This window comes from Pseudomonas sp. P20 (assembly GCF_016463925.1).
Taxonomy (GTDB): domain Bacteria; phylum Pseudomonadota; class Gammaproteobacteria; order Pseudomonadales; family Pseudomonadaceae; genus Pseudomonas; species Pseudomonas aeruginosa.
Window position 1 is genome coordinate 56,622 of sequence record NZ_JAEMVM010000008.1, and the last position, 55,278, is coordinate 111,899.

The 55,278-nt window shown below is 66.0% G+C and carries 53 protein-coding genes (1 of these 53 cut by a window edge); 29 read left to right on the plus strand and 24 right to left on the minus strand.

Going from position 1 to position 55,278, the window contains the following annotated elements; all coding sequences use genetic code 11:
* Positions 1-359: 359 nt before the first annotated feature.
* From ccoP to ccoN, 4 genes are read right to left on the minus strand one after another with little or no spacing between them, the layout of a single operon-like run.
* Positions 360-1,286 (minus strand): cytochrome-c oxidase, cbb3-type subunit III, encoded by a 927-nt coding sequence (gene ccoP, locus JHD77_RS10825; RefSeq protein WP_003087308.1) that lies wholly within the window; start codon positions 1,284-1,286, stop codon positions 360-362.
* Positions 1,283-1,468: a CcoQ/FixQ family Cbb3-type cytochrome c oxidase assembly chaperone gene (locus tag JHD77_RS10830; RefSeq protein ID WP_003087314.1), complete on the minus strand. Its 186-nt coding sequence runs from the start codon at positions 1,466-1,468 to the stop codon at positions 1,283-1,285. The genes ccoP and JHD77_RS10830 overlap by 4 nt, the downstream gene beginning before the upstream one ends.
* A gap of 5 nt (positions 1,469-1,473) precedes the next feature.
* A complete protein-coding gene (gene ccoO / locus JHD77_RS10835) occupies positions 1,474-2,082 on the minus strand; it encodes a cytochrome-c oxidase, cbb3-type subunit II (protein WP_003087318.1) in 609 nt (202 codons plus the stop codon).
* A 10-nt stretch (positions 2,083-2,092) separates the two neighbouring features.
* Positions 2,093-3,520 carry a cytochrome-c oxidase, cbb3-type subunit I gene (gene ccoN / locus JHD77_RS10840; RefSeq protein ID WP_003087322.1) on the minus strand — a complete coding sequence of 476 codons (1,428 nt, stop codon included), beginning with the start codon at positions 3,518-3,520 and terminating at the stop codon, positions 2,093-2,095.
* Between the two features lie 187 nt (positions 3,521-3,707).
* Here ccoN and JHD77_RS10845 point away from each other — a divergent pair, with 187 nt between their 5' ends.
* Positions 3,708-4,340 carry an alpha/beta hydrolase family protein gene (locus tag JHD77_RS10845; protein WP_031755757.1) on the plus strand — a complete coding sequence of 211 codons (633 nt, stop codon included), beginning with the start codon at positions 3,708-3,710 and terminating at the stop codon, positions 4,338-4,340.
* Between the two features lie 88 nt (positions 4,341-4,428).
* Positions 4,429-5,586: a cationic peptide resistance protein CprA gene (gene cprA, locus JHD77_RS10850; RefSeq protein WP_003087328.1), complete on the plus strand. Its 1,158-nt coding sequence runs from the start codon at positions 4,429-4,431 to the stop codon at positions 5,584-5,586.
* 37 nt (positions 5,587-5,623) lie between these two features.
* Here cprA and JHD77_RS10855 read toward each other — a convergent pair whose 3' ends face one another.
* Together JHD77_RS10855 and acnA are read right to left on the minus strand one after the other, a co-directional pair.
* The gene (locus tag JHD77_RS10855) at positions 5,624-7,189 is read right to left on the minus strand and encodes a methyl-accepting chemotaxis protein (protein ID WP_003087330.1); all 1,566 of its coding nucleotides are present in this window, start codon (positions 7,187-7,189) and stop codon (positions 5,624-5,626) included.
* A gap of 372 nt (positions 7,190-7,561) precedes the next feature.
* Positions 7,562-10,294 (minus strand): aconitate hydratase AcnA, encoded by a 2,733-nt coding sequence (gene acnA, locus JHD77_RS10860; protein WP_003105996.1) that lies wholly within the window; start codon positions 10,292-10,294, stop codon positions 7,562-7,564.
* A gap of 326 nt (positions 10,295-10,620) precedes the next feature.
* Between acnA and rlmM the strand changes: the two genes are divergently transcribed.
* Both rlmM and tusA read left to right on the plus strand, forming a co-directional pair.
* Positions 10,621-11,679, plus strand: a complete 1,059-nt coding sequence (rlmM, locus tag JHD77_RS10865) for a 23S rRNA (cytidine(2498)-2'-O)-methyltransferase RlmM (RefSeq protein WP_031755756.1) — start codon at positions 10,621-10,623, stop codon at positions 11,677-11,679.
* An 84-nt stretch (positions 11,680-11,763) separates the two neighbouring features.
* The gene (tusA, locus tag JHD77_RS10870) at positions 11,764-12,003 is read left to right on the plus strand and encodes a sulfurtransferase TusA (RefSeq protein WP_003105999.1); all 240 of its coding nucleotides are present in this window, start codon (positions 11,764-11,766) and stop codon (positions 12,001-12,003) included.
* Positions 12,004-12,034: 31 nt separating this feature from the next.
* On the opposite strand, the gene JHD77_RS10875 is transcribed toward tusA, so the two are convergent.
* From JHD77_RS10875 to JHD77_RS10900, 6 genes are all read right to left on the minus strand, one after another.
* A complete protein-coding gene (locus tag JHD77_RS10875; RefSeq protein ID WP_003106000.1) occupies positions 12,035-13,345 on the minus strand; it encodes an NAD(P)/FAD-dependent oxidoreductase in 1,311 nt (436 codons plus the stop codon).
* 68 nt (positions 13,346-13,413) lie between these two features.
* Positions 13,414-14,778: a glutamine synthetase family protein gene (locus JHD77_RS10880; RefSeq protein WP_003106001.1), complete on the minus strand. Its 1,365-nt coding sequence runs from the start codon at positions 14,776-14,778 to the stop codon at positions 13,414-13,416.
* A gap of 127 nt (positions 14,779-14,905) precedes the next feature.
* On the minus strand, positions 14,906-15,094 hold the full coding sequence (locus JHD77_RS10885) for a hypothetical protein (protein WP_003449842.1): 189 nt from the start codon (positions 15,092-15,094) through the stop codon (positions 14,906-14,908).
* Between the two features lie 151 nt (positions 15,095-15,245).
* Positions 15,246-16,643: an FAD-dependent oxidoreductase gene (locus JHD77_RS10890; protein WP_003104413.1), complete on the minus strand. Its 1,398-nt coding sequence runs from the start codon at positions 16,641-16,643 to the stop codon at positions 15,246-15,248.
* A gap of 10 nt (positions 16,644-16,653) precedes the next feature.
* Positions 16,654-17,007 (minus strand): RidA family protein, encoded by a 354-nt coding sequence (locus JHD77_RS10895; protein WP_003104412.1) that lies wholly within the window; start codon positions 17,005-17,007, stop codon positions 16,654-16,656.
* Positions 17,008-17,062: 55 nt separating this feature from the next.
* Positions 17,063-18,424 (minus strand): MFS transporter, encoded by a 1,362-nt coding sequence (locus JHD77_RS10900; RefSeq protein ID WP_003144858.1) that lies wholly within the window; start codon positions 18,422-18,424, stop codon positions 17,063-17,065.
* 377 nt (positions 18,425-18,801) lie between these two features.
* Here JHD77_RS10900 and JHD77_RS10905 point away from each other — a divergent pair, with 377 nt between their 5' ends.
* The gene (locus tag JHD77_RS10905; protein WP_003104408.1) at positions 18,802-19,683 is read left to right on the plus strand and encodes a LysR substrate-binding domain-containing protein; all 882 of its coding nucleotides are present in this window, start codon (positions 18,802-18,804) and stop codon (positions 19,681-19,683) included.
* A gap of 68 nt (positions 19,684-19,751) precedes the next feature.
* Here the strand turns inward: JHD77_RS10905 and JHD77_RS10910 are convergent, their stop codons facing one another.
* Positions 19,752-19,931: a PA1571 family protein gene (locus tag JHD77_RS10910; RefSeq protein ID WP_003104406.1), complete on the minus strand. Its 180-nt coding sequence runs from the start codon at positions 19,929-19,931 to the stop codon at positions 19,752-19,754.
* Between the two features lie 209 nt (positions 19,932-20,140).
* On the opposite strand from JHD77_RS10910, the gene JHD77_RS10915 reads away from it, so the two are divergent.
* Positions 20,141-21,286 (plus strand): ATP-NAD kinase family protein, encoded by a 1,146-nt coding sequence (locus JHD77_RS10915; RefSeq protein ID WP_003122902.1) that lies wholly within the window; start codon positions 20,141-20,143, stop codon positions 21,284-21,286.
* 10 nt (positions 21,287-21,296) lie between these two features.
* The gene (locus JHD77_RS10920; protein ID WP_025324849.1) at positions 21,297-21,893 is read left to right on the plus strand and encodes a DUF1287 domain-containing protein; all 597 of its coding nucleotides are present in this window, start codon (positions 21,297-21,299) and stop codon (positions 21,891-21,893) included.
* A gap of 117 nt (positions 21,894-22,010) precedes the next feature.
* Here the strand turns inward: JHD77_RS10920 and ppnP are convergent, their stop codons facing one another.
* Both ppnP and JHD77_RS10930 read right to left on the minus strand, forming a co-directional pair.
* A complete protein-coding gene (gene ppnP, locus JHD77_RS10925; RefSeq protein WP_003087375.1) occupies positions 22,011-22,292 on the minus strand; it encodes a pyrimidine/purine nucleoside phosphorylase in 282 nt (93 codons plus the stop codon).
* Between the two features lie 94 nt (positions 22,293-22,386).
* A complete protein-coding gene (locus tag JHD77_RS10930; protein WP_003104398.1) occupies positions 22,387-22,938 on the minus strand; it encodes an exonuclease domain-containing protein in 552 nt (183 codons plus the stop codon).
* Positions 22,939-23,041: 103 nt separating this feature from the next.
* On the opposite strand from JHD77_RS10930, the gene JHD77_RS10935 reads away from it, so the two are divergent.
* Positions 23,042-23,908, plus strand: coding sequence for an NAD(P)-dependent oxidoreductase (locus tag JHD77_RS10935; protein WP_003104396.1), 867 nt, complete (start codon positions 23,042-23,044; stop codon positions 23,906-23,908).
* A 6-nt stretch (positions 23,909-23,914) separates the two neighbouring features.
* Here JHD77_RS10935 and JHD77_RS10940 read toward each other — a convergent pair whose 3' ends face one another.
* Positions 23,915-24,256 (minus strand): DMT family protein, encoded by a 342-nt coding sequence (locus JHD77_RS10940; RefSeq protein ID WP_003104394.1) that lies wholly within the window; start codon positions 24,254-24,256, stop codon positions 23,915-23,917.
* A 115-nt stretch (positions 24,257-24,371) separates the two neighbouring features.
* Here JHD77_RS10940 and JHD77_RS10945 point away from each other — a divergent pair, with 115 nt between their 5' ends.
* The 3 genes from JHD77_RS10945 (at position 24,372) to JHD77_RS10955 (ending at position 26,227) form a co-directional block, all read left to right on the plus strand.
* A complete protein-coding gene (locus JHD77_RS10945; RefSeq protein ID WP_003449855.1) occupies positions 24,372-25,127 on the plus strand; it encodes a hypothetical protein in 756 nt (251 codons plus the stop codon).
* 103 nt (positions 25,128-25,230) lie between these two features.
* Positions 25,231-25,485: a YkgJ family cysteine cluster protein gene (locus tag JHD77_RS10950; protein ID WP_003087397.1), complete on the plus strand. Its 255-nt coding sequence runs from the start codon at positions 25,231-25,233 to the stop codon at positions 25,483-25,485.
* Between the two features lie 133 nt (positions 25,486-25,618).
* Complete coding sequence (locus tag JHD77_RS10955) at positions 25,619-26,227, plus strand: START domain-containing protein (protein ID WP_003104390.1); 609 nt, start codon at positions 25,619-25,621, stop codon at positions 26,225-26,227.
* Between the two features lie 114 nt (positions 26,228-26,341).
* Here the strand turns inward: JHD77_RS10955 and gltA are convergent, their stop codons facing one another.
* Complete coding sequence (gene gltA, locus JHD77_RS10960) at positions 26,342-27,628, minus strand: citrate synthase (RefSeq protein WP_003087400.1); 1,287 nt, start codon at positions 27,626-27,628, stop codon at positions 26,342-26,344.
* 348 nt (positions 27,629-27,976) lie between these two features.
* Between gltA and sdhC the strand changes: the two genes are divergently transcribed.
* From sdhC to JHD77_RS11015, 11 genes are all read left to right on the plus strand, one after another.
* Entirely contained in the window at positions 27,977-28,363 is a 387-nt protein-coding gene (gene sdhC, locus JHD77_RS10965) for a succinate dehydrogenase, cytochrome b556 subunit (protein ID WP_003104388.1), read from the plus strand.
* Positions 28,357-28,725, plus strand: a complete 369-nt coding sequence (gene sdhD, locus JHD77_RS10970) for a succinate dehydrogenase, hydrophobic membrane anchor protein (protein ID WP_003104386.1) — start codon at positions 28,357-28,359, stop codon at positions 28,723-28,725. The genes sdhC and sdhD overlap by 7 nt, the downstream gene beginning before the upstream one ends.
* Positions 28,726-28,728: 3 nt before the next feature.
* Positions 28,729-30,501: a succinate dehydrogenase flavoprotein subunit gene (sdhA, locus tag JHD77_RS10975; RefSeq protein WP_003087407.1), complete on the plus strand. Its 1,773-nt coding sequence runs from the start codon at positions 28,729-28,731 to the stop codon at positions 30,499-30,501.
* Between the two features lie 11 nt (positions 30,502-30,512).
* Complete coding sequence (locus tag JHD77_RS10980) at positions 30,513-31,220, plus strand: succinate dehydrogenase iron-sulfur subunit (protein WP_003087410.1); 708 nt, start codon at positions 30,513-30,515, stop codon at positions 31,218-31,220.
* Between the two features lie 256 nt (positions 31,221-31,476).
* Complete coding sequence (locus tag JHD77_RS10985; protein WP_031755752.1) at positions 31,477-34,308, plus strand: 2-oxoglutarate dehydrogenase E1 component; 2,832 nt, start codon at positions 31,477-31,479, stop codon at positions 34,306-34,308.
* Positions 34,309-34,350: 42 nt separating this feature from the next.
* Entirely contained in the window at positions 34,351-35,580 is a 1,230-nt protein-coding gene (gene odhB / locus JHD77_RS10990) for a 2-oxoglutarate dehydrogenase complex dihydrolipoyllysine-residue succinyltransferase (RefSeq protein WP_031755750.1), read from the plus strand.
* A 68-nt stretch (positions 35,581-35,648) separates the two neighbouring features.
* A complete protein-coding gene (gene lpdA / locus JHD77_RS10995; RefSeq protein WP_003087422.1) occupies positions 35,649-37,085 on the plus strand; it encodes a dihydrolipoyl dehydrogenase in 1,437 nt (478 codons plus the stop codon).
* Positions 37,086-37,413: 328 nt separating this feature from the next.
* Positions 37,414-38,580, plus strand: a complete 1,167-nt coding sequence (gene sucC, locus JHD77_RS11000; RefSeq protein ID WP_003087425.1) for an ADP-forming succinate--CoA ligase subunit beta — start codon at positions 37,414-37,416, stop codon at positions 38,578-38,580.
* Entirely contained in the window at positions 38,580-39,467 is an 888-nt protein-coding gene (gene sucD, locus JHD77_RS11005; protein WP_003087428.1) for a succinate--CoA ligase subunit alpha, read from the plus strand. Before sucC ends, sucD begins: the two co-directional genes overlap by 1 nt.
* Before the next feature lie 310 nt (positions 39,468-39,777).
* Positions 39,778-41,091 carry a branched-chain amino acid transport system II carrier protein gene (brnQ, locus tag JHD77_RS11010; protein WP_023104251.1) on the plus strand — a complete coding sequence of 438 codons (1,314 nt, stop codon included), beginning with the start codon at positions 39,778-39,780 and terminating at the stop codon, positions 41,089-41,091.
* Between the two features lie 145 nt (positions 41,092-41,236).
* Positions 41,237-42,001 (plus strand): DUF599 domain-containing protein, encoded by a 765-nt coding sequence (locus tag JHD77_RS11015; protein ID WP_003106486.1) that lies wholly within the window; start codon positions 41,237-41,239, stop codon positions 41,999-42,001.
* A 58-nt stretch (positions 42,002-42,059) separates the two neighbouring features.
* Here JHD77_RS11015 and JHD77_RS11020 read toward each other — a convergent pair whose 3' ends face one another.
* Positions 42,060-42,296 (minus strand): hypothetical protein, encoded by a 237-nt coding sequence (locus JHD77_RS11020; protein WP_003087435.1) that lies wholly within the window; start codon positions 42,294-42,296, stop codon positions 42,060-42,062.
* A 172-nt stretch (positions 42,297-42,468) separates the two neighbouring features.
* Here JHD77_RS11020 and JHD77_RS11025 point away from each other — a divergent pair, with 172 nt between their 5' ends.
* The 5 genes from JHD77_RS11025 to JHD77_RS11045 all read left to right on the plus strand — a co-directional run bounded on the left by JHD77_RS11025 (position 42,469) and on the right by JHD77_RS11045 (position 47,469).
* Positions 42,469-42,942, plus strand: coding sequence for a PaaI family thioesterase (locus JHD77_RS11025; RefSeq protein ID WP_003106488.1), 474 nt, complete (start codon positions 42,469-42,471; stop codon positions 42,940-42,942).
* A complete protein-coding gene (locus JHD77_RS11030; RefSeq protein WP_031755747.1) occupies positions 42,939-43,385 on the plus strand; it encodes a PaaI family thioesterase in 447 nt (148 codons plus the stop codon). The genes JHD77_RS11025 and JHD77_RS11030 overlap by 4 nt, the downstream gene beginning before the upstream one ends.
* A 36-nt stretch (positions 43,386-43,421) precedes the next feature.
* On the plus strand, positions 43,422-44,654 hold the full coding sequence (locus tag JHD77_RS11035) for an MFS transporter (RefSeq protein ID WP_003120441.1): 1,233 nt from the start codon (positions 43,422-43,424) through the stop codon (positions 44,652-44,654).
* 117 nt (positions 44,655-44,771) lie between these two features.
* Positions 44,772-46,676 carry a molecular chaperone HtpG gene (gene htpG / locus JHD77_RS11040; protein WP_003087446.1) on the plus strand — a complete coding sequence of 635 codons (1,905 nt, stop codon included), beginning with the start codon at positions 44,772-44,774 and terminating at the stop codon, positions 46,674-46,676.
* A gap of 67 nt (positions 46,677-46,743) precedes the next feature.
* On the plus strand, positions 46,744-47,469 hold the full coding sequence (locus JHD77_RS11045) for a dienelactone hydrolase family protein (protein ID WP_003122896.1): 726 nt from the start codon (positions 46,744-46,746) through the stop codon (positions 47,467-47,469).
* A gap of 10 nt (positions 47,470-47,479) precedes the next feature.
* Here the strand turns inward: JHD77_RS11045 and panB are convergent, their stop codons facing one another.
* The gene (panB, locus tag JHD77_RS11050) at positions 47,480-48,301 is read right to left on the minus strand and encodes a 3-methyl-2-oxobutanoate hydroxymethyltransferase (protein WP_003087450.1); all 822 of its coding nucleotides are present in this window, start codon (positions 48,299-48,301) and stop codon (positions 47,480-47,482) included.
* A gap of 80 nt (positions 48,302-48,381) precedes the next feature.
* Between panB and JHD77_RS11055 the strand changes: the two genes are divergently transcribed.
* Positions 48,382-49,164 carry an AraC family transcriptional regulator gene (locus JHD77_RS11055; RefSeq protein WP_003117756.1) on the plus strand — a complete coding sequence of 261 codons (783 nt, stop codon included), beginning with the start codon at positions 48,382-48,384 and terminating at the stop codon, positions 49,162-49,164.
* A 10-nt stretch (positions 49,165-49,174) separates the two neighbouring features.
* Here JHD77_RS11055 and JHD77_RS11060 read toward each other — a convergent pair whose 3' ends face one another.
* The 5 genes from JHD77_RS11060 to JHD77_RS11080 all read right to left on the minus strand — a co-directional run bounded on the left by JHD77_RS11060 (position 49,175) and on the right by JHD77_RS11080 (position 54,833).
* Entirely contained in the window at positions 49,175-50,476 is a 1,302-nt protein-coding gene (locus JHD77_RS11060; RefSeq protein ID WP_003117755.1) for a cytochrome c, read from the minus strand.
* A gap of 49 nt (positions 50,477-50,525) precedes the next feature.
* A complete protein-coding gene (locus JHD77_RS11065; RefSeq protein WP_016253590.1) occupies positions 50,526-52,772 on the minus strand; it encodes a xanthine dehydrogenase family protein molybdopterin-binding subunit in 2,247 nt (748 codons plus the stop codon).
* A complete protein-coding gene (locus tag JHD77_RS11070) occupies positions 52,769-53,260 on the minus strand; it encodes a (2Fe-2S)-binding protein (RefSeq protein WP_003097907.1) in 492 nt (163 codons plus the stop codon). Before JHD77_RS11070 ends, JHD77_RS11065 begins: the two co-directional genes overlap by 4 nt.
* A 206-nt stretch (positions 53,261-53,466) precedes the next feature.
* Positions 53,467-53,889 (minus strand): MarR family winged helix-turn-helix transcriptional regulator, encoded by a 423-nt coding sequence (locus JHD77_RS11075; RefSeq protein WP_003120438.1) that lies wholly within the window; start codon positions 53,887-53,889, stop codon positions 53,467-53,469.
* Positions 53,890-53,927: 38 nt separating this feature from the next.
* Positions 53,928-54,833 (minus strand): substrate-binding periplasmic protein, encoded by a 906-nt coding sequence (locus JHD77_RS11080; protein ID WP_003120437.1) that lies wholly within the window; start codon positions 54,831-54,833, stop codon positions 53,928-53,930.
* Here JHD77_RS11080 and JHD77_RS11085 point away from each other — a divergent pair.
* A protein-coding gene (locus JHD77_RS11085) for an amidohydrolase family protein (RefSeq protein WP_003097898.1) crosses the window boundary here: on the plus strand, positions 54,832-55,278 show its start. The gene runs 588 nt beyond the window's last position; the window shows 447 of its 1,035 coding nt (coding positions 1-447); its start codon is at positions 54,832-54,834; its stop codon lies beyond the right edge, outside the window. The two genes, JHD77_RS11080 and JHD77_RS11085, sit on opposite strands and share 2 nt — an antisense overlap.

Genomic DNA, 55,278 nt, shown 5'->3' on the forward strand with positions numbered 1-55,278 from the left:
GGGTTCCACGGTTAATGGACTTTTTTAGGGACAAAAAATCGGCGGCAAGTATGGAGAAAGCGGGTGGGCATTGCAACGCGCCAGGCCAGGGGCGACGCCAGTTTGATGCCTGCTTCAGAGCGCTTTCCAAGGCGGCCGTATGGCTTTTTGGCGCTATCCGGGCGAGTGGGTTCGGCCGGTGAAGTTAGGTGTCCCGTCGCTCTGCCGGAGAGGGACGAATGCAGAGCAGCTTAGACGCGATTGAAAAGGAAGGGTAGGAAAGGCGTCCGCTGGTGCGACACTTCGTCGCGCCGCCTGGGACTAAGGTCTGAGACCGGGGGAAGGACCCGCGCCCGGGAGGGCGCGGGTGGGGGGAGGGGTCAGTTGCTGCCCTGGTTGTGCGACAGGTTGTAGATGTAGGCGGCCAGGATGTGCACCTTTTCCTTGCCCAGGTAGGGCTCCTGGGCCGGCATCTGGCCCTGGCGGCCATGGCGGATGGTTTGTTGGAGCTGGGCGTAGCTGGAGCCGTAGATGAACGCGCCGGGGTTGGTCAGGTTCGGCGCGCCGACCAGGGCGGTACCCTTGCCTTCCGGGCCGTGGCAGGCGACGCAGTTGACCGAGAAGATCTGCTTGCCGGCCTCGACGTCGGCCTTGGTGCCTTCCGGCAGCTTCAGCCCGGCGAGTTCGGTGCGGACGTAGGCGGCGACGTTCTTCACCCCGTCTTCGCCGAGGATGTCGCCCCAGGCCGCCATGATCGCGTGGCGACCGCCGAGGATGGTGGTCTCGATGCTCTGCGGGTCACCGCCCCAGCGCCACTCGTTGTCGGCCAGGTTGGGGAAGCCGAGGGCGCCCTTGGCGTCGGAACCGTGGCAGATCGAGCAGTAGGTGGCGAACATGCGGCTGCCCATCTTCATGGCGTGCTCGTCCTTGGCCACTTCCTCGATGGGCATGGCGGCGTACTTGGCGAAGATCGGCCCGTACTTCTCCTGGGCGATGTTCATCTCGCGTTCCCACTGCTTGTCCTGGGTCCAGCCGCCCTCGTAGCCCGGCAGCACGCCTTTCCAGTTACCCAGGCCCGGGTACAGGACCAGGTAGCCGACGGAGAAGACGATGGTGCCGATGTACAGCATGAACCACCACTTCGGCAGCGGATTGTCGTACTCCTCGATGCCGTCGTAGGAGTGGCCCATGGTCTTTTCGGTAGTACCCTTGGCCTCGCCCTTGCGGGTGGCGAAGACCAGCCAGAGCAGGGCGATCAAGGTACCGACGGTAAGAGCTGTGATGTACAGACTCCAGAAGGTGGTCATTCTTTGTTACTCCTAGAAGCTTGCTCGACGTGCTTTTTGGCTTCGGGATCGTCTGCGAAGGGCAGCATCGTCGCTTCGTCGAAGCTCTTCTTGCGTTTGCCGCTGTAGGCCCAGATCACCAGACCGATGAAGGCGACCATGATCAGCAGCGTGCCGAGTCCTCGCAGCGTCCCGATATCCATTGCCGTCACCGTTTGTTCTTGATCGAGGTGCCGAGCACCTGCAGGTAGGCGACCACGGCGTCCATCTCGGTCTTGCCTTTCAGCGAGTCCTTGGCGCCCTTGATGTCTTCGTCGGTATAGGGCACGCCGAGGGTGCGCATCACTTCGAGCTTCTTCTCGATGTCCTTGCCGTCGAGCTTGTTCTCCACCAGCCACGGGTAGGCCGGCATCTTCGACTCGGGCACCACGTTGCGCGGGTTGAACAGGTGTGCGCGGTGCCAGTCGTCGGAGTAGCGGCTACCGACGCGGGCCAGGTCCGGACCGGTACGCTTGGAACCCCACAGGAAGGGGTGGTCCCAGACGCTCTCGCCGGCCACCGAGTAGTGGCCGTAGCGTTCGGTTTCGGCGCGGAACGGACGGATCATCTGCGAGTGGCAGCCGACGCAGCCTTCGCGGATATAGATGTCGCGGCCTTCCAGTTGCAGCGCGGTATAGGGCTTCATGCCTTCGACCGGGGTGTTGGTCACGTCCTGGAAGAACAGCGGCACGATCTGGGTCAGGCCGCCGATGCTCACGGCCACGGCCATGCATAGCGCCAGCAGGCCGACGTTCTTCTCGAGTATTTCGTGTTTCATGCTCGGCTCCTCAGGCGATCTGTGCGGCGGCTTCGTATTCGGCCGGCTTGGCGGCACTGACGGTGCGCCAGGTGTTGTAGGCCATCAGGAACATGCCGAGCAGGAAGATGAAACCGCCGAGCATGCGCACGATGAAGCCGGGGTGGCCGGCGGCCAGCGCTTCGACGAAGGAGTAGGTCAGGGTGCCGTCCTCGTTGACCGCGCGCCACATCAGGCCCTGGGTGATGCCGTTGACCCACATCGAGGCGATGTAAAGCACGGTACCGATGGTGGCCAGCCAGAAGTGCGCGTTGATCAGGCCCAGGCTGTACATCTTCTCGCGGCCGAAGACCTTCGGGATCAGGTGGTAGAGCGAGCCGATGGAAACCATCGCGACCCAGCCGAGGGCGCCGGCGTGTACGTGGCCGATGGTCCAGTCGGTGTAGTGGGAGAGGGCGTTGACGGTCTTGATCGCCATCATCGGGCCTTCGAAGGTGGACATGCCGTAGAACGCCAGGGACACCACCAGGAAGCGCAGGATCGGGTCGCTGCGCAGCTTATGCCAGGCGCCCGAGAGGGTCATCATGCCGTTGATCATGCCGCCCCAGCTCGGCGCCAGGAGGATCAGCGACATCACCATGCCCAGCGACTGCGCCCAGTCCGGCAGCGCGGTGTAGTGCAGGTGGTGCGGGCCGGCCCAGATGTACACCGCGATCAGCGCCCAGAAGTGGACGATGGACAGGCGGTAGGAGTAGACCGGACGCTCGGCCTGCTTGGGCACGAAGTAGTACATCATGCCGAGGAAGCCGGCGGTGAGGAAGAAGCCCACGGCGTTGTGCCCGTACCACCACTGGACCATGGCGTCGGTGGCGCCGGCGTACAGCGAGTAGGACTTGGTGAAGGTCACCGGCAGCTCGAGGTTGTTCACCACGTGGAGCATGGCGACGGTGAGGATGAACCCGCCGAAGAACCAGTTGCCCACATAGATGTGCTTGACCTTGCGCTTGACCAGGGTGCCGAAGAACACCACCGCGTAGGCGACCCAGACCACCGTGATCAGGATGTCGATCGGCCATTCCAGCTCGGCGTACTCCTTGGACGAGGTGTAGCCCAGCGGCAGGCTGATGGCGGCCAGCAGGATCACCAGTTGCCAGCCCCAGAAGGTGAAGGAGGCGAGGGTGTCGGAGAACAGTCGCACCTGGCAGGTGCGCTGCACCGCGTAGTAGCTGGTGGCGAACAGTGCGCAACCGCCGAAGGCGAAGATCACCGCGTTGGTGTGCAGCGGGCGCAGGCGGCCGAAGCTCGTCCACGGCAAGCCGAAGTTCAGGTCGGGCCATACCAGCTGGGCGGCGATCAGGACACCGACGGTCATGCCGACGATGCCCCAGACCACGGTCATGATGGCGAATTGGCGGACCACCTTGTAGTTATAGGCGGACTCTGGGTTAGTGGTGCTCATGCTATGGGCTTCCATCCACGGTTATACGCTATGGCTTTTTCCGGCAGTTGGGATGCCGGGCGTCCCCCCATTGGGGCTGGTCTAATTGGCGTAATTAGCGAGAGGAAGCATGGATAATGGGGCGTTATGAAATATTGATCGGGATCAATTGGCTTCCCGACCCCCACTGCATACGAGGTGTGGCAAGTTGTCGCTGAAATGGAACCGCCCGGCCGGCTCGCTGTCGGCCACCCTGATTCTCGCCCATGGCGCCGGGGCGCCGATGGACAGCCCGTTCATGGAGCGCATCGCCGAACTGCTCGCCGCCCAGGGCATCGCCGTCGCGCGCTTCGAGTTTCCCTACATGGCCCAGCGCCGCGAGGACGGTCGCAAGCGTCCGCCGAATCCGCAGGCGCAGTTGCTCGACTGCTGGCGGCGAGTCCATGCGCAGGTCCGCGAGACCCTGGACGGGCCCTTGGCCCTGGGCGGCAAGTCGATGGGCGGGCGCATGGCCAGCCTGCTGGCCGACGAGCTGGGCGCGGATGCCCTGGTCTGCCTCGGCTACCCGTTCTACGCCGCCGGCAAGCCGGAGAAGCCGCGGGTCGCGCACCTCGCCGGGCTGCGCACGCCGACCCTGATCGTCCAGGGCGAGCGCGACGCCCTGGGCAACCGCGAGGCGGTGGCGGGCTATGCGCTGGCGCCGACGATCCGCCTGCACTGGCTGGCCGCGGCGGACCACGACCTCAAGCCGCTGAAGGCCTCCGGCCTGACCCACGAGCAGCACCTGGTGGCAACGGCGCGGGAGGTGGCCGGCTTCCTTCGCGGGCTCCAGGGCCATTAACGGTTCCTTAAGGCATCCCCTCATAAGCTGCGGCGCAACCACCCTCGCATCGAGGCGTGGGCGACTGACTTCTCTGAGGGGGGAAGACATGAACATGCATGCCGACGGTGAGCAGATCACCGCTATCGATACCCGCGAACGCATCCTGCTGACGGGGGCCACCGGCTTTCTCGGCGGTTCGGTCGCCGCCCAGCTGATCGCCGCCGGGCACGGCGCCAACCTGTCCTTCCTGGTCCGCGCCGAATCCCGCCAGCAGGGGCTCGAACGCCTGCGCGGCAACCTGCTGATGCATGGCGTCGACGAAGCCGACTGCCTGGCACTGCGGGCGGAGCAGATCCTCTGCGGCGATTTCCTCGACACCTCCTGGCTGGCCCGCGAGACGCCGCGCCTGATGCAGGTGGAGCGGGTGATCAATTGCGCCGCCGTGGCGTCGTTCTCGAAGAACCCGACCATCTGGCCGGTCAACGTCGACGGCACTTTCGCCTTCGCCGACGTGCTGAGCCGTTCGAAGCGACTGAAGCGTTTCCTCCACGTCGGTACCGCGATGTGCTGCGGACCGCAGCGAGAGTCGCCGATCAGCGAGTCCTGGGAATTCCCGGCGGCGGAGCAGCAACTGGTGGACTACACCGCGTCCAAGGCGGAAATCGAGCGGCGCATGCGCGAGGAACTGCCGGGCCTGCCCCTGGTGGTGGCGCGGCCATCCATCGTGGTGGGCCACCGTACCCTTGGCTGCCAGGCCTCCGGCAGCATCTTCTGGGTCTTCCGCATGGGCTTCGCCCTGGAAAGCTTCACCTGCGGCCTGGACGAGCAGATCGACGTGATTCCGGTCGACTACTGCGCCGAGGCGCTGATCGGCCTGGCGCTGAAGCCGTGCCTGGGGCACAGCCTCTATCATATCTCCGCCGGCCATCGCGCGGCCTGCACCTTCGGCGAGATCGACGAGGCCTTCGCCCGCGCCAACGGGGCGGCGCCGGTAGGCGAGCGCTACCGCAAGGTGGAGGTGGACGACCTCAAGGAACTGGCGAAGAGCTTCGAGTCGCGCATCGGCCCGGCCAATCCGCGTCTGGTCCTGCGCGCGTTGCGCTTGTACAGCGGCTTTGCCGACCTCAACTACCTGTTCGACAACAGCCGTCTGCTGGAGGAGGGGATCTCCGCGCCGCCGCGCTTCACCGACTACCTCGACGTCTGCGTGCAGTCGTCAAGCGCGGTAAGCATCCCGGCGCAGATGCAATGGGACTTCAAGTGACGGCAGGTGCGGGGAGCTTCCTCCCCGCGGCCTGATCTCAGCGGTTGAAGCGCTCGACCAGGGAATACTGGCTCTGCGCGGTGGTGGTCAGTTCCTCGCTCAGTTTCGCCGTGCGCAGCGCCTCGTCGGAGGTCTGCTCGGCCAGGGCGGCGATGGTGCTGATGTTGCGGTTGATTTCCTCGGCCACCGCGCTCTGTTCCTCCGCGGCGGCGGCGATCTGGGTGGTCATCTCGGTGATGTTGCTGACCGCCTCGCTGATGCCGACCAGCGCGCTGTCGGCTTCCAGCACCCGCTGGACCCCGGCTTCGGCCTGCTGCAGGCCGCTCTCCATGGTATGTACCGCATCGTTGGCGGTGTTCTGCAACTTGGCGATCAGGTGGTGGATCTGCTCGGTGGAGGCCGCGGTGCGTTGCGCCAGCGAGCGCACTTCGTCGGCCACCACGGCGAAGCCGCGTCCCTGGTCGCCGGCCCGCGCCGCCTCGATGGCGGCGTTGAGGGCGAGCAGGTTGGTCTGGTCGGCGATGCCCTTGATCACATCGACCACGCCGCCGATCTCGTTGCTGTCCTGGGCCAGGCGACTCACCGCGGCCCCGGTCTCGCCCACCGACTCCGACAGGCGCTGGATGGCGTTGCGCGTCTCCGCGGCGATGTCGCGGCCGCGCGAGGTCAGTTCGTTGGCCTTCTGTGTCGCGTCGGCGGTCAACTGGACATTGTTCGCCACTTCCTGGGTGGTGGCGGCCATCTCGTTGACCGCGGTGGCCACCTGTTCGGTCTCTGCGCGCTGCTGTTCCAGACCGGCGGAGCTGTGGTGGGCCAGGGTGTCGGCCTGGCGCGCCTGTTCGGTGAGGTATTCGGCGGTGTCCTGCAGGCGCGTCAGGCAGGTCTTCAGGCGCGCGTCCTGGCTGAGGATGGCCATTTCCAGGCGCGCCTGGTCGCCGCGGCTGTCGGTGTACATCTGCGCGATCAGCGGGTCGGAGGTGGTCTGTTCGGCGAGCCGCATCAGGCGCTTCAGCCCGCGCTTCTGCCAGCGCAGTCCGGCCAGGCCGAGCGGAACGGCGAGCAGGCCGGCGAGGATGAAGCCCCACCAGGAGTTCAGCCAGATACCGATGAGGAAGCCGATCTGGCTGATCAGGATGAACGGCAGCCAGTCGAGCAGTACCGGCAGCCAGCGGTCGCGCCGGGGGATCGCCGGCTTGCCGGCGCCGAGGCGACGGTAGAGGGCCTCGGCGCGCTGGATCTGTTCGGCGGTCGGCTTGACCCGCACCGACTCGTAGCCGACCACCGCGCCCTGGTCGTAGATCGGCGTGACATAGGCGCTGACCCAGTAGTGGTCGCCGTTCTTGCAGCGGTTCTTGACGATCCCCATCCACGGGCGGCCGGCTTTGAGGGTGGTCCACATGTGGGCGAACACCGCCGGCGGGACGTCGGGGTGACGGATCAGGTTGTGCGGCGCGGACATCAGCTCCTCGCGGCTGAAGCCGCTGATGTCGATGAAGGCTTCGTTGCAGTAGGTGATGATGCCTTTGAGATTGGTGGTGGTGATCAGGCGTTGTTCCGCCGGATAGACGCGCTCGTGCTGGGTGATGGGCTGATTGTTGCGCATGGGCCTTCCAAAACAAGTGAAGCATTTACCTCTACATCGGCGAAAACGCCTTTCACATGAGGGATTTGTGAATGCTTTCACGAGGAAAAACAGATAGCTATTGACCCAAAGCATGAGAACCGACCACGTGGTCGGATAGATGGCGGATTCGCTGATGGAGGTCAATGCGTTACGGTTTCGTGTCGTTCCCGGCGGCGCGCATGGGCTGGGGAGGGGCCTGGCGGATAAGCGCGAGGCGGCCATCCGCCGGTCCTGCGGGGTATCGGCGGATGACGCCGGGGCGTCGTTCGCCCTGCGAAGCGCTCGCGGCCCCGGGCGCCGGAATGAAAAAGGGGTGGCCGAAGCCACCCCTCCGCGCGTACCGCCGCTGCCTCAGAGCATGCTGCGCAGCACGTAGTGGAGGATGCCGCCGGCCTTGAAGTACTCGACCTCGTTGAGGGTGTCGATGCGGCAGAGGACCTTGAAGCTGTCCTGGCTGCCGTCCTCGCGGGTCACTTCCACGCTGAGCGGCATGTGCGGCTTGAGTTCGCCGCCGAGGCCGCGGATGTTCAGCACCTCCTTGCCGGTCAGCTTCAGGCTCTTGCGGTCCTGGCCGTTCTCGAACTGCAACGGCAGCACGCCCATGCCGACCAGGTTGGAGCGGTGGATGCGCTCGAAGCTCTCCGCGATCACCGCCTTCACGCCCAGCAGGTTGGTACCCTTGGCCGCCCAGTCGCGCGACGAGCCGGTGCCGTATTCCTTGCCGGCGACGATCACCAGCGGGGTGCCGTCCTCCTGGTAACGCATGGCCGCGTCGTAGATCGCCAGTTTCTCGCCGCTGGGCACGTACAGGGTATTGCCGCCTTCCTCGCCGCCGAGCATCTCGTTCTTGATGCGGATGTTGGCGAAGGTGCCGCGCATCATCACCTCATGGTTGCCGCGACGGGAGCCGTAGGAGTTGAAGTCCTTCGGTTCCACGCCGTGCTCGCGCAGGTAGCGGCCGGCCGGGCTGTCGGCCTTGATGTTGCCGGCAGGGGAGATGTGGTCGGTGGTCACCGAGTCGCCCAGCACCGCCAGCACCCGCGCCTGCTCGACGTCGGCGATGGCCGGCGGCGCCTCGGCGATGTGTTCGAAGAAGGGTGGATGCTGGATGTAGGTGGAGTCGGCCTGCCACTCGTAGGTGTCCGACTGCGGCACCTGGATCGCCTGCCATTTCTCGTCGCCGGCGAAGACCTCGGCGTACTCCTTGTGGAACATCTCGGTGTCGACCTTCTGGATCGCCTCGGCGATTTCCTTCTGGCTCGGCCAGATGTCCTTCAGGTAGACCGGCTGGCCGTCCTTGCCGGTGCCCAGCGGTTCCTCGCTGAGGTTGATCCGCACGCTGCCGGCCAGGGCGTAGGCCACCACCAGCGGCGGCGAGGCCAGCCAGTTGGTCTTCACCAACGGGTGCACGCGGCCTTCGAAGTTGCGGTTGCCGGAGAGTACCGAGGCGACGGTCAGGTCGGCCTGCTGGATGGCTTTCTCGATCGGCTCCAGCAGCGGGCCGGAGTTGCCGATGCAGGTGGTGCAGCCGTAGCCGACCAGGTCGAAGCCGAGTTCGTCGAGGTAGCGGGTCAGGCCGGCAGCCTTGAAGTAGTCGGTGACCACCTTGGAGCCCGGCGCCAGCGAACTCTTCACCCAGGGCTTGCGTTGCAGGCCTTTTTCCACCGCCTTCTTCGCCAGCAGGCCGGCGGCCATCATCACGCTGGGGTTGGAGGTGTTGGTGCAGGAGGTGATGGCGGCGATCACCACCGCGCCGTTCTTCAGGCGGTGGGTCTGGCCGTCGTGCTGGTAGTCGATCTCGCCGAAGGCGGCGTTGGCGCCGACCGCGGTGCCGCCGCCGCCCTCGCTGAGCAGGCGGCCTTCTTCGGTGCTGGAGGGATGCAACTGCAGGCCGAGGAACTCGTTGAAGGCGCTGGCGACGTTCTGCAGGGCCACGCGGTCCTGCGGGCGCTTCGGTCCGGCCAGGCTGGCCTCGACTTCGCCCATGTCCAGGTGCAGGGTGTCGGTGAACACCGGCTCGTGGCCCTTCTCGCGCCACAGGCCCTGTTCCTTGCTGTAGGCCTCGACCAGCTTGACCGTGCTTTCCGGACGTCCGGACAGGCGCAGGTAGCCGAGGGTGATCTCGTCCACCGGGAAGAAGCCGCAGGTGGCGCCGTATTCCGGTGCCATGTTGGCGATGGTGGCGCGGTCCGCCAGGGGCAGGTCGGCCAGGCCGTCGCCGTAGAACTCGACGAATTTCCCCACCACGCCCTTCTTGCGCAGCATCTGCGTGACGGTCAGCACCAGGTCGGTGGCGGTGATGCCCTCGCGCAGCTTGCCGGTGAGCTTGAAGCCGATGACCTCGGGGATCAGCATCGATACCGGCTGGCCGAGCATGGCGGCTTCCGCCTCGATGCCGCCGACGCCCCAGCCGAGCACGCCGAGGCCGTTGATCATGGTGGTGTGGGAGTCGGTGCCGACCAGGGTGTCGGGGAAGGCGTAGGTCCTGCCATCCTCGTCCTTGGTCCAGACCGTGCGGCCCAGGTACTCCAGGTTGACCTGGTGGCAGATGCCGGTGCCCGGCGGTACCACGCTGAAGTTGTCGAAGGCGTTCTGGCCCCAGCGCAGGAAGGCGTAGCGTTCGCCGTTGCGCTGCATCTCGATCTCGACGTTCTGTTCGAAGGCCGATTCGCTGGCGAACTTGTCGACCATCACCGAGTGGTCGATGACCAGGTCCACCGGCGACAGCGGGTTGATCTTCTGCGGGTCGCCGCCGGCCTTGGCCATGGCCGCGCGCATGGCGGCCAGGTCGACCACCGCGGGCACCCCGGTGAAGTCCTGCATCAGGACCCGCGCCGGGCGGTACTGGATCTCGCGGTCGGAACGGCGCTCCCTGAGCCAGCCGGCGAGGGCCTTGAGGTCGTCGCCGGTGACGGTGCTGCCGTCCTCCCAGCGCAGGAGGTTTTCCAGCAGGACCTTCAGCGACATCGGCAGCTTGCCGAGATCGCCCAGGGTCCGGGCGGCTTCCGGGAGGCTGTAGTAGTGGTAGGTCTTGCCGTCCACAGCGAGACTGCGAAGGGTTTTCAGGCTGTCCAAAGCAGGCATTTCTGATTTCCTCACGGCGGGCCCGGGGGCGGCGGGCCTGGCCTCGTCCTGACGCCAGGCCCGTCGTCGAGCCGATAGTGCCTGGCTTCGCCCGGGACCCGCGGCGTCCGCGGACGCCAGGGTGCCGTTACCTCGGTAATGCGCGGTGGCCCGATCCCATCGGTACCGGCCGCTGGCGAGAGTCAGACTTTGGGATAGCGTTGTTCGAAACCTTCAAGCTAGACCGGCTCGAGGGCTCCTGCCATATACACTGGACCGACGAACGGTCGCTGCAGTTCCCTTGAGGCATGCCCGGCACTATAGTGCGCGGCCAAGGAGACAACCCCATGAATACCCTGTTGATGCACTGCCGGCCAGGCTTCGAAGGTGAAGTCTGCGCCGAAATCGCCGAGCATGCAGCCACTCTCGAGATTCCCGGCTATGCCAAGAGCAAGCCGGCCAGCGCCCACGTCGAGTTCGTCTGCCAGGACGCCGACGGCGCCGAGCGCCTGATGCGCCGCCTGCGTTTCGCCGACTTGATCTTCCCGCGCCAGTGGGCGCGCGGGCCCGGCTTCATCGAATTGCCGGAAAGCCAGCGCATCGAGGTACTGCTGGCGGAACTGGCGAGTTATCCGGTTTGCGGCAGCCTCTGGCTGGAGGTGCTGGACACCAATGCCGGCAAGGAGGTGTCGACCTTCTGCCGCAAGTTCGAGAAACCGCTGCGCGCGGCGCTGGTGAAGGCCGGGCGGTTGCAGGAGGACCCGGCGCTGCCGCGCCTGCTGCTGACCTTCCGCTCCGGCCGGGAAGTCTTCGTCGGCTTCGCCGAGCCGCGCAACAGCGCGCTCTGGCCGATGGGCATCCCGCGCCTGAAGTTTCCCCGCGAGGCGCCGAGCCGTTCGACGCTGAAGCTGGAGGAAGCCTGGCACCAGTTCATCCCGCGCAGCGAATGGGACAAGCGCCTGGCGCCGGACATGCTCGCCGTGGACCTCGGTGCGGCGCCGGGCGGCTGGACCTGGCAACTGGTTAACCGGGAGATGCGGGTGACCGCCGTGGACAACGGGCCGATGGCGGAGAACCTGATGTATTCCGGGCTGGTCGACCACCAGAAGGTCGACGGCTACCAGTACCGCCCGCGCCAGCGGGTCGACTGGATGGTCTGCGACATCGTCGAGAAGCCGGCACGCACCGGTGCGTTGATCGAGACCTGGATCGGCGAAGGGCTTTGCCGCGAGGCGGTGGTCAACCTCAAGCTGCCGATGAAGCAGCGCTATGCCGAGGTGCGCAAGATCCTCCAGCGCCTGCGCGAGAGCTTTGACGCGCGCGGCCTGAAGGTAGCGATCGGCTGCAAGCAGCTGTATCACGACCGCGAGGAAGTGACCTGCCATCTACGCCGCCTCGAACGCTGAGGGGCGGCGGCATTCCGGCCGGGGACAGGTGACCGGCCGCGCCGCATGCGCGACAATGCGCGGATTCTGTTGCGGAGTTTCCCGATGACCCATTCTGTCGACGCCATTCTCGACGCCACCGGCCTGAACTGTCCCGAGCCGGTGATGATGCTGCACAACAAGGTCCGCGACCTGGCGCCCGGCGGCCTGCTCAAGGTGATTGCCACCGATCCCTCGACCCGCCGCGACATCCCCAAGTTCTGCGTGTTCCTCGGCCACGAGCTGGTCGAGCAGCAGGAAGAGGCGGGCACCTATCTCTACTGGATCCGCAAGAAGGCCGACTAGGCCTTCCGCGGACCCCGCCATCCCTCGCGCTTCAGCGCAGCTTCTCCATGAGCTGGTAGTACCACATCCCGGCGGCCAGCATCGGATTGCCGAAGAGGTCGCCCAGCGGCACCCTGAGGTGCTTGCAACGGGCGAAGGTGTCGAACTGCTCCAGGCTCCCGCTCATCGCCTTGGCCATGATCTCGCCCATGATGTGGCTGGTGGCCACGCCATGCCCCGAGTAGCCCTGGCAGTACCAGACGTTGTCGGAGAGCTTGCCGAGCTGGGGGATCCGGTTCATCACGATGCCCATGGCGCAACTCCACTGGAACTCGATCTCCACGCCCTTCAGGCGCGGGAAGGTGCGCTCGATGCATGGCCGCAGCTCGGCGGCGATGTCCCGCGAGTCGCGGCCCGAGTAGTTGGCGCCGCCACCGAACAGCAGGCGGCCGTCGGCGGTGGGGCGGTAGTAATCGAGGACGAAGCGGCAATCGTAGACCGCTAGCCCCTGCGGGTTGATCTCCCGTGCCAGCTCGCCCAGCGGCCGGGTGGTAACGATTCCGCCCATGGCCGGGAAGATCATCCCCTTGAGCTGCCTGCGTTCGAGCTTGTGGTAGACATCGCCGGCAAGCAGGATCTGCTGCGCCTCGATCCTTCCCTCGCGGGTAATCACCGCCGGCCGCGGGCCGTGGACGATATCCAGCACCTCGGAATGTTCGAAGATCAGAGCGCCGAGGCCGGCCGCCGCCCTGGCCTCGCCGATGCACAGGTTGAGCGGGTGCAGGTGCATGTTGCGGGTGTTCTTCAGCGCGCCGCAGTACAGCTCGGTCTCCAGGTGGGCCTGGACGCCGGCCTTGTCCAGCAGGACCACCTGGTCGCCCATGCCGCGGCGCACCGCCTCCTCGTAGGAGGCCTGCAGCTCGCCCATGTGGCTGGCCTTCATCGCCGCGTGCAGGTGGCCATGGCGAAGGTCGCAGGCGATGCCGTACTTCTCCACCCGCTGGCGGATGATCTCGTGGCCGCGCCAGCGCAGGTGCCAGATGAAGTCCTCGACCTCGGCGCCCAGCCATTGGCGCATCTGCTTGTGCATCGCCGCGTCGCCGGACAGGCTGCCGGTGACCTGGCCGCCGTTGCGCCCGCTGGCGCCCCAGCCGATGCGATGGGTCTCGACCAGGGCTACCTTGTAGCCACGCTCGGCCAGTTCGACCGCCGTGGCGACGCCGGTGAAGCCGCCGCCGATGATGGCGATGTCGACCGTCACCGCGCCCAGCAGGGTCGGATAGTCGGTTTCCTCGTTGAGCGTGGCGGCGTAGTAGGACGGCGCGCGTTCCGCGGCCGGACGGGGATGGATTGCTGCGTTCATCGGGTATTCCTTGTTCCAGTGCGGCGCGTCCTGCCGGCGCGCCGCCGTATGCGGGCGGGTCCGGGATCTCAGGCCTGGGTCAGGTACCAGCGCCAGTCCTGCTCGCCGACCTCGCCCATGAATTGCCGGTATTCCGCGCGCTTCACCGCCAGGTAGACGCCGAGGAACGGCTCGCCGAAGGCTTCCCGCGCCCACTCGGAGCCTTGCAGGGTATCGAGGGCGGTCAGCCAGTCGGTGGGCAGGCGCTTGCCGGCCTGGGCGTAGCCGTTGCCCTCCACCGGCGCACCCGGATCGATGCCTTCGCGGATGCCGCGGTGGACCCCGGCGAGGAGCGCCGCGGCGGCCAGGTAGGGGTTGGCGTCGGCGCCGCAGATGCGGTGCTCGATATGCCGACTGGAGGCCGGGCCGCCCGGCACGCGCAGGCTCACGGTGCGGTTGTCGACGCCCCAGGTCTGCGCCAGCGGCGCGTAGCTGTTGGCCTGGAAGCGCCGGTAGGAGTTGGCGTTGGGACAGAACAGCAGGAGCGAGTCGAGCAGGCTGGCGAGCATGCCGCCGACCGCCTGGCGCAGCAACGGCGTGCCGGCGGGGTCGTCGCTGGCGAACAGGTTGTGGCCTTGTTCGTCGGCCAGGCTGACGTGCAGGTGCATGCCAGTGCCGGCCAGGTCGTCGAACGGCTTGGCCATGAAGCAGGCGAGCATCCCGTGCTTGTGCGCGATGCCCTTGACCAGGCGCTTGTAGCGGATCGCCTGGTCCATGGCGGCGAGGGCGTCGCCGTGGTCGAGGGTGATTTCCACCTGGCCCGGGGCATATTCCGAGATCGCCGTGCGTGCCGGCAGGCCCTGCGCCTTGCAGGCGGCATAGAGGTCGGCGAGGAACGGCTCGATCTGCTCCAGTTCGCGCAGGCCGTAGACCTGGGTCGCCCGTGGGCGGCCGCCATCGGCGTCGCGGGCCGGTTGCGGGCGGCCGTTGGCGTCGCGCTCACGGTCGAGCAGGTAGAACTCCAGCTCGGCGGCCATCACCGGGTGATAGCCCTCGCTCTTCAGCGCGTCGATGGTTCGCACCAGGAGGTGCCGCGGATCGGCGACGCTGGCGGGCAGGCCCTCGCTCGGGTGCATGCTGACCTGCACCGCCGCCGTCGGGATCTGTCGCCAGGGCAGGCGCACCAGGCTGCCGGACAGGGGGTAGGCGCGGCAGTCGATGTCGCCGACGTCCCAGACCAGGCCGGAGTCCTCGACGTCCTCGCCGTTCATCGTCAGCCCGAGGATGGTGCTCGGCAGCGGCCGGCCGCTGCGGTAGACGGCCAGCAGCTCGTCGCGGTGCAGCAGCTTGCCGCGCGGCACGCCGTTGGCGTCGAGAATGAACAGTTCGAAGAGTTCGATGTCGGGGTTGGCGGCCAGGAAATCCTGGGCTTCTTGTTCGCAGGCGAAGTTCATGGGGCTCTCTTGTCGGTCTTGTCCGGTAGCGTCGCGACGCTCGCAGCGGCGCTCCGGCGACGGCAGCGTCGCGGAACGGCATGCAAGCGGCAGGCCGGCCCCGCCGTTGCGCGGGGCCGGAGGGATATCAGGCGTGACGAGCGTCCGGCGGACGCGCGTGGCGGCAATGCCAGAGCGCCCAGAAGGCCAGTTCGAGAGGGAGGGAGAGCGGCTCCAGTTCCAGCCAGCGGCTGTGCTTGCGGGGTAGACGCGCGGGCGTTCCGGCCGGGTTGGCGGAAGGCTGGTAGGGCAGGGTGCGCGTCGTCGGTAGGTGCATGAAGGAAAACTGGGCCAGGGGTTGGAACAGCCTCGCACAGGCTGACGGGTGAATTAAATGCGCTTTTTACGACCTTTGCTTGAGCGAAATCGAAACCAAAGGAAAAAGAAGGGCGCCCCCGAATGGGCTGAAGAGACGCCCGGAAAGCGGCTCAACCCTTGTCGGCCTTGCCCGCGGCGGCGGCGAACCTGGCCAGGCGTACGTCGAGATGACGCGGGCGCCGGCCGGCGTCTTCGGCGTGCTCCTTGCGACGGATCGCGTTGCGCACCATCAGCGAACCGACATAGCGGATCGGCTCCGGCGGGAAGCGGCCGAGCGGCCCCTGGGTCAGCGGCGAACGGGTCCAGGGATTGTCCAGGCCGAGCGCCAGCGAAGAAAGGATCTGCCCGCCCATGTGGCATGGACCGACGCCGCTGCCGGAGTAGCCGAAGCCGTAGAACACATTGTCGCGGCCGTCGAGCCGGCCGAAGAACGGCAGGCCGGTCACCGAGCGATCCGACGGACCGTTCCAGCTGGCCTCGATGGCGACCTCGGCTAACTCGGGGAAGAACTCCCGCAAACTGCCGCGCAGTTGTCCGAGATACGGCGAGGGGCGGTCGAACACCGGCAGCATGCGTCCGCCGTAGGCGAAGGTGTTGCCGCCCTTGCCGAGCATCAGCCGGCCGTCCGGGGTGTTGTGGTAGTAATGCACGAAGATCCGTGAGTCGAGCACGCTGACCCCGCTGGTCAGGCCGATCTCCTGCAACAGGTCTGGTCGTGGCTCGGTGATGAGCATGTCGCTGGAGACGATCGCCACGCTGCGTTCGAACTGCGGGAAGGCCCTCGCCATCCAGGCGTTCAGCGCCAGCACCACGCGGCCGGCGACGACCCGCCCGTGGGGGGTGACCACTTCCGCCGGGCGGCCGTGCTCCAGTCCTCGCATCGGCGTGCCTTCGTACAGGCGTACCCCCAGTTGCAGGGCGACCCGGCGCAGGCCGCGAACCAGCTTGCCTGGTTGCACCGTCGCGGCAGCCGGCGAGAACCAACCCTCCAGGTGCCTGCGCGAGCCGGCCAGGCGCTGCACGTCGGCCAGCGGGCGCTTGGCGAAGGAGTTGATGCCGTGGCGCTCCAGAGCGGCGATCACGCTGTCGGTGCTGCCGACCTGGGCCGGGTTGGTGGCGGTATAGAGGGTGCCGTCCAGCCGGTAGTCGGCCTCGACGTCGTAGCGCTGGCAGAAGGCGCCGATGGCCCGGATGCTGTCCTCGGAGGCCTTGACCAGGCGGATCGCCTCGGTTAGTCCGAACAGCCGTTCCAGGGTGAAGAACTTGGCCGACCAGGACAGCGCGCAGCCGCCGTTGCGGCCGCTGGCGCCGGCGCCGCAGAGATCGGCCTCGACCAGCACCACGTCGAGCCCGGGATCGTGCTCCTTGAGCATGATGGCGGTCCACAGGCCGGTGTAGCCGCCGCCGACGATGCACACGTCGGCGCGGGTATCCCCGGCCAGCGGCGGGCAGGGTGCCGCATGTTCGGAGCGTAGGGCCTGGTCCAGCCAGAAGGGTCGGAAGGTCATGGCTGTGCTCTCACTGCGGGCGGGCGGCGACGACGATCATTTCCACCCGCCAGCGCGGGTCGATCAACTCGGCCAGGCTACAGGCGCGGGTCGGCGCCCGGCCTTCGGGAAACCACTGGTCCCAGACCTGGTTGAGACCGGCGTAGTCCTCCCGGTGGGCTAGCAGTATGCGTACCGAGAGCACCTGGCCGCGGTCGCTGCCGACGCTCTGGAGCAGCCGGTCGATGTTCTCCAGGATCTGGCGGGTCTGGTCCTGGATGTCACCGCTGGGGTCGTCTGCGACCTGGCCGCCGATGTAGACCGTGTTGCCGTGCAGGGCCATCTCGGCCCGACGCTTGACGACTTCGAAACGTTCGATATGCATGAGGGGGTTCCCGGTTCGTGGAGAAGGACGCGGCGGAGGTTCCCGCCGCGGACGGTCAGGAGCGGATGGGACGGAAGTCCGCCAGGCTGGGGATATTCCGCAGGCTTTCCCGTGCGCCGCCGGGCCGGCTGTTCCAGTGCGGAAGGAGCACCGCGGTGGCGATCAGGGCTGCGATGGTGAAGCCGATGAACACCGTGTAGGTGTCGAAATAGCCGGGCAACAGACCGCCGAGGATCGCGCCCACCGAACCGCAGCCATTGACGAAGCCGGAGGCGGTGCCGGCGGCCTCGCTGGTGCCGAAGTCGATGGCGGCGGAGCCGCAGATCATCGAGTCCGGGCCGTACAGGGTCAGTCCCATCATGAACAGCAGGCCGACCACTATCGGAATGCTGCCGGTGGTCATCGCCGGGACGAACAGCGCCAGGCAGACGGTCAGCGCCAGCAGGCTGATCACGCAGGCCGGCATGCGCCGTGCGCCGAACAGCTTGTCCGAGGCGAAGCCGATCAGGATCGGGCCGAGCAGGCCGGCTACCTCGAAGGCGGTGGGAACGATCGCCGCGCCGACCTTGCCGAGCGCCGGCATGCGTTCGTAGACGATCACCGGTCCCCACAGGAGGATCGCGTAGCGCGCCGGCTTGAGCAGGAAGTAGGCCAGGCCGAGGCAGAGCACCGTGCGGTTGCGCACCACCTTGGCGAGCACCTGCAGGCTGCCGCCGTTGCCGCCTTCCGGCCTGAAGCCGGCATAGCGCACGGCTTCGCTCGCGGCCTGCGGTTCGACGGGAGGATGGCCGACGTCTTCCGGGCGGTTGCGCTGCAACAGCAGGAACAGCAGGGCCACGCCGCCGACCACCGCGGCGCTGGAGTAGAACGCCGCGTGCCAGGTACCGAACACGCTGTACGCCCACCAGCCGGCGAACGGCGAGGCGACCAGGCCGCCGAAGGCGTAGCAGGTGCTCCACAGGCCGAGCACCCGACCGCGTTCGTGGGTGGCGAAGAAACTGCCGATGTTCTTGCACAGCCCCGACCAGCCGGTGGACTGCGCCAGTCCCTGGACCACCATGCAGGTGGCGAAGATCGGCAGGGTGGCGAAGGTGCCCATGACCAGCGCGGCCAGTGCGGAGATCAGCAGGCCGCCGAACACCACGATGCGCGGGCCGAAGCGGTCGGCCAGCACGCCCCAGGTGAACTGGCCGACGGCATAGGCGGCGAGATAGATGGCGTCGAGATCGGCCATCGCCATCTTGTCCAACTGGAAGTCCGGATCTTCGGCGATGCCGAGCTTGGCGACGGAAAAGGCCTTGCGGGTGAAATAGAAGGCGGCGTAGGCCAGCCAGGTGATCGCGAATATCTGCAGGCGCCAGCGCTGGAAGCTGGACACGGGAGAGGACGGCAGCGCCGTCCCGGGACGTTGATTCATGGATCTGACCTCGATCTTGTTATCGGTGCCGGCAGGTGTGAGGGGAACACGCCTTGTTGTTGTTCTGATGAGCACTTCCGCACCGCCATGTCGCGGCGCCTGGTCAGAGGTATCTGGAGTCGGCTTCACCTCCTGGGTAAGGGTTGCGGCTGCCCTGGCAGGGGCTGGCTGCCGAGGCGCTGGCGCGCTGTGGTGAAGCGATGGAAACAATTCCGAATAAATAAATGAAATCGATTTATCAAATTTTAAATATAAGTTTTACTTGTTTGTCCGTAAGCCTGGCGCGGCGTGGGTCGAGGAAGTTGACCGAACGGTCATTCCCGTGTGCGCCGCCCATGGCGCGGAACCCCTTGTCCTGCCTGGAATGGTGAAGGTCCATGTCGGTATCCCATGCACAGTTGAAGGCTTTCCATGCGGTCGCCGTGTACGGCAGCTTCACGCGCGCCGCCGAGCGCCTGTTTCTCACCCAGCCGGCGGTTTCCGACCAGGTGCGCAAGCTGGAGGAGCGTTACGGCGTGCTGCTGTTCCACCGTAACAAGCGCTCGGTGCGCCTGAGCGAACTGGGCGAGCGCCTGCTCGCGGTGACCCAGCGGCTGTTCGCGATCGAGGCCGAGGCGGAGGAGCTGTTGTCCGCCTCCAGCGCCCTGCAGACCGGCACCCTGACCCTGGCGGTGGATGCGCCGGTGCACGTATTGCCGCAGATCGCGCGTTTCTGCGAGCGCTATCCGGGCATCGCGGTGCGGGTGGAGACCGGCAATACCGACGAGTCTCTGCAGCGACTGTTCAGCTACCAGGCCGACCTGGCCCTGTTGGGCCGGGACGTCAGCGACGAGCGGTTGCTTTCGCTGACCCTGCGCAACGACCCGATCGTCGCCTTCGTTTCGCTCAGCCATCCGTGGGCCGGGCGCGAGTCGATCCGGCTCGCCGATCTCGACGACATGCCGCTGGTGCTGCGCGAGCAGGGCTCGGTGACCCGCCAGACCCTGGAGGAGGAGATGAGCCGCGCCGGCCTGCGGATCCGTCCGGCGATCCAGGTCGAGGGCCGCGAGGCCTCGCGCGAGGCGGTGGTGGCGGGGATCGGCGTGGGGGTGGTGTCGGCCGCGGAGTTCGGCGCCGACACGCGGGTCCATGCGCTACCCATCGTCGATTGCCAGCGACGCCTGACCGAGACCCTGGTGTGCCTGCGCGAACAGCGTTCGCGGCGGATCGTCGAGACCTTCCTCGACCTGGTCGGCGAGGACCTGCCGGCGCCGAGCTAGGGCGCGGCTTCGCGCAAGCGAAAAAAAGCCCGGCGGATGCCGGGCTTCGAAGTCGTGCTGGCGGGCGCTCAGGCCTGCTTCTGTTCCTGCTCCAGGGACCTGTCCAGTTCGCGGCAGGCGCGCTGGATCATCACCTCGGTGATCGGGATCTCCCGGCCCTGGGCGTCGATGATGGCGCCACCGGTGTGCTGCTGCGTATTGAAGGGGATCACGCGGCGCTTGGCGGTATCGGTGTGTTGCGAATTCATTGCCCGTCTCCTCATCAGGTTTATCGGCAGTCTAGGGAGCGCAGATGAAACCGCCGTGACAAACGGCGGATGTCGTGCCGCTCCAACGCGAAAGCCATGGACCATAGCAATCTTGCAGTCGGCGTGCCAGCTTGCCGGCTACCGCTGGGTTTTTCTGGTTATAGTGGTCCGACCGGTGTGGGCGTCCTGGAGTTCGCCCGAGGATGAGTATGGACATGTTTCGCCTGGGGTTGGTGGTCAATCCCCTGGCCGGGCTTGGTGGCCCGGTCGCCTTGAAGGGTAGCGACGGGGTGGCCGCCGAGGCCCTGGCCAGAGGCGCCGAACCACGTGCGCTGGAGCGCACCCGGGTAGCCCTGGAGTGCCTGTTGCCGCTGGTCGAGAAGATCGAGTTCCTGACCTTTCCCGGGGCCATGGGTGGCGAGTTGCTCGAGCGCATGGGCTTCCGCCATCGCCTGCTCGGCGAGTGGCAGGGAGCGGTCAGCAGCGCGGCGGATACCCGGTTGGCGATCGAGCGCCTGCAGGAGGCCGGTGTCGCCCTGATCCTGTTCGCCGGTGGTGATGGCACAGCACGGGATGTTGCCGGGGTGGTGCGCGAGCAACAGCCGGTGCTCGGCATTCCGGCCGGGGTGAAGATCCACTCCGGGGTCTATGCCATCAGTCCGCGCGCGGCCGGCGAATTGGCCAGGCGCCTGGTCGAGGGCGGCCTGGTGCGCCTGGCCAGCGGCGAAGTGCGCGACCTCGACGAAGAGGCACTGCGCGCCGGCCGCGTCGCCGCGCGTTGGTACGGCGAGATGACAGTGCCGGAGGAGGGCCACTTCATGCAGCACGTGAAGCAGGCAGGGATGGAGTCCGAGGAGCTGGTGCTGGTGGACCTCGCCGACTGGCTGGCGGAAAACTGGGAAGACGGCGTGCGCTATGTGCTCGGACCGGGCTCGACCTTGCATGGCCTGGCGCGCAACCTCGGCCTGGAAACCACCCTGCTGGGCGTCGACGTGCTGGAGAATGGCGCGGTGATTGCCCGCGACGTCGACGAGGCGCGGCTGTTCGAACTGGTGGACGGTCATCCGGCGTACCTGCTGGTCACCGCCATCGGCGGCCAGGGCCACGTGATCGGTCGCGGCAACCAGCAGATCAGTCCCCGGGTGTTGCGCGCCATCGGCCTGGAGCGCATGCGGGTGGTCGCCACCAAGCGCAAGCTGGGGACCCTCGGGGGCCGGCCGTTGCTGGTCGACAGCGGCGACCCGGTGCTGGACGACAGCTTCCCGGACGCCATCCGGGTCTGGGCCGGCTACAAGGAAGAACTGCTGTATCCGCTGGGATACGCGAAGGACCAGGACGCGCCCGCGGGCGCTTAGGAGGAAAAGGATGGACAAGGACGTATCCGGCGCGCTGCACCGCCTGTTGCTGCTCGCCATGCTCGGACTGCCGCTGGTGGCGGCCGCTGCGGTCGAACCGCAGCGACTGGTGGATGCGGCGCGTGCCCAGGTGGGCGTTACCCTGGGCTACGACCCGGCCTACCGGCAACTGGACTATCCGGGCGGCGACGTGCCGCTGCAGACCGGGGTCTGCACCGACGTGGTGGTCCGTGCGCTGCGCGGACAGGGGCTGGATCTACAGAAGGCGGTGCACGAGGACATGCGTCGCCACTTCGCGGCCTACCCGCAGCAATGGGGAATGAAAGGTACCGACCGCAACATCGATCACCGCCGCGTACCGAACCTGATGACCTGGTTCAGCCGCCAGGGCCTGGCCCTGGCGCCTAGCCGCGACGCTTCCGCCTACCGGGCCGGAGACATAGTCGCCTGGCGCCTGGACAACGGCCTGCTGCATATCGGCGTGCTTTCCGATCGCAGGCTGGAGGGCAGGCCGCTGGTGTTGCACAACATCGGTGCCGGCGTGCGGGAAGAGGACCTGCTGTTCCGCTACCAGGTCATCGGCCACTACCGCTTCCCGCAGGGCTGAATGGGCTGGGCAAGCCGTTCCAGCGGCGGATGAGCGCAGCTCGATTCCTCCGCCGCAGCCGCTGGACGGCGGGCAAGAAAAAACCGGCCTGCGGCCGGTTTTCCTGTCTGCCCGGGCTCAGCGATATTCGCAGAGGTAGGCGGTGTCCTGGGCGACCTTGAGCTGGAACTTGCTGTTCGCCGGGACGGTGAACTGGCTGCCGCTGGCGTATTCCTGCCACTCGTCACTGCCCGGCAGCTTGACCGTCAGCGCGCCGGCGACCACATGCATGATCTCCAGCTGGCTGGTGCCGAACTCGTATTCGCCTGCCGCCATCACGCCGATGGTGGCCGGGCCGGCGGTCATGTCGAAGGCGATGGATTTGACGGTGCCGTCGAAGTATTCGTTGACCTTGAACATGGGCTTCTCCTGAAGGGGTGAACAGGCGGGTTTGAAAAGGCCCGCCAGTATGCCCAAGCCTCGGAAAGGCGTCACTAGGCGGCGCGGGCCTCGTTCAATGCTCCACCGGCAATACCAGCGGCAGCAGCCGTGCGGTATTGCGGGCATCCTCCAGGGCGCGGTGCTGCTGGCCCTGGAAACTCATCCCGGCCAGTTGCAGGGCCGCGTTCAGGCCGACTGGGCGGGGCAACTGGCGGACTTCGCCGAAGCGTTGCTTGAGATTGACGTGCGGCACTTCGCTGAGCTGGCTGGTCAGCCCGTGCTGGCGCCATTCCTGCTCCAACTGGCGGCGGTCGTAGTCGCCCCAACTGGCCCAGCCGGCCAGTCGCGGACGATGCTGGGCGAGCCAGCGCTCGAAGGCTTCCCAGACCGTATTGAGATGGGCTGCGCCATCGACGTTGGCCTGGCTGATATGCGTGAGGTCGCGGCAGAAGTGGGTCAGCAGCGGCCGCCTGACCGGCCGTACGAAACGCTGGAAGTGGTCCAGTTCGCGGGCGTCCGCGGCGGCGACCAGGGTGGCGCCGATCTCGATGATTTCCATTTCCTCCAGGGGCCAGCCGCCTTCCGCGGTGGTGGCCTCCAGATCGATTACCAGCCAGTGAGGCATCGGAGCTATCCATACCAGGGTCCGCGCTGAGTATGGCGGGGCTTCCGGACCTCGGCAAACCGCTGTGCTAGGCTGCGGGATCGGATTTCGAGGAGATGACGGAATGACTGCGGTCGCATTTCTCGGCCTGGGCACGATGGGCTACCCGATGGCCGGGCACCTGCAACGAGAGGGCTACGACGTCTGTGTCTACAATCGCTCGTCGGCCAAGGCGCTGCGCTGGGTCGAGGAGTACGCCGGACGGCGCGCCGATACGCCGCGCGAGGCCTGTGCTGGCGCCGAGCTGGTGTTCTGTTGCGTCGGTAACGACGACGACCTGCGTGCCGTGGCGCTGGGCGAGCAGGGCGCCTTCGCCGGAATGGCGCCGGGCAGCCTGTTCGTCGACCACACCACCGCTTCGGCGGAAGTCGCCCGCGAGCTGTCGCTGCTGGCTGCCGAGCGTGAGCTGGGCTTTCTCGACGCGCCGGTCTCCGGCGGCCAGGCAGGCGCGGTCAACGGCGCCCTGACGGTGATGGTCGGTGGCGAGGAGGCCTTCTATCGACGCGCCGAACCGCTGTTGCGCAGCTATGCGCGGATGGTCCGGCGAATGGGCGACGTGGGTAGCGGGCAATTGACCAAGATGGTCAACCAGATCTGCGTCGCGGGGCTGCTCCAGGGCCTGGCCGAGGCGCTGCACTTCGCCCGGTGCGCCGGTCTCGATGGCGAGGCGGCGATGCAGGTGATCGGCAAGGGCGCGGCCCAGTCCTGGCAACTGGAAAACCGCCACCAGAGCATGCTGGCCGGAGAGTTCGACTTCGGCTTCGCCGTGGACTGGATGCGCAAGGACCTGTCGATCCTGCTCGCCGAGGCGCGACGCAACGGCGCGCAGTTGCCGGTCACGGCGCTGGTCGACCAGTTCTACGCCGAAGTGCAGGCGATGGGCGGCGGTCGTTGGGATACCTCCAGCCTGATCGCCCGGCTGCGTTCGTGACGCGGCTCAGGCGCGGAAGATGAAGTACACCGCGCCGAGCAGGCACAGGCCGGCCCAGAGGTAGTCCAGTTTCAGCGGCTGCTGCATGAAGTAGACGCTGAACGGGACGAAGATCGCCAAGGTGATGACTTCCTGCATGATCTTCAGTTGGCCGACCGAGAGTTCGGTGTAGCCGATGCGATTGGCCGGTACCTGCAGCAGGTATTCGAACAGCGCGATACCCCAACTGATCAGGGCGGCGATGATCCAGGGCTTGCTGTTGAGAGTCTTCAGATGACCATACCAGGCGAAGGTCATGAACAGGTTGGAACAGGCTAGCAACAAGGCGGTTTGCAGCCAGACGGGCATGATGGGTGGGCTCCGGGGGATTGGGACGGCGCCGCAGCCTAATTGGCTGCGGCGATAAATCCAAGTGGGCAGGCATCGACCGGTAGGGGCTGGTGCTCGGAAAAGGATGAAAGGTATGCGGTTGCACAAACGCTCGCTGGTCTGGGGGCTCGCCTTGAGCGGGCTGGCCGTCGTGCTGGCGGCCGCCTGGTGGGCGAGCCAGGCGTCGCGGGAGCCGGCTCTGTGGAGCGAGCTGCGGGTGCCGCCGGCGTTTGCCATCCCGCGCGATTTCGACCTGGGCGAATACCGCTTGAGCTGGGGCGGCAAGAGCCTCGCCCTGTCAGTGGCGGGTAGCGCTCGGCCGCCGTTGTGGGAGAGCGAGGGCGGTTTTCTCGGGGCCGGGCGGGAAAGCGCCGGTCGCCTGCAGTTGCGCTGCCAGGAGCAGAGCCTGGAGAGCTTCGAACTGGTCGGTCGACGCTTGTCCCTGAAGGGGCACCTGCGCTGCGCCGATGGCCGGCTCAGCGCCTACGAGCTGTCGTTCGAGCCGCGCCAGGGCGGCGTGGAGGTGCGCGTCGCGCTGGCGGACAGCGAGCTGAACCGGGTCGCCCTGTCCTGGCGGCGTGGAGCGGGGGAGCGCTTGTCCGGTATCGTCGATGACGAGGCGGAAGGTCGCTCCTGGGTCTTGCCGGCCGGGATCGCTGGCTACTGGAGTTCCGCTGGCAACGCCTTCCTCGGCCACTCGACGGCGGCGCAATCCCTCGACCTGCGCGAGCCGGGCCGCGTGCAATGGCGGGCAGCGACGGAGTCGGCCAGGGCCTGGCTGTTCGCTGCCGGCAACCGCGAGCAGTGGCAGCTTCGCAGCGCGCGTCTCGAGGCGGAAACGCGCCGCTGATCCGCCGGGCTTGGCGGCGGCCTGGCCGGTCCGTATTCTTTGCGCCCGTTTCGGACGGCTGTCCTGGCCGCTCCTCTGCCAACTTTCGGGCGAGATCCTTCCCATGCAATGTAGAGCCGGCTGCGGCGCCTGCTGCATAGCACCGTCGATTTCCTCTCCGCTGCCGGGCATGCCGGCCGGCAAGCCCGCGGGCGTACGCTGCCTGCACCTGGACGAAAACCATCTCTGCGGGCTGTTCGGCCGACCGGAGCGACCGGCCGTATGCGGCCAGTTCGGCGCCGATCCGGAAATCTGCGGCGACAGCCGTGAGCAGGCGCTGGCCCTGATCGCGGAGTGGGAAGTCATCACTGCCGCGTGAACGGGTTGGAAGTCTGGCTGTCTCACGCCATACTGCTGCGCATCCTGCGCCGAAGGCTCAGGATCGCGGCTTGCAGGGCGTCGACCGCCCGGCCGGCGAACCGAAAATAACCATAAAGAGAGGAACAGGAACGATGCGTGGCATTTTGCGTATGACCGTGCTGGCTGCCGCAGTGTTCGGGGTGGCCGGCAATGCGCTGGCCGAAGACTGGAAGCTGGCCAAGGACGAGGATGGCGTGAAGGTCTACCTCAGCAGTGTCCAGGGCTCCAAGTACAAGGCTTATCGCGGCGTTACCGACATCAAGGCCGACGTGGCGACCATCGAGGCGCTGCAGGAGGACGTCAAGGGTTCCTGCAAGTGGATCCATGCCTGCGCCGAGATGAAACTCCTGAAGCAGGAAGGCGCCGACGCCTGGACCTACTCGAAGATCGACATGCCCTGGCCAGTTACCGGTCGCGACGTGGTCATCCATGTCACCACCGAGAAGACTGCGGATGGCACCGTGATCCGTCACCTTAAGGCCGATCCGACCTATATCCCCGAGGAAAAGGGCCAGATCCGCGTGCCCAAGCTGGTCGGCGAGTGGAAGTTGCAGCCGAAGGGGCAGGGCGTGACGGAAGTGACCTACCAGGTGGAAACCGAGCCGGGTGGCAGCATTCCTTCCTGGTTGGCCAACAGCTTCGTGGTCGACGCGCCGCTGAACACCCTCAAGGGCCTGCGTAGCGCTGCCGAGAAGCGCTGAGCGCGCCTTCCTTGCAAAAAGACCGCCTCCGGGGCGGTTTTTTTGTGTCCGGCGGAAAGGGGCGGGCACAAAAAAGGCTGCCGAAGCAGCCTTTCTCGCCGGGCGTGACGGGTTTCAGCCGCGATCCTTGAGGGCGGTGAAGTCGCGCTGGGTGTGGCCGGTATAGAGCTGGCGCGGGCGGCCGATCTTGTAGGGGCCGGAGAGCATTTCCTGCCAGTGCGAGATCCAGCCGACGGTACGCGCCAGGGCGAAGATCACGGTGAACATGCTGGTCGGAATGCCGATCGCCTTGAGGATGATCCCCGAGTAGAAGTCGACGTTCGGGTACAGGTTGCGTTCCACGAAGTAGGGGTCGTGGCGGGCGATTTCTTCCAGCTTCATCGCCAGTTCCAGTTGCGGGTCGTTGATGCCCAGCTCCTGGAGGACCTCGTCGCAGGTCTGCTTCATGACCTTGGCGCGCGGGTCGAAGTTCTTGTAGACACGATGGCCGAAGCCCATCAGCTTGAACGGATCGTTCTTGTCCTTGGCCTTCTCGACGAACTTGTCGATGTTGGACACGTCGCCGATCTCGTCGAGCATGCGCAGCACCGCTTCGTTCGCGCCGCCATGGGCCGGTCCCCACAGGGCGGCGATGCCGGAGGCGATGCAGGCGAACGGATTGGCGCCGGAGGAGCCGGCCAGACGCACCGTGGAGGTGGAGGCGTTCTGCTCGTGGTCGGCGTGGAGAATGAAGATGCGGTCCATGGCCTTGGCCAGCACGGGGCTGATCGGCTTGGTCTCGCAGGGGGTGTTGAACATCATGTGGAGGAAGTTTTCCGCGTAGTTCAGGTCGTTACGCGGATACATCATCGGCTCGCCCTTGGAGTACTTGTACACCATGGCGGCGATGGTCGGCATCTTGGCGATCAGGCGATGCGCGGAGACTTCGCGATGCTTCGGGTTATTGATGTCCAGGGAGTCGTGGTAGAAGGCCGAGAGGGCGCCGATCACGCCGCACATCACGGCCATCGGGTGGGCGTCGCGGCGGAAGCCGTTGAAGAAGGTCTTCAACTGCTCGTGAACCATGGTGTGGTTCTTGATGGTGCCGACGAACTGTTCCTTCTGCGCGGCGGTGGGCAGCTCGCCGTTCAGCAGCAGGTAGCAGGTTTCCAGGTAGTCGGATTTCTCTGCCAGTTGCTCGATGGGGTAGCCGCGATGGAGGAGGACGCCTTTGTCGCCGTCGATATAGGTGATCTTCGACTCGCAGGAGGCGGTCGACATGAAGCCAGGATCGAAGGTGAAGTGGCCCGTGGCGGTGAGGCCCCGTACATCCACTACATCGGGACCCATGGTACCGGATAGGACGGGCAGTTCGACGGGGGCTGAGCCCTCGATGATCAACTGCGCTTTTTTGTCAGCCATGATGGCCTCCTATTTATGCTTGAAATCATCAGTACCCCCCACGCAGGGCCCGCACCACTATAGAGGGATAAATTCGAAAGTCAATTTGCGCGAATCCATGCCGTAGAGCCTTCCGTGGCGGGGTTTTCGCAGAAAAAGGGGGCTATTTACGCCTTTTATAAAAGGCCCGCAATCAACCATTTGGCGATGGGTGTTTTCGTTGTCATTAGTAGCCTAACTGTCTATACTCGGCGTCCGACCGCAAGGGGTATTCCTGGCCCGCTTTCATAGACGGTCGCCACTCCCTGGTGATGGGTACCTGACAAGTGCACTTCCCGACAACTAGCCCTGTTCGTTAGGGCTCTCAGTGTGAAAAAAGCCGTGAATAGCAAACGACCTGTAAACCTAGACCTAAGGACCATCAAACTCCCTGTCACCGCTTACACGTCCATTCTCCACCGTATCTCTGGCGTCATCCTGTTCCTCGGTATTGCCGTGCTGCTGTTCGCGCTCGACAAGTCGCTGAGTTCGGAAGAAGGCTTCGAGCAGGTGAAGGCGTGCCTGACCAGTCCCCTGGCCAAGCTGGTGATCTGGGGCCTGCTGTCTGCGCTGCTGTACCACCTGGTGGCCGGTGTTCGCCACCTGGTCATGGACGCTGGCGTCGGCGAGACGCTGGAAGGCGGTAAGCGTGGCTCCAAAATCGTCATCGCCATCGCGGTGGTGCTGATCGTTCTGGCGGGGGTATGGGTATGGTAACTAACGTCACAAACTTCTCGCGCTCCGGCCTCTACGACTGGATGGCCCAGCGCGTTTCCGCGGTCGTGCTCGCGGCTTATGTCATTTTCCTGCTGGGCTACCTCATTGCTCACCCCAACATTTCCTACGCGGACTGGCACGGCCTGTTCTCGCAGGGTTGGATGCGCATCTTCAGCCTGTTGACCCTGGTTGCCCTGAGCGTCCATGCGTGGGTCGGTATGTGGACCATCTCCACCGACTACCTGACTTCGATGGCTCTCGGCAAGGCGGCGACAGTCGTGCGTTTCCTCTTCCAGGCGGTTTGCGGCATGGCGATGTTCGCATTCTTCGTCTGGGGTGTGCAGATTCTTTGGGGTATGTGATCCATGGCTAGCATTCGTACACTTTCCTTTGACGCCATCATCGTCGGTGGCGGTGGCGCCGGCATGCGTGCCGCGCTGCAACTGGCCCAGGGCGGCCACAAGACCGCCGTGGTGACCAAGGTCTTCCCGACCCGTTCCCACACCGTATCCGCACAGGGTGGCATCACCTGCGCGATCGCTTCGGCCGACCCGAACGACGATTGGCGTTGGCACATGTACGACACCGTCAAGGGCTCCGACTACATCGGTGACCAGGACGCGATCGAATACATGTGTTCCGTCGGCCCCGAGGCCGTGTTCGAGCTCGAGCACATGGGCCTGCCGTTCTCCCGTACCGAAACCGGCCGCATCTACCAGCGTCCGTTCGGCGGCCAGTCCAAGGACTTCGGCAAGGGTGGCCAGGCCGCCCGTACCTGCGCCGCCGCCGACCGTACCGGCCACGCGCTGTTGCACACCCTGTACCAGGCCAACCTGAAGAATGGCACCTCGTTCCTCAACGAGTGGTACGCGGTCGACCTGGTGAAGAACCAGGACGGCGCGGTGGTCGGCATCATCGCCATCTGCATCGAGACCGGCGAGACCGTCTACATCCGTTCCAAGGCCGTGGTCCTGGCCACTGGCGGTGCCGGCCGTATCTACGCCTCCACCACCAACGCGCTGATCAACACCGGTGACGGCGTGGGCATGGCCCTGCGTGCCGGCGTGCCGGTGCAGGACATCGAGATGTGGCAGTTCCACCCGACCGGCATCGCCGGCGCCGGTGTACTGGTCACCGAAGGTTGCCGCGGCGAAGGCGGTTACCTGATCAACGCCCACGGCGAGCGCTTCATGGAGCGTTATGCGCCGAACGCGAAGGACCTGGCCGGCCGCGACGTGGTCGCCCGTTCCATGGTCAAGGAAGTCCTGGCCGGCAACGGCGTGGGCCCGAACAAGGACCACGTGCTGCTGAAGCTCGACCACCTCGGCGAGGAAGTCCTGCACAGCCGCCTGCCCGGCATCTGCGAACTGTCCAAGACCTTCGCCCACGTCGACCCGGTCGTTGCGCCGATCCCGGTGATCCCGACCTGCCACTACATGATGGGTGGCGTTGCCACCAACATCCATGGCCAGGCCATCACCCAGGACGCCAACGGCAACGACCAGATCGTCGAAGGCCTGTTCGCCGTGGGCGAAGTGGCCTGCGTATCGGTACACGGCGCCAACCGCCTGGGCGGCAACTCGCTGCTCGACCTGGTGGTATTCGGCCGTGCCGCCGGTCTGCACCTGGAAAAAGCGCTGAAAGAGGGCATCGACGCCCGCGGCGCTTCCGAGAGCGACCTGGAAGCCTCCTTCAAGCGCCTGAACGGCGTGAACGAGCGCACCAGCGGCGAAGAAGTCGCTCCGCTCAAGCGCGAGCTGCAAAGCTGCATGCAGAACTACTTCGGTGTGTTCCGCACCGGCGAGTACATGCAGAAGGGCATCGCCCAGCTGGCCGACCTGCGCGAGCGTATCGCCAACGTCAAGATCAACGACAAGAGCCAGGCATTCAACACCGCGCGCATCGAAGCGCTGGAACTGCAAAACCTCCTCGAGGTGGCCGAGGCCACCGCGATCGCGGCCGAGCACCGCAAGGAGTCCCGTGGCGCCCACGCCCGTGAAGACTTCGAGGAGCGCGACGACGAGAACTGGCTGTGCCACACCCTGTACTTCCCGGGTGAGAAGCGCGTATCCAAGCGTTCCGTCAACTTCGCGCCGAAGACCGTTCCGGCATTCGAACCCAAGGTTCGGACTTACTAAGGGTGCCCGCCATGTTGCAAGTGAGTGTTTATCGTTACAACCCCGACAAAGATGCTGCGCCGTACATGCAGGATTTCCAGGTCGACACCAACGGCAAGGACGTGATGGTCCTCGACGTGCTGGCGCTGATCAAGGAACAGGACGAGGGCTTCTCCTACCGTCGTTCCTGCCGTGAAGGCGTCTGCGGCTCCGATGGCATGAACATCAACGGCAAGAACGGCCTGGCCTGCATCACCCCGCTGTCGGCCGCCGGCCTGAAGGGCGGCAAGCTGGTGATCCGTCCGCTGCCCGGCCTGCCGGTCATTCGTGACCTGGTCGTGGACATGAGCATCTTCTACAAGCAATACGAGAAGGTGAAGCCGTTCCTGCAGAACGATACGCCGGCCCCGGCCATCGAGCGTCTGCAGACCCCGGAAGAGCGCGAGAAGCTGGACGGTCTGTACGAGTGCATCCTGTGCGCCTGCTGCTCGACCTCCTGCCCGTCCTTCTGGTGGAACCCCGACAAGTTCCTCGGTCCGGCCGCACTGCTGCAAGCCTATCGTTTCCTGGCCGACAGCCGTGACACCAAGACCGAAGAGCGCCTGGCTTCGCTGGACGACCCGTTCAGTGTGTTCCGCTGCCGCGGAATCATGAACTGCGTGAACGTTTGCCCGAAGGGTCTGAACCCGACCAAGGCGATCGGCCACGTGCGTAATATGCTGCTGCAGAGCGGAACCTGATCCTCTCGCAGTTGTTATATGAGTTGTACCTAGCAACACCTGTGGCGCCGGAGTTCTTCCGGCGTCGCAGCAACTAAGCGGGCCAAGCTCACAAAGCCATGGCCCAGATTTGAAAAATATGACCAGCAGGGGCATCCGGGCTGGTACCCGGACTATCTGCGGGATCTGTAGTGGCCATACCGATGTCGCTGCCTGAGGACTTCGGAGCCTTCAAGGTTTCGCCAGGTGGTTGTCCCCTTACCGAGGGTGACCTAGCATGCACGAAAGCGTAATGCAGCGGATGTGGAACAGTGCCCATCTATCCGGTGGTAACGCTGCCTACGTCGAAGAGCTCTACGAGCTCTACCTGCACGACCCTAACGCTGTGCCAGAAGAGTGGCGCACGTATTTCCAGAAGCTTCCCGCCGATGGCAATCCCGCCCCCGACGTCTCGCACTCCACAGTGCGCGATCATTTCGTCCTGCTGGCCAAGAACCAGCGCCGTGCCCAGCCGGTTTCCGCCGGTAGCGTGAGCAGCGAGCACGAGAAGAAGCAGGTCGAAGTCCTTCGTCTCATTCACGCTTACCGTCTCCGCGGCCACCAGGCTTCCACCCTCGACCCGCTCGGCCTGTGGCAGCGTCCCGCGCCTGCCGACCTGTCGATTGACCACTACGGTCTGACGGGTGCCGACCTGGACACCACTTTCCGCACCGGTGAGCTTTACATCGGCAAGGAAGAGGCGACCCTGCGTGAAATCGTCGACAGCCTGAAGAGCACCTACTGCGGTACCTTCGGCGCCGAGTTCATGCACATCGTCGATTCCGAGCAGCGCAAGTGGTTCCTCCAGCGTCTGGAAAGCGTGCGTGGCCGTCCCGGCTTCTCCGCCGAGGCGCGTGCGCACCTGCTCGAGCGCCTGACCGCGGCCGAAGGCCTGGAGAAGTACCTGGGCACCAAGTACCCGGGCACCAAGCGTTTCGGCCTGGAAGGCGGCGAAAGCCTGATCCCGATGGTCGACGAGATCATCCAGCGCTGCGGTTCCTACGGCGCCAAGGAAATCGTCATCGGCATGGCTCACCGCGGTCGCCTGAACGTCCTGGTCAACACCCTGGGCAAGAACCCGCGCGACCTGTTCGACGAGTTCGAAGGCAAGAAGATCGTCGAGCTGGGCTCCGGTGACGTGAAGTACCACCAGGGCTTCTCCTCGAACGTGATGACCAGCGGTGGCGAAGTCCACCTGGCGCTGGCGTTCAACCCGTCCCACCTGGAAATCGTTTCCCCGGTGGTCGAGGGTTCCGTTCGTGCCCGCCAGGACCGCCGCAAGGACAGCTCCGGCGACAAGGTGGTACCGATTTCCATCCACGGCGATGCCGCCTTCGCGGGGCAGGGCGTGGTCATGGAAACTTTCCAGATGTCGCAGACCCGCGCCTACAAGACCGGTGGCACCATCCACCTGGTGATCAACAACCAGGTCGGTTTCACCACCAGCCGCCAGGACGATGCGCGTTCCACCGAGTACGCCACCGACGTGGCGAAGATGATTCAGGCGCCGATCTTCCACGTCAACGGCGACGATCCCGAAGCCGTGCTGTTCGTCACCCAGCTGGCCGTCGACTACCGCATGCAGTTCAAGCGTGACGTGGTCATCGACCTGGTCTGCTACCGTCGCCGCGGCCACAACGAGGCGGACGAGCCGAGCGGCACCCAGCCGCTGATGTACCAGCAGATCGCCAAGCAGCGTACTACCCGCGAGCTGTACGCCGATGCCCTGGTGAGTGCCGGCGTGCTCAGCGCCGAGCAGGTTCAGTCGAAGATCGACGACTACCGCGACGCCCTGGACAACGGCCTGCACGTGGTGAAGAGCCTGGTCAAGGAACCCAACAAGGAACTGTTCGTCGACTGGCGTCCGTACCTGGGTCATGCCTGGACCGCGCGTCACGACACCCGCTTCGACCTGAAGACCCTGCAGGAACTGTCCAGCAAGATGCTGGAAGTGCCGGAAGGCTTCGTGGTTCAGCGCCAGGTTTCGAAGATCTACGAAGATCGCCAGAAGATGGCGGCCGGTGGCCTGCCGATCAACTGGGGCTTCGCCGAGACCCTGGCCTACGCGACCCTGCTGTTCGAAGGCCATCCGGTACGGATGACCGGCCAGGACGTCGGCCGTGGCACCTTCTCGCACCGTCACGCGGTGCTGCACAACCAGAAGGATGACTCGGTCTACGTACCGCTGGCCAATCTGTTCGACGGCCAGCCGCGCCTGGATATCTACGATTCCTTCCTTTCGGAAGAGGCCGTGCTGGCGTTCGAATACGGTTTCGCCACCACCACGCCGAACTCGCTGGTGATCTGGGAAGCCCAGTTCGGCGACTTCGCCAACGGCGCCCAGGTGGTTATCGACCAGTTCATCACCAGTGGCGAAAGCAAATGGGGCCGACTCTGCGGCCTGACCATGCTGCTGCCGCACGGCTATGAGGGGCAGGGCCCGGAGCACTCCTCCGCGCGCCTGGAGCGCTACCTGCAGCTCTGTGCCGAGCAGAACATCCAGGTCTGCGTGCCGACCACCCCGGCTCAGGTCTACCACATGCTCCGCCGTCAGGTGATCCGCCCGCTGCGCAAGCCGCTGGTGGTGATGACGCCGAAGTCCCTGCTGCGTCACAAGCTCGCCATCTCGACCCTGGAAGATCTGGCCAACGGTTCCTTCCAGACTGTGATCCCGGAAATCGACAGCCTGGATCCGAAGAAGGTCGACCGCGTCGTGCTGTGCAGCGGCAAGGTGTACTACGACCTGCTGGAGAAGCGTCGCGCGGAAGGCCGCGAAGATACCGCGATCGTCCGTATCGAGCAGCTGTATCCGTTCCCGGAAGACGACCTGGCGGAAGTTCTGGCTCCGTACAAGAACCTCAAGCACATCGTCTGGTGCCAGGAAGAGCCGATGAACCAGGGCGCCTGGTTCTGCAGCCAGCATCACATGCGTCGTGTCATCGCCGCGCACAAGAAGGGCCTCAATCTCGAGTACGCCGGCCGCGAAGGCTCCGCTGCTCCGGCTTGCGGCTACGCCTCGATGCACGCCGAGCAGCAGGAAAAACTGCTGCAAGACGCCTTTACTGTTTAACGCCTACGCGCTGAAGAAACCGAATTTAAGGAAACGCACACAATGGCTATCGAAATCAAAGCCCCAACCTTCCCGGAATCGGTCGCCGACGGCACCGTCGCCACCTGGCACAAGAAGCCGGGCGAAGCAGTCAAGCGCGACGAACTGATCGTCGACATCGAGACCGACAAGGTGGTCATCGAGGTTCTCGCCGAGGCTGACGGCGTGCTGGCCGAGATCATCAAGAACGAAGGCGACACCGTTCTGAGCAACGAGCTGCTCGGCAAGCTGAACGAAGGCGGCGCCGCCGCTCCGGCCGCTCCGGCTGCCGCTGCGCCCGCCGCCGCTCCGGCTGCACAGGCCGCCGCTCCGGCCGCCGCTGGCGGCGACGACGCCATCCTGTCCCCGGCTGCGCGCAAGCTGGCCGAGGAAGCCGGCATCGATCCGAACAGCATCGCCGGCACCGGCAAGGGCGGTCGCGTGACCAAGGAAGACGTGGTCGCTGCGGTCGAAGCGAAGAAGAACGCCCCGGCCGCCTCGGCCAAGCCTGCCGCCCCGGCTGCCGAGGCGCCGATCTTCGCCGCCGGCGACCGTGTCGAGAAGCGCGTGCCGATGACCCGCCTGCGGGCCAAGGTCGCCGAGCGCCTGGTCGAGGCGCAGTCCGCCATGGCCATGCTGACCACCTTCAACGAGGTCAACATGAAGCCGATCATGGACCTGCGTTCGAAGTACAAGGACCTGTTCGAGAAGAAGCACAACGGCGTGCGCCTGGGCTTCATGTCCTTCTTCGTCAAGGCCGCCACCGAGGCGCTGAAGCGCTTCCCGGGGGTCAACGCTTCCATCGACGGCAACGACATCGTCTACCACGGCTACCAGGACATCGGCGTTGCCGTTTCCAGCGACCGCGGCCTGGTGGTTCCGGTGCTGCGTAACGCCGAGTTCATGAGCCTGGCCGAGATCGAGGGCGGCATCGCCAACTTCGGCAAGAAGGCGAAGGAAGGCAAGCTGACCATCGAAGACATGACCGGCGGCACCTTCACCATCTCCAACGGTGGCGTGTTCGGTTCCCTGCTGTCGACTCCGATCGTCAACCCGCCGCAGACCGCCATCCTCGGCATGCACAAGATCCAGGAGCGCCCGATGGCCGTGAACGGCCAGGTGGTGATCCTGCCGATGATGTACCTGGCGCTGTCCTACGACCACCGTCTGATCGACGGCAAGGAAGCGGTGAGCTTCCTGGTGGCGATCAAGGACCTGCTGGAAGATCCGGCTCGCCTGCTGCTGGACGTCTGATTTAGCGTTTCTCTTCACGGCGGCCCCCTCGTGGGGCCGTCCGGTTTCACCCGAATAAGGATTGAGATATGAGCCAGAAATTCGACGTGGTAGTGATTGGTGCCGGCCCCGGCGGTTACGTTGCCGCCATCCGCGCTGCCCAGCTGGGCCTGAAGACCGCCTGCATCGAGAAGTACATCGGCAAGGAAGGCAAGGTGGCGCTCGGCGGTACCTGCCTGAACGTTGGCTGCATCCCGTCCAAGGCGCTGCTGGACAGCTCCTACAAGTACCATGAGGCCAAAGAGGCCTTCAAAGTCCATGGTATCGAAGCCAAGGGCGTCACCATCGACGTTCCGGCGATGGTTGCGCGCAAGGCCAACATCGTCAAGAACCTGACCGGCGGCATCGCTACCCTGTTCAAGGCCAACGGCGTGACCTCCTTCGAAGGCCACGGCAAGCTGCTGGCCAACAAGCAGGTGGAAGTGACCGGTCTGGACGGCAAGACCCAGGTCCTGGAAGCCGAGAACGTGATCATCGCTTCCGGCTCCCGCCCGGTGGAGATCCCGCCGGCCCCGCTGACCGACGACATCATCGTCGACTCCACCGGCGCCCTGGAATTCCAGGCCGTGCCGAAGAAGCTGGGTGTGATCGGCGCCGGCGTCATCGGCCTGGAGCTGGGTTCGGTATGGGCCCGCCTGGGTGCCGAGGTGACCGTGCTGGAAGCCCTGGACAAGTTCCTCCCGGCTGCCGACGAGCAGATCGCCAAGGAAGCCCTGAAGGTCCTGACCAAGCAAGGCCTGAACATTCGCCTGGGTGCCCGCGTGACCGCTTCGGAAGTGAAGAAGAAGCAGGTCACCGTGACCTTCACCGACGCCAACGGCGAGCAGAAGGAAACCTTCGACAAGCTGATCGTCGCGGTCGGCCGTCGCCCGGTGACCACCGACCTGCTGGCCGCCGACAGCGGCGTGACCCTGGACGAGCGTGGCTTCATCTACGTCGACGACCACTGCAAGACCAGCGTTCCGGGCGTCTTCGCCATCGGTGACGTGGTTCGCGGCGCGATGCTCGCGCACAAAGCCTCGGAAGAGGGCGTGATGGTCGCCGAGCGCATCGCCGGCCACAAGGCGCAGATGAACTACGACCTGATTCCGTCGGTCATCTACACCCACCCGGAAATCGCCTGGGTCGGCAAGACCGAGCAGACCCTCAAGGCCGAGGGCGTCGAAGTCAACGTCGGCACCTTCCCGTTCGCCGCCAGCGGTCGCGCGATGGCTGCCAACGACACCACCGGCCTGGTCAAGGTCATCGCCGATGCGAAGACCGACCGCGTCCTGGGCGTCCACGTGATCGGCCCGAGCGCCGCCGAGCTGGTACAGCAAGGCGCGATCGGCATGGAATTCGGCACCAGCGCCGAAGACCTGGGCATGATGGTCTTCTCTCACCCGACGCTGTCCGAAGCCCTGCACGAAGCTGCCCTGGCAGTGAATGGCCATGCCATCCACATCGCCAACCGCAAGAAGCGCTGAGTGATCCGACGCCCCGGTTCACGCCAGGGGCGTCACAGCGACGCGGGACGCGTCGTCCGTCAGGCCAGGACAGGTTCCTGGCCTTGTCGGGTCCGGGTTCTGTAGAATCCACGGTTTGCCGCCTGCGTCGGGATGCCGCAGGCGGCAGACTTTCAGAAGAACCACGGCGGGTGAGCGCCGGCGACCGTTGCGAGGTGGCCGCGGGCGTATGCCGCCGGACTGTTTTTTCGCGAGCCGGGTGGTTCGCGAAACGACGGTCACAGGTGGTGGGGCGCCACGAGCGCTCCGCCGAAATGCGCAATACCTAGACGAATAACGGTAGACAAGCATGAATCTCCACGAATATCAGGGTAAGCAGCTGTTCGCTGAATACGGCCTGCCTGTATCCAAGGGCTTTGCCGTAGACACCCCCGAAGAGGCCGCAGAAGCCTGCGACAAGATCGGCGGCAGCGAGTGGGTCGTCAAAGCTCAGGTGCACGCCGGCGGCCGCGGTAAAGCGGGCGGTGTGAAGCTGGTGAAGAGCAAAGAGGACGCCAAGGCGTTCGCCCAGCAGTGGCTGGGCAAGAACCTGGTGACCTACCAGACCGACGCCAACGGCCAGCCGGTCAGCAAGATCCTGGTGGAGTCCTGCACCGACATCGACAAGGAGCTGTACCTCGGCGCCGTCGTCGATCGTTCCAGCCGCCGCATCGTGTTCATGGCTTCCACCGAAGGTGGCGTGGACATCGAGAAGGTCGCCCACGACACTCCCGAGAAGATCCTCAAGGCTACCATCGACCCGCTGGTCGGCGCGCAGCCGTACCAGGGCCGCGAGCTGGCCTTCCAGCTGGGCCTGAAGGGCGACCAGATCAAGCAATTCACCCATATCTTCGTCGGCCTGGCGAAGCTGTTCCAGGACTACGACCTGGCCCTGCTGGAAGTGAACCCGCTGGTGATCAAGAAAGACGGCAACCTGCACTGCCTGGATGCCAAGATCAACATCGACAGCAACGCCCTGTACCGTCAGCCGAAGCTGCGCGCCATGCACGACCCGTCCCAGGACGACGCCCGTGAAGCCCATGCGCAGAAGTGGGAGCTGAACTACGTCGCGCTGGAAGGCAACATCGGCTGCATGGTCAACGGCGCCGGCCTGGCCATGGGTACCATGGACATCGTCAACCTGCACGGCGGCAAGCCGGCCAACTTCCTCGACGTTGGCGGCGGTGCGACCAAGGAGCGCGTGACCGAAGCGTTCAAGATCATCCTGTCCGACAGCAACGTGAAGGCTGTCCTGGTGAACATCTTCGGCGGCATCGTGCGTTGCGACATGATCGCCGAAGGCATCATCGGCGCCGTCAAAGAAGTCGGCGTGAAGGTTCCGGTTGTCGTCCGCCTGGAAGGCAACAACGCTGAACTGGGTGCCAAGGTCCTGGCCGAAAGCGGCCTGAACATCATCGCGGCAACCAGCCTGACCGACGCTGCCCAGCAAGTCGTCAAGGCCGCGGAGGGTAAGTAATGAGCGTCCTGATCAACAAAGACACCAAAGTCATCTGCCAAGGCTTCACCGGTAGCCAGGGTACCTTCCACTCCGAACAGGCCATCGCCTATGGCACCAAGATGGTCGGCGGCGTGACCCCCGGCAAGGGCGGCACCACCCACCTCGGCCTGCCGGTGTTCAACACCGTCAAGGAAGCCGTGGAAGCCACCGGCGCCGAAGCCTCGGTCATCTACGTTCCGGCTCCGTTCTGCAAGGACTCGATCCTGGAAGCGGCATTCGGCGGCATCAAGCTGATCGTCTGCATCACCGAAGGCATCCCGACCCTCGACATGCTGGACGCCAAGGTCAAGTGCGACGAGCTGGGCGTACGCCTGATCGGCCCGAACTGCCCGGGCGTGATCACTCCCGGCGAGTGCAAGATCGGCATCATGCCGGGTCACATCCACCTGCCGGGCAAGGTAGGTATCGTGTCGCGTTCCGGCACCCTGACCTACGAAGCCGTGAAGCAGACCACCGACGCCGGCTTCGGCCAGTCCACCTGCGTGGGCATCGGCGGCGACCCGATCCCGGGCTCCAACTTCATCGACATCCTGAAGCTGTTCCAGGAAGATCCGCAGACCGAAGCCATCGTCATGATCGGCGAGATCGGTGGTTCCGCCGAAGAAGAAGCCGCGGCCTTCATCAAGGCTAACGTGACCAAGCCGGTGGTGTCCTACATCGCTGGTGTGACTGCCCCTCCGGGCAAGCGCATGGGCCACGCCGGCGCCATCATCTCCGGCGGCAAGGGCACCGCGGACGAGAAGTTCGCCGCCCTGCAGGACGCCGGTGTGAAGACCGTGCGTTCCCTGGCCGACATCGGCAAGGCCCTGGCCGAGCTGACCGGTTGGGAAGTGAAGAAGGCCTGATTTCCCGGGTTTTCTGAGTTCCAGGACGAAGGCCACCGCCTCACAGCGGTGGCCTTCGTCGTTCTATCGCATCCGTCAAACGAATGTTGCCGCGATGCGCTATCATTGCCAACGGTTCGTGTCCGACAAAACCCCGGGCGCGCCACGCATCATCCCGCAGGCCAGTGCGCCTGCAGCTATAACGCCACATGGCCCTCAAAAGGGGTCGGGCGGCTTGACCGGTCCTCCTCATCCGGAAGGACGTTGTTTCCTAACACCCCCAAAGGGAAACCCCGAACAACCGAGACTTCTGCCAGTGGTACATCCTCCTATGACTCATTTGAAAGGGTTCGACCTGCTCGCCCTTGGCTTCATGACGTTCGCGCTTTTTCTCGGCGCGGGTAACATCATCTTTCCTCCCAGTGCCGGCATGGCGGCGGGCGAACACGTATGGAGCGCGGCTTTCGGCTTCCTCCTTACCGGTGTCGGCCTGCCGTTGCTGACGGTGGTCGCCCTGGCCCGGGTCGGAGGCGGTATTGGCCGCCTGACCCAGCCGATCGGGCGGCGCGCGGGAGTGGCGTTCGCCATCGCCGTCTATCTTGCCATCGGCCCGCTGTTCGCCACCCCGCGTACAGCCGTGGTGTCCTTCGAGATGGGCGTCGCACCCTTCACCGGGGACGGCGGCGTGCCGTTGCTCGTCTATACCGTCGCTTACTTCTCCGTGGTTCTGTTCCTGGTGCTGAACCCGGGTCGCCTTGTCGACCGGGTCGGAAAGGTCATCACGCCGGTGCTGCTGTCGGCCCTGCTGGTCCTTGGCGGCGCGGCGATCTTCGCGCCGGCGGGAGAGATCGGCAGCAGTTCCGGCGAGTACCAGAGCGCGCCCCTGGTGCAGGGTTTCCTGCAGGGCTACCTGACCATGGATACCCTCGGTGCCCTGGTCTTCGGTATCGTCATCGCCACCGCCATTCGCGACCGCGGCATCAGCGACAGCCGGCTGGTCACGCGCTATTCCATGATCGCCGGGATCATCGCCGCCACCGGCCTGTCCCTGGTCTACCTGGCGCTGTTCTATCTTGGCGCCACCAGCCAGGGCATCGCCGGCGACGCCCAGAATGGCGTACAGATCCTCACCGCCTATGTGCAGCAGACCTTTGGCGTTTCCGGCAGCCTGTTGCTGGCGGTGGTCATCACCCTGGCCTGCCTGACCACGGCGGTAGGGCTGATCACGGCGTGCGGCGAGTTCTTCAGCGACCTGCTGCCGGTTTCGTACAAGACGGTGGTGATCGTGTTCTCGCTGTTCAGCCTGCTGGTCGCCAACCAGGGACTGACCCAGTTGATCAGCCTTTCGGTACCGGTTCTGGTGGGACTCTATCCGCTCGCCATCGTGCTGATCGCCCTGAGCCTGTTCGACCGGCTCTGGGTGTCGGCCCCGCGGGTGTTCGTGCCGGTGATGATCGTCGCGCTGCTCTTCGGCATCGTCGACGGGCTGGGGGCGGCCAAGCTGAACGGGTGGGTGCCGGACGTCTTCGCCAAGCTTCCGCTCGCCGATCAGAGCCTTGGCTGGCTGCTGCCGGTATCCATTGCGCTGGTCCTGGCAGTCGTTTGCGATCGGCTGCTGGGCAAGCCGCGCGAAGCGGTCGCCTGAGACGTCAGGCGAACCCCAGGAAGGCCGCCTCCGGGCGGCCTTTTTCATGAGCCGACGAAAGTCGTGTCCTGGCCGCGGCGAGCGGCGTCCCAACGGCGCGAAACAACGGCGGGGCGATTCCCGGCCGGCTCAAGAGGGAGTTTTCATGACCGCCGAACTCGGCATTTTCAACGGGCACCTGCTGCAACACCTGCTGGCGGCGCTCTGGTTCCTGTTCTGCTGGGTGGGCTACACCCGCTACGCCACCTGGAAGGGTCGCGACACCGCCTGCCTGGCCAGCGTCCTGCACCTCTACCGGGAGGACTGGATGCGCCGGTTGCTGCTGCGCGACAACCGTATCGCCGACGCCAGCGTGATCGGTAACCTGGAGCGTAACGCGTCGTTCTTCGCCTCCAGCACGCTGATCATCCTCGCCGGCATCCTCACCCTGCTGGGCTCCACCGATCGCGCCGTCTCGGTACTGGCCGACCTGCCGTTCGTGGAGGAGGCCAGCCGGGGACTATCGGAACTGAAGCTGCTGTGCCTGGCAGTGGTCTTCGTCTATGCCTTCTTCACCTTCAGCTGGTGCATGCGCCAATACAACTTCGCGGCGATCCTGGTCGGCTCGGCACCGATGATCGGCGAGCGCAACGTCGGCGAGCTGGAGCGCAAATCCTTTGCCGAGCGTGCCGCCCGGGTCATCTCGCTGGCGGCCAACCAGTTCAACTTCGGCTTGCGCTCGTACTATTTCGGCCTGGCCATGCTCGCCTGGTTCATCAATTCCTGGTTCTTCATGCTGGTGACGGCCGGCGTGGTGCTGGTCCTGTATCGCCGCGAATTCCATTCGGACGTGCTGGAGGTGATGGTCTACACCGAGACCGCAATCGCCGAAAGCCCGCGGGAAGGCGAGGGCGAGGTGCCCAGGGGCTGAATCCCGGGCATGAAAAAGCCCGCTTGCGCGGGCTCTTTCAGGGTACGTCAACGAGAACTTATTGCTGGTTCTGTTGCGGTTGCTCCGGAGTCGGTGCCGGAGTCTGCGGGGTTGCCGGAGTGTCGCTCGACGGCGCCGGGGCGCTGGGCTCGGCAGGGGGAGTAGCCGGAGCGCTCGGCTGGGTCTCGGTAGCCGGAGCTGCCGGGGCCGCTGCCTTGTCTTCCTCTTTCTTGTCGCAAGCGGCCAGGCCAAGGCTGGCAGCGAGCAGCAGGGCAAGAGTTACGGTCTTTTTCATCGTTTAGCCTCCATGTGCGGCTTTCCTCGTTGTAGCCCTTTGAACATTTGCGCTGGCGTGAAGTTCCACACACTTCGACTATTTCGATCGTTATGTCCAAAACCCCGGCTGCCGGGGCTTTGGCGGCAGGGTATGATTCGCCCTCCAGAAAACTCCCAGCAAGGTCGCCGTCATGTCGGAAAATCCTCTCCTCGAGCGCGCCCGGCGCTTTCTCTCGGCCTTGCGTCATTGCCAGGTGCTGGGGTTGACGGTCGAGGCCGCCGACGAGAAAGGACTGACCCTGCGCCTGCCCTACAGCCAGGCGATCATCGGCAACCCGGAAAGCGGGGTCGTCCACGGCGGCGCGATCACCACCCTGATGGACACCACCTGTGGTATTTCCACGGTCTGCGTGCTGCCGGACTTCGAGATCTGCCCGACGCTCGACCTGCGCATCGACTACATGCATCCCGCCGAACCGCACAAGGATGTCTATGGCTTCGCCGAGTGCTACCGGGTCACGCCGAACGTGATCTTCACCCGCGGCTTCGCCTACCAGGACGATCCGGGCCAGCCCATCGCCCATGTCGTCGGCGCTTTCATGCGCATGGGCGGTTCGGCCCGCGCCGGGGCGGCCAGGCCGGCCGCGCAGGGAGGTGCGGCATGAGCCCGACCAGCCTCGAGCAACTGGTCCGCGACGCGCGTCGGAACAACGACTACAGCCCGCTGGTGGAGCTGATCCCGTACGCCAAGCTGCTCGGCATCGAATGCCTGCGCCTGGGCGACGACATGGTCTTCCGCCTGCCGGCGAACAAGGACAACATTGGCAACTCGACCCTGCCGGCCATCCATGGCGGCGTGATCGCCGGCTTCATGGAGCATGCGGCGATGTTGCACCTGCTGACCTTCATGAGCATTCCGCACCTGCCGAAGATCATCGATTTCTCCATCGACTACCTGCGTGCCGGGCACTTCCGCGATACCTACGCGCAATGCCAGGTCTGGCGCCAGGGGCGACGGGTGGCGAACGTCGCGATCAACGCCTGGCAGACCACCCAGGGCGAGCCCATCGCCACTGCGCGGGCGCATTTCAAGGTGGACGAGCCGTGAGCCGTACGCTGCGGAAAGTGGGCTGAGGATATCGCGATGGATGCCTTGCTGATTCTGGGCGGCCTGCTGCTGATGGTCGCCGGCTATATCTGGGTCATCGTCCTGGCCTTCGGTACCGGTCTGCTGTGGGGTTACGGCAGCCTTTTCCCGCCGGTGGCGCTGGCCTATATCGGCGTGCACTGGCGTACGGCGCGCAAGGGCGTCGGGCTGGCCGCGCTGGGTTGCATCCCGCTGGTGGTCGGCCTGGCGCTGCTGGCCAGTCACGACGCTGCGCGGCTGGAGGCGATCCTCAGCCTGCGCTGGCTGAAACCGGAGGCCAGGCCGCCGGCGGAACTGTCCATCGCGCTCAGCGGGGAGTTCAACGGCAAGCCTTTCGCGCCGCAGAGCGGCGAGTTGATTGGCGGCGTGCTGAGCCTGCGCCAGGGGCACGATTTCTACGCCCAGCGCGAGCTGCAGATCCGCCTTCCGGCACAGCCGCTCGGGGCGCTGCGCCTGGATGTGCTGCCCGAGGACGGCGGCGCGTTGCCAGAAGTCGAGCTGAGCTGGCTGCAACCGGATCAGGACCTGCCCGAGGCGCGTCGTCTCCTGCGTGGCTATACCTTGCACCTGGACCTGCGGCCCAAGGCGCCGAACCGCCTGGAGGGCGAGTTCCACCTGAGCCTGCCGAGCGACTACCGGACCACCCTCAGCGGCCACGTCGAGCTGTATACCGACCGGCTACGCTATCGGCACGGCAAGGTCGACCTGGGATACGACTCCGACGATACCCTGGCCCTGGTCTTGCGCGATTATCTGCAGCGACGTTTCGCCAGCCGCGACGTCAGCCTCGTGCGGGCGCCGTCCTGGCGCGCGGCCAGCCATGCGCGGCCGCTGCGTATCGAGGCCCTGGTGGCCGGCCAGGCTCAGGTGCTGGAGCTGACGCTGGAGAAGAACGCCCGGCGGGAGTGGACGGTGCGCGGCGACGCGTTCCCCGCCTTGCCGGCGGAGCCTGCGACCGTGGCCGCGGCGGCGGCGCCGCCCGAGCCGCAGGCGCTGCCGGCGCCGGGTAACGCCACCCTCGACCTGGAGCTGGTCCAGGTCGAACCGCAGCGCTACAGCCAGCGCCTGGTCAAGGCCACTACGGTACGCGGGCGTATCGCCGAGGGCCGTTTCACCGGCCTCGACAGCGAGGGGCGCCTGGTGATCCGCCGGGAAATGCCCGGTGCGGGGGAGGCGAGCTACCTGTTGCGCCCGGCGGAGATCGCCCGTCTCGAACTGCTCGAACGCTAGTCGTCGCACGATGGTGCGCGGTTTTTTCGCATAAGCGCTTGAAAAGCCGGAAGAAGGCCCCACCTAGGGGACATCCGCCGTGGTACGCGGCTTATGTCATTGATGGAGCTTGGAGCGATGAGCGTGGAAACCCAAAAAGAGACACTGGGCTTTCAGACTGAAGTGAAGCAACTGCTTCACCTGATGATTCATTCTCTCTATTCGAACAAGGAAATCTTCCTCCGCGAACTGATTTCCAACGCCTCGGACGCCGCCGACAAGCTGCGTTTCGAAGCCCTGGCCAATCCCGAGCTGCTCGAGGGCGGCGCCGAGCTGAAGATCCGCGTCAGCTTCGACAAGGAAGCCAACACCGTCACCCTGGAAGACAACGGCATCGGCATGAGCCGCGAGGATGTGGTGACTCACCTGGGCACCATCGCCAAGTCCGGGACCGCCGACTTCCTGAAGAACTTGTCTGGCGACCAGAAGAAGGATTCGCACCTGATCGGCCAGTTCGGCGTCGGTTTCTACAGCGCCTTCATCGTCGCCGACAAGGTCGATGTCTACTCCCGTCGCGCCGGCCAGCCGGCCAGCGAAGGGGTGCACTGGTCGTCGAAGGGCGAGGGCGAGTTCGACGTCGCTACCATCGACAAGCCCGAGCGCGGTACCCGCATCGTCCTCCACCTGAAAAAGGGCGAGGAGGAGTTCGCCGATGGCTGGCGCCTGCGCAACGTGATCAAGAAATACTCCGATCACATCGCTTTGCCGATCGAGCTGCCCAAGGAATTCCACGGCGAAGAGGCCGACAAGCCGGCCGAGCCGGAATGGGAAACGGTCAACCGCGCCAGCGCGCTGTGGACCCGTCCGCGCGCCGAGGTGAAGGACGAGGAATACCAGGAGTTCTACAAGCACGTCGCCCATGACTTCGAGAACCCGCTGAGCTGGAGCCACAACAAGGTCGAAGGCAAGCTGGAATACACCTCGCTGCTCTACGTGCCGGGCCGCGCGCCGTTCGACCTGTACCATCGCGAAGCGCCGCGGGGCCTGAAGCTGTACGTACAGCGCGTGTTCATCATGGACCAGGCCGACGAGTTCCTGCCGCTGTACCTGCGCTTCATCAAGGGTGTGGTCGACTCCAACGACCTGTCGCTGAACGTCTCCCGGGAAATCCTGCAGAAGGATCCGGTGATCGACTCGATGAAGTCGGCGTTGACCAAGCGCGTGCTGGACATGCTGGAGAAGCTGGCGAAGAACGAGCCGGAGCAGTACAAGACCTTCTGGAAGAACTTCGGCCAGGTCCTCAAGGAAGGCCCGGCGGAAGACTTCGGCAACAAGGAGAAGATCGCCGGCCTGCTGCGCTTCGCCTCCACCGGCGACGATTCGGGCGAGCAGAGCGTAGCGCTGGCCGACTACATCGGTCGGATGAAGGAAGGCCAGGACAAGATCTACTACCTCACCGGCGAGAGCTACTCGCAGGTGAAGAACAGCCCGCACCTGGAAGTCTTCCGCAAGAAGGGCATCGAGGTGCTGCTGCTCACCGATCGCATCGACGAGTGGCTGATGAGCTACCTGCCGGAGTTCGACGGCAAGCAGTTTGTCGATGTCGCCCGCGGCGACCTGGACCTGGGCAGCCTGGACTCGGAAGAGGACAAGAAGGCCCAGGAAGAAGTCGCCAAGAGCAAGGAAGGCCTGATCGAGCGCCTGAAGAAGGTGCTCGACGAGCAGGTCAGCGAAGTCCGCGTTTCCCACCGCCTGACCGATTCGCCGGCGATCCTCGCCATCGGCGAACAGGACCTTGGCCTGCAGATGCGCCAGATCCTCGAGGCCAGCGGGCAGAAAGTGCCGGACTCGAAGCCGATCTTCGAGATCAACCCGCAGCATCCGCTGATCGAGAAGCTGGATGCGGAGCCGGACGAGGACCGCTTCGGCGAGCTGTCGCATATTCTCTTCGACCAGGCCGCCCTGGCCGCGGGGGACAGCCTCAAGGATCCGGGCGCCTACGTACGCCGACTGAACAAGCTGCTGGTGGAGCTGTCCGCTTAAGCAGTAGCCCCGACAAAGCCCGCTTCGGCGGGCTTTGTCTTTTCCAACTCTCGCAGGAGCAGTACCCATGAGTGAGATTCGTGTAGAGCCGGTCGCCTACGACATCGATGGGCAGCCGTACGAAGGTCAACTGGTGTACGACGCCAGCCACGCGGGGCCGCGCCCGGGCCTGCTGATGGCGCCGAACTGGATGGGCGTGAGCGCCGCCGCGCTGGACATCGCCCGGCAGGTCGCCGGCCGTGGGCACGTGGTGCTGGTGGCGGACCTCTACGGCAGGGACGTGCGTCCGCAGAACGGCGACGAGGCGGGCGCGGCGATGATGCCGCTGAAGAACGACCGGGCCCTGCTGCGCAAGCGCATGCAGGCAGCGCTGGCGGCCTTGCGCGGACAGGCGCTCGCGGCTGTCGATACGACCCGCCAGGCCGCCTTCGGTTTCTGCTTCGGCGGTTGCTGCGTGCTGGAGCTGGCTCGCGACGGCGCCGAGCTGAAGGCCTTCGTGTCCTTCCATGGCACCCTGGATACGCCGGACCCGGCGCATGCCAGGAATATCAAGGGCGCGGTACTGGTCCTCGACGGCGCCTCCGATCCGCTGGTGCCGCGCGAGCAGTTGCCGGCCTTCGCCAGGGAGATGACCGATGCCGGCGTCGACTGGCAGCTCACCAGCTACGGCGGCGCGGTGCATTCCTTCACCGATCCGAACGCCAAGCTGCCGGGCAAGATGCACTATGACGCCAGGACCTCCCGGCGTGCCTTCCAGGCGATGGACGACCTGCTGGCGGAAGTCTTCGCCTGAGACCGCCGGCTCACTCGCGCATGGCGAAGCAGTGCCTGGCCTCGGGGAAGCGCCGTTCGCGCACGTCCTCGGCGAAGCGCCGGGCCGCCTCGTCGATTTCCCGGTCGAGGCGCGCGTAGCGTTCGACGAAGCGCGGTACCTGTTCGCCGCTTAGCCCGAGCAGGTCCTCGCTGACCAGTACCTGGCCGTCGCAGGCCGGCGAGGCGCCGATACCGATGCAGGGGATCGCCAGTTCTTCGCTAAGGCGACGGGCCAGCGGCTCGCCTACGCCTTCGATGACCACCGCGAAGGCGCCGCCGCGCTGCATGGCGAGGCCGTCGCGGCGTACCCGTTCGGCGCTTTCCGGGTCACGCCCCTGGGCCTTGAAGCCGCCCATGGCGTTGACCTGCTGCGGCATCAGGCCGATATGGGCGAGCACCGGTATGCCACGGCGTACCAGGAAGTCCACGGTTTCTTCCATTTCCTCACCGCCTTCCAGCTTCACCGCCTGGGCGCCGCTGTCGGCCAGCAGGCGTGCGGCGTTGCGGAACGCCTGTCGGGGCGATTCCTGGTAGCTGGCGAACGGCAAGTCGGCCACCACGCAGGCGCGCCGACTGCCGCGCATCACCGCCAGGGTGTGGGCGACCATCATCTCCAGGCTCACTCCCAGGGTGCTGGGCATGCCATAGAGCACCATGCCCAGCGAATCGCCGACCAGCAGCAGGTCGGCATGCGGATCGAGGAGGCGGGCCATGGGCGTGCTGTAGGCGGTCAGCGCCACCAGGCTGCCGGCACCCTTGCGGCGCTGGATATCGGGAACGGACAGGCGATGTTGCGGGCGATGACTGCTCATGGCGTGGCTCCGGTTTGTCTATGGGGAGCCACACGCTACCATCGGCCGCGTACCGCTCACTCGACGGATGGGGACAACCGATGCCGCAAACGGGACAAGAACGCGACCTGCCGCGATTCCGCAGCCTGCCCTGCGCGGTGTACCTGCGCGCCTTCGAGATGCCCGCCGGGCACCGGGTGGAGATGCACGAGCACCCCTGGGGCCAACTGATGTACGCCGCCAGCGGCACCTTGCGCGCCAGCACCGAGCGGCACAGCTATCTGGTGCCGGCGCAGCGGGCGCTGTGGATTCCGCCGGGCGTCCGGCACGCCGCGGAGGCTTGCAACCCTGTGCTGTTCCGCAGTCTCTACCTGGATCGTTCGCTGCCCGGCGGTTGCCGGGTACTGGAGGTGTCCGGCCTGCTGCGCGAACTGTTGCTGCGGGCGGCGGAGTTTCCCCGTGAATATCCGCCGGGTGGCGAGGCCGAGCGTCTCATGCAGGTGGTCGCCGATGAGGTCGGGCGCCTTCGCGAGGCGCCGCTGAACCTGCCGTTGCCTGGCGACCCGCGCTTGCGCCGGATCACCGACGCGCTACAGGCGGATCCCGCCGATCCGCGCGGCATCTCGGATTGGGCGGGACTGGTGGGGGCGTCCCGACGGACCCTGGCGCGGTTGTTCCGCGAGCAGACCCAGTTGTCGTTTCGCGAGTGGCGCCAGCGCCTGCGTCTGCTCAACGCGGTCGCCGCGCTGGAGGAGGGCGCCAGCGTGACGCGGGTGGCCAGCGACCTTGGCTACGACTCCACCTCGGCGTTCATCAGCCTGTTCCAGCGTCATTTCGGCCAGACCCCCGGTTGCTTCGCCCGCTCCCTGCGCTTGCCCAACTGAGCCGCATGCTTCAGGGCGCCGCCTGTCGGCGCAGGCTTGCCGCCTTGGCCGCGAGGTCCGGCCAGGCGGGCTTGCCGGCGAAACGCTCGCGCAGGTAGTTGGCCAGGGCGGCGACTTGCCGGTCGTCGAGGCTGTGGCGGAAGCCGGGCATATAGCCGAGGTCGCCGGTGGCCGGGCTGTGGATGCCGTCGAGGATGATCCGCAGCAGGTTGTCCGGGCTGTCCGCATGCACATTGCTGTTCAGCGCCAGGGATGGACGCACGCCGAAGAAGCGCGGTCCGTCGCCGTCATGGTGGCAGGCCAGGCAGGCCCCGGCGAACAGGCGCGCGCCGCTGCCGCTGGGCGGTTGCACGCGGCCGTAGCCCTGCCGGTCGAGGCGTTGCGCCTGTTGCTGATCGGTTTCCCCGGCCGGGGCAGCGGCGTAGGACGCAAGGTAATGGGCCAGGGCCCGCAGGTCCTCGTCCGACTGCTTGGCCAGGCCTTCGCCGACCACTGGCGCCATCGGCCCGCTGGCGACCCCGTGGTAGGCCGAATAGCCGTGGCGGAGGTAGGCGTAGAGGGCCTCCTCGCTCCAGGCGATGGGCGCCGGCGAACTGGCGTTCAAGGCTGGCGCGGTCCAGCCCTCCGCCTCGCCGCCGGCGAAGTGCGCGCTGCCGGACTTTTCCGCGCCGAGCGCATTGCGCGGCGAGTGGCAGGCGCTGCAATGGCCGAGGCCTTCGGCGAGATAGGCGCCGCGGTTCCATTGCTGGTTGCGCGTCGGCTCGTCGCGGTAGGCGCCGGGCTCCAGGAACAGCAGGTTCCAGCCGGCCATCAGCTGGCGTTGGTCGAAGGGGAACGGCAGCTGGTTGGCAGGCGTTTCGCTGTGCACCGCCGGCTGGCTCATCAGGTAGGCGTACAGGGCCTTCAGGTCTTCGTCGCGAGTCCTGGTGAAGGCGGTGTAAGGGAACGCCGGATACAGGTAGCTGCCGTCGCGGGCCACGCCATGCCGCATGGCCCGCTCGAAGGCGGGGTAGGACCAGCCACCGATGCCGCTCGCGCGATCCGGCGTGAGGTTGCTGCTGTAGATCGTCCCGAACGGCGTCGGCAAGGCCCGTCCGCCGGCGTTGCGCGGGCCGCCTTCGCGAGTGTGGCAGACCGCGCAGTCGCCGAGGGCGGCGAGGCGTTCGCCGCGGGCGATCTGCTCGGCGCTGAAGGGACCGGGTGTGCCTTCCAGTGGCCCGATGGCCGGTTGCCAGGCGTAGCCGAGGGCGATGGCGGCGAGCGCGACGAGGCTGCCGGAGGCCCAGAGGCCGATGCGTGTTGCCTTCTTCATCTGTCAGTCATCCACTGCGCGGGGCGCCGCGGCGCCCCGGGGAAAAGGATCAGGCCTGCGCGCTGCGCAGCGCCGCGAGTACGCGTTCCGGAGTGAACGGCACCTGTCGCAGGCGCGCCCCGGTAGCGTCGAAGATCGCATTGGCGATGGCCGCGGCGCTGGGCACCGAGGCTGACTCGCCAGCGCCCATCGGTGGCTGCTCGGGGCGGTCGAGCAGCAGTACGTCGATCTCCGGCAGTTCGGGGAAGCCGAGGATCGGGTAGCCGCCCCATTCCAGGCTAGTGACGCCACGGCGGTCGAAGGTGGCGAACTCCTTGAGTACCCGGCTGGTGGACTGGATGACGTTGCCGTGGACCTGGTGCCTGACCCCATCGGGATTGACCATCTGCCCGCAGTCATGGGCGACCCAGACCTTGGCGACGCGCACCGCGCCGTTCTCCGGGTTCACCTCGACGTCGACGATCCAGGCGGCCCAGGCGGCGCCGAAACCGGGAAACTTGCTGTGGAAGTAGCGCGCATAGGCGAAGCCGCGTCCCTTCAGCAAGCCGTCCCGGCGCGCCTCTGGGTTGGGGGAGGTGCGTGGCTGCCAGCCGGCGCGGGCGACCAGGGCGTCGATCAGCGCCAGGGCGCGCTGGTCGTCCAGGTAGCGGCGGCGGAAGGCGATGGGGTCGATGCCGGCCAGGTGCGCCAGTTCGTCGATGTAGGACTCATGGGCGAACACGTTCGGCAGCGCCGAGACGCCGCGCATCCAGGACGCGCGGACGATAGGGGCGGCGTCGTTGGCCACCACCCGCATCCGCGGGTAGCGGTATTGCGGGATCGCGGTGCGGTCGCCCATGTCGGCCACCTGCGGGGTGGCCGGGATCCGCCCGGTGAGGAGCAGGGCCAGGGTCGGCGCGCCGTTGGAGGGGTAGCAGGTGGCGAAGTCGTAGGCCGCCACCCGGCCTTGCTCGTCGAGACCGCCGCGGACCTCGATCAGTTGCGCGGTGCCTTTCGGTTCCCAGCCATGTTCCTGTTCGCGCATCAGTTGTACCCGCACCGGCCGGCCCACTGCCTGCGCCAGGAGCACGGCGTCGGCGCTGACGTCGTCGGCGCCGTTGCGTCCGTAGCAGCCGGCGGCTTCCATGCGGATCACCTCGATGTCCCCGGTCTCGCGCTGCAGCAGCCTGGCCAGGTCGTTGCGCAGGTCGTGCGGGTTCTGCGTGCCGGACCAGACGCGAGCGCGCTGCGCATCGACCTCGGCGAGGGCGCAGGAAGGGCCGATGGAGGCGTGCAACTGGTAGGGCCAGACATAGGTGGCCGACAGCGGCCGGGCGATGCCCGCGAGGTGCTGCTCGAGACCGGGTGAGTCGTGCAGCGTGCGTGGCTTCTTCGGATGCCGGCGAAGCGTGTCCTCGAGCCGGTCGGGTTCCAGCGGCGGCAGGCCCTGCCAGTCCTTCCAGCGCACCTTGAGCTGGCGCGCGGCGCGGATCGCCTGCTCCTCGCGTTCGCAGACCACGCCGACGAAGTCGCCGATCACGACCACCTTGACCAGCCCCGGCAGCCCGGCGACCGAGCTTTCGTCCACCGCCAGCAGGCCGCTGCCGAGCGGGGCGCTGACATCCGCGCCGGTATAGGGCGGGCGTACCACTCGCCCATGCAGCATGCCGGGCAAGCGCATGTCGTGGACATAGGTCAGTTGACCGGTCAGCTTCGCCGGGATGTCCACCCGACGCACCGGCTTGCCGACCAGACGGTACTCGCTGCGCGGCTTGAGCGGCGCCTTGCCGTCGATGTTCAGGTTGAAGCGCTGGCCTCGCAGCAACTCGCCGTAGCCGATCCGTCGCTGCGGATTGGCGGCGGCGAAGACCTGGCCGTTTTCGCTGCGCAGGCTGTCCGGATGCACCGGGAAATGGCTTCCGGCCTGGCGCAGGAGGAAGCGCCGGGCTTCGGCGGCGGCCTGGCGCAGCGGCACGGCGCTGACCTGGATGCTGGCGCTGGCGATGGTCGGCCCCTGGTCCGGTGTGCGACGGGTGTCGCCGAGGATCATCTCGACCTGCTCGAACGCGACGTCCAACTCTTCGGCGACGATCTGCGCCAGTGCCGTGCGGATGCCGGTACCAAGGTCGACGTGGCCGCAGAAGGCGGTGACCTTGCCGTCCGCGGCAATGGCGATGAACGAGTCGACCTGGTCCAGCGGCAGGTCGGTGGCGCCCTGCTCGGCAAGGGCGAGCAGCGGGGCGGGCAGGTTGACGGTGACCAGCAGCAGGCCGCCGGCCTTGAGGAAGCCGCGTCGCGAGGGATTGGCCAGGCTCATGCCGGGTGCTCCTCCTGATGCTCCTTCAGGCTCTCGGCGGCACGCCGCACGGCCTTGAGAATCTCCACATGGGTGCCGCAGCGACACAGGTTGTAGGCCAGTTCCTGGCGGATCTCGCCGTCGCTGGGGTTCGGGTTGCGATCCAGCAACGCCTTGGCGGTCATCACCATGCCGTTGATGCAGTAGCCGCATTGGGCGGCCTGTTCGTCGATGAAGGCCTGTTGCAGCGGATGGGGATGGGCGGCATCGCCGAGTCCTTCGAGGGTAACCACCCGGCGGCCTACGGCGGCCTCCACCGGGGTGATGCAGGAGCGGGTGGCGACGCCATCCATCAGCACGGTGCAGGCGCCGCACTCGCCGAGGCCGCAGCCGAACTTGGGACCGTTCAGTTGCAGGTCGTTGCGCAGGACATAGAGCAGGGGGGTATCGGGGGCGACATCGAGGCGCAGGGACTGACCGTTGACGGTCAGGGCAAGGGCATCGCTCATGGCGGTTTCTCCCCATGCCGGCGGCATGGCTGTTCATCAGGCGGATATCCCGTCAGCCGTGCCTGGTAGCATGCGGCTATGCGGGAATTTGTTTGTATACAAACATGTTATGAACGCCTGCGGCGAACTGTCAATGGCAGGCCGCTACGACGAAAGGCGCAGCTCCGGGCGACGCAACGCGGACAAAAGGATAGACCGCAATGGCCTCAGGTCAGGCGAGCGAGCAACCCGCGCAGGGTTTCCTGTTCTTGCGGGGAGAGGGGGGCCAAGGCCTGCCGGTTGATCTCGCGGGCGGCCGCCAGGCCGGCCTCGAGTTCGGCGCGTCCGGCAGGACTGAGGCTGACCAGCAGGCGCCGGCCGTCGTCCGGATCGGCGCTGCGCTGGATCAGTCCCCGTTTGTCCAGGCGCTCGACGACGCCCTTGATGGTCGCGGCGTCCATGGCGGTGAGTCGGCCGAGCTGGTTCTGCGGGCAGGGTCCGGTCTCGCCGAGGCGGACCAGGGCGGCCCACTGGGTGGGGGTCAGGCCGTTGCCGATGCCATTGGCGAACAACGCCGCATAGCGCTGGTTGGCTTGGCGCAGGATGAAGCCGATCTGGTCGTCGAGGCGGTACGGGGCGTTACGGGACATGCTGGACATCGGTGGTGGCGTGAGGGCTTCATTCTAGCTCACGGCCGGTACCAGAGCGCCTCGCGCTGAAAAGGAGTTTTTCCTGGAAGATAGGGGTTTTTCAGCTCGATTATTCTCCGCTGCCGAAGGGCAAGCTTGCCCAGCCGCGTCTTGAAATGTCGCTCGAACAGCCGTTCGAAGCTACCGTCGGCAATCGCCTTCTCCAGGCCCTGGCGAATGGCCTCGGCCAGTTCCGGGCGTTGACGCGAAACGAAGAAATAGAAGGCCGCGGGGTAGTGCAGGGCCACGTGCTGGTCGATCGCCAGGTGCAGCCCGGCGCGGGAGGCGTCCTCCAGTTCTCCGTCGATCACTACGACCTCGCGGGGGAAGACCTCGAAGCGGCCGGCATCGAGCATGCGGAACAGGCTCTCGTAGTTCTGGCTGGTCTTCACCTCCAGGCCGTTGGCGCGCAGGATCGGTGTGTCGGCCCAGTCCTGGCGCTGGCCGAAGCGCAGGCGGCGGAGATCGTCGAGGGTCCGCGCCGAGGCCAGGAGATCCTTGTTGGCGGCGCTGACCAGGGGGATGCGCCAGCCGATCAGGCCGCGATAGATCGGAATGCGGATCGGCAGCAGGGTCTCTTCCAGGTCGTCGCGGGACTGCGCCCACATCACCTGCAGGCCCGGATCGTCCTGCTCCAGGCGCAGTTGCGCACGGGACTGCGGCATGGGCTGCGCGCTGGGCTCCAGGCGGTAGTCGCCGCCGCTCCTGGCCAGCGCCAGTTGCAGCAGCTCGACGACGTAGGGTTCGGGGTTGCGCCCTTCGGAGTGGCGCGGATAGATCACCCGTTCGCCAGCCCCGGCATGCCAGGCCAGCAGGCCGAACAGCAGGGCCAGCCAGCGGAGCGGCGAACCCTGGCCGAGCGGCAGCGGTCTATGTTCACTCAGGCCTATCAGGAGGAATGCCATGGCTGGCCCCCGTACGCGTGCCCTGTTTTCGACATTGTTCGCCCTGTCCCTGGTGACATCCTTGACCCATGCCAGGGATTATCGCTACAGCGACGCTCACGTGCACTATGTGGATTTTTTCCAGGAAAGCGAAGGCATGCCGCGGCTGCTGGAGGCGATGGACAAAGGCCGGGTCGACCATGTGATGCTCAGCGGCGTCGCGGTCGCCAAGAAATGGCACGAGGACGAGCCGAAGCGGCCGCGCTACTACGCTGGCGACGATGCCGGAGCCTATTGGTACAGCGCCACCGACGTGATCGTGGCGGCGGCGGTGAAATCCCTGCCAGCCGAGCAGCGGCGGCGCGTGCATCCGTTCCTGACCGGTTTCAACCCGACCGACAAGAACGCCGACGCGCACATCCGTCGCATGCTGGAGCTGGACCCGGGACTCTGGCAGGGCATCGGC

Bases quoted from the DNA above. Each gene is read 5' to 3' on its own strand.
- ccoP (WP_003087308.1), bottom strand. From the start codon at position 1,286: ATGACCACCTTCTGGAGTCTGTACATCACAGCTCTTACCGTCGGTACC.
- JHD77_RS10830 (WP_003087314.1), bottom strand. From the start codon at position 1,468: ATGGATATCGGGACGCTGCGAGGACTCGGCACGCTGCTGATCATGGTC.
- ccoO (WP_003087318.1), bottom strand. From the start codon at position 2,082: ATGAAACACGAAATACTCGAGAAGAACGTCGGCCTGCTGGCGCTATGC.
- ccoN (WP_003087322.1), bottom strand. From the start codon at position 3,520: ATGAGCACCACTAACCCAGAGTCCGCCTATAACTACAAGGTGGTCCGC.
- cprA (WP_003087328.1), top strand. From the start codon at position 4,429: ATGAACATGCATGCCGACGGTGAGCAGATCACCGCTATCGATACCCGC.
- JHD77_RS10855 (WP_003087330.1), bottom strand. From the start codon at position 7,189: ATGCGCAACAATCAGCCCATCACCCAGCACGAGCGCGTCTATCCGGCG.
- acnA (WP_003105996.1), bottom strand. From the start codon at position 10,294: ATGCCTGCTTTGGACAGCCTGAAAACCCTTCGCAGTCTCGCTGTGGAC.
- rlmM (WP_031755756.1), top strand. From the start codon at position 10,621: ATGAATACCCTGTTGATGCACTGCCGGCCAGGCTTCGAAGGTGAAGTC.
- tusA (WP_003105999.1), top strand. From the start codon at position 11,764: ATGACCCATTCTGTCGACGCCATTCTCGACGCCACCGGCCTGAACTGT.
- JHD77_RS10875 (WP_003106000.1), bottom strand. From the start codon at position 13,345: ATGAACGCAGCAATCCATCCCCGTCCGGCCGCGGAACGCGCGCCGTCC.
- JHD77_RS10880 (WP_003106001.1), bottom strand. From the start codon at position 14,778: ATGAACTTCGCCTGCGAACAAGAAGCCCAGGATTTCCTGGCCGCCAAC.
- JHD77_RS10885 (WP_003449842.1), bottom strand. From the start codon at position 15,094: ATGCACCTACCGACGACGCGCACCCTGCCCTACCAGCCTTCCGCCAAC.
- JHD77_RS10890 (WP_003104413.1), bottom strand. From the start codon at position 16,643: ATGACCTTCCGACCCTTCTGGCTGGACCAGGCCCTACGCTCCGAACAT.
- JHD77_RS10895 (WP_003104412.1), bottom strand. From the start codon at position 17,007: ATGCATATCGAACGTTTCGAAGTCGTCAAGCGTCGGGCCGAGATGGCC.
- JHD77_RS10900 (WP_003144858.1), bottom strand. From the start codon at position 18,424: ATGAATCAACGTCCCGGGACGGCGCTGCCGTCCTCTCCCGTGTCCAGC.
- JHD77_RS10905 (WP_003104408.1), top strand. From the start codon at position 18,802: ATGTCGGTATCCCATGCACAGTTGAAGGCTTTCCATGCGGTCGCCGTG.
- JHD77_RS10910 (WP_003104406.1), bottom strand. From the start codon at position 19,931: ATGAATTCGCAACACACCGATACCGCCAAGCGCCGCGTGATCCCCTTC.
- JHD77_RS10915 (WP_003122902.1), top strand. From the start codon at position 20,141: ATGGACATGTTTCGCCTGGGGTTGGTGGTCAATCCCCTGGCCGGGCTT.
- JHD77_RS10920 (WP_025324849.1), top strand. From the start codon at position 21,297: ATGGACAAGGACGTATCCGGCGCGCTGCACCGCCTGTTGCTGCTCGCC.
- ppnP (WP_003087375.1), bottom strand. From the start codon at position 22,292: ATGTTCAAGGTCAACGAATACTTCGACGGCACCGTCAAATCCATCGCC.
- JHD77_RS10930 (WP_003104398.1), bottom strand. From the start codon at position 22,938: ATGCCTCACTGGCTGGTAATCGATCTGGAGGCCACCACCGCGGAAGGC.
- JHD77_RS10935 (WP_003104396.1), top strand. From the start codon at position 23,042: ATGACTGCGGTCGCATTTCTCGGCCTGGGCACGATGGGCTACCCGATG.
- JHD77_RS10940 (WP_003104394.1), bottom strand. From the start codon at position 24,256: ATGCCCGTCTGGCTGCAAACCGCCTTGTTGCTAGCCTGTTCCAACCTG.
- JHD77_RS10945 (WP_003449855.1), top strand. From the start codon at position 24,372: ATGCGGTTGCACAAACGCTCGCTGGTCTGGGGGCTCGCCTTGAGCGGG.
- JHD77_RS10950 (WP_003087397.1), top strand. From the start codon at position 25,231: ATGCAATGTAGAGCCGGCTGCGGCGCCTGCTGCATAGCACCGTCGATT.
- JHD77_RS10955 (WP_003104390.1), top strand. From the start codon at position 25,619: ATGCGTGGCATTTTGCGTATGACCGTGCTGGCTGCCGCAGTGTTCGGG.
- gltA (WP_003087400.1), bottom strand. From the start codon at position 27,628: ATGGCTGACAAAAAAGCGCAGTTGATCATCGAGGGCTCAGCCCCCGTC.
- sdhD (WP_003104386.1), top strand. From the start codon at position 28,357: ATGGTAACTAACGTCACAAACTTCTCGCGCTCCGGCCTCTACGACTGG.
- sdhA (WP_003087407.1), top strand. From the start codon at position 28,729: ATGGCTAGCATTCGTACACTTTCCTTTGACGCCATCATCGTCGGTGGC.
- JHD77_RS10980 (WP_003087410.1), top strand. From the start codon at position 30,513: ATGTTGCAAGTGAGTGTTTATCGTTACAACCCCGACAAAGATGCTGCG.
- JHD77_RS10985 (WP_031755752.1), top strand. From the start codon at position 31,477: ATGCACGAAAGCGTAATGCAGCGGATGTGGAACAGTGCCCATCTATCC.
- odhB (WP_031755750.1), top strand. From the start codon at position 34,351: ATGGCTATCGAAATCAAAGCCCCAACCTTCCCGGAATCGGTCGCCGAC.
- lpdA (WP_003087422.1), top strand. From the start codon at position 35,649: ATGAGCCAGAAATTCGACGTGGTAGTGATTGGTGCCGGCCCCGGCGGT.
- sucC (WP_003087425.1), top strand. From the start codon at position 37,414: ATGAATCTCCACGAATATCAGGGTAAGCAGCTGTTCGCTGAATACGGC.
- sucD (WP_003087428.1), top strand. From the start codon at position 38,580: ATGAGCGTCCTGATCAACAAAGACACCAAAGTCATCTGCCAAGGCTTC.
- brnQ (WP_023104251.1), top strand. From the start codon at position 39,778: ATGACTCATTTGAAAGGGTTCGACCTGCTCGCCCTTGGCTTCATGACG.
- JHD77_RS11015 (WP_003106486.1), top strand. From the start codon at position 41,237: ATGACCGCCGAACTCGGCATTTTCAACGGGCACCTGCTGCAACACCTG.
- JHD77_RS11020 (WP_003087435.1), bottom strand. From the start codon at position 42,296: ATGAAAAAGACCGTAACTCTTGCCCTGCTGCTCGCTGCCAGCCTTGGC.
- JHD77_RS11025 (WP_003106488.1), top strand. From the start codon at position 42,469: ATGTCGGAAAATCCTCTCCTCGAGCGCGCCCGGCGCTTTCTCTCGGCC.
- JHD77_RS11030 (WP_031755747.1), top strand. From the start codon at position 42,939: ATGAGCCCGACCAGCCTCGAGCAACTGGTCCGCGACGCGCGTCGGAAC.
- JHD77_RS11035 (WP_003120441.1), top strand. From the start codon at position 43,422: ATGGATGCCTTGCTGATTCTGGGCGGCCTGCTGCTGATGGTCGCCGGC.
- htpG (WP_003087446.1), top strand. From the start codon at position 44,772: ATGAGCGTGGAAACCCAAAAAGAGACACTGGGCTTTCAGACTGAAGTG.
- JHD77_RS11045 (WP_003122896.1), top strand. From the start codon at position 46,744: ATGAGTGAGATTCGTGTAGAGCCGGTCGCCTACGACATCGATGGGCAG.
- panB (WP_003087450.1), bottom strand. From the start codon at position 48,301: ATGAGCAGTCATCGCCCGCAACATCGCCTGTCCGTTCCCGATATCCAG.
- JHD77_RS11055 (WP_003117756.1), top strand. From the start codon at position 48,382: ATGCCGCAAACGGGACAAGAACGCGACCTGCCGCGATTCCGCAGCCTG.
- JHD77_RS11060 (WP_003117755.1), bottom strand. From the start codon at position 50,476: ATGAAGAAGGCAACACGCATCGGCCTCTGGGCCTCCGGCAGCCTCGTC.
- JHD77_RS11065 (WP_016253590.1), bottom strand. From the start codon at position 52,772: ATGAGCCTGGCCAATCCCTCGCGACGCGGCTTCCTCAAGGCCGGCGGC.
- JHD77_RS11070 (WP_003097907.1), bottom strand. From the start codon at position 53,260: ATGAGCGATGCCCTTGCCCTGACCGTCAACGGTCAGTCCCTGCGCCTC.
- JHD77_RS11075 (WP_003120438.1), bottom strand. From the start codon at position 53,889: ATGTCCCGTAACGCCCCGTACCGCCTCGACGACCAGATCGGCTTCATC.
- JHD77_RS11080 (WP_003120437.1), bottom strand. From the start codon at position 54,833: ATGGCATTCCTCCTGATAGGCCTGAGTGAACATAGACCGCTGCCGCTC.